We start from the raw sequence: 54,888 nt of genomic DNA on the forward strand, positions 1-54,888 counted from the left end.
GCCCAAGCCGGTCGAACGTCAGGACTCTGCGGCAAAGCCTGTCCGGGACAAGCCGGCTGGCGACAAGCCGAGTCAGGAAACCGCCGAAGCTGGCGGCAGCGAAAAGCCGACCGTGGCCGAAGCCGGCAACGAATTGCCTGCTGACGCCGAGATGGCCGATGGCGCCCCGCAAGACGGCGAGACCGAGCTCGATCCGTTGCTGTTGTTCGGCATGGGCGGGCAGGTGCCAGTCAGTGACGAGTCGCTGGCCACACAGCCGCCGACCGGCAGCGAGTTTCTGGCTGGGCTGGGGCTGGCTCAGGCCGGCGTAGAGTCCGCTGAAGCAGAGGCCGAGCCGGCTATGGTGGGCACGCGTTCCCTGGATATCCAATCCGCTGCTCAGAAGAGTCCGTTTGCCAACGCCGTGATGTCGGATGAAGCCTCCGAGCAAACCCAGGAAACGCTCTCGGCGAGCCTGTTGGTGGGCGAGGAACTGACGGAAGAGTCAGACGAGCTCTCGCTGGAGGAAAGTTTCAGTGATCTGCTGGACAAGCTGGATGCGCCGAAGGAGAGCCGCACGAGCGCCACCGATATGGCGGCCAATCGGCTCAACCCGCTGACCCAGGCGATTGCACAGCAGACCCAGGCTCAGCAGGCGCAGCGGCTGACGATTGTGCCGGGCCAGCCGGTGCAGATGCAGCAGTCAGGCTGGAGCGAAGCGGTGGTCGACAGGGTGATGTGGTTGTCGAGTCAGAACCTCAAGTCCGCTGAGATTCAGCTCGATCCCGCCGAGTTGGGTCGTATGGAGATCCGTATCGACATGAACAAGGATCAGACTCAGACACAGGTCACGTTCCTCAGCCCTCACGCTGGCGTACGCGACGCATTGGAAGGGCAGATGCAGCGCCTGCGGGATATGTTCGCGCAGCAGGGCATGACCATGGATGTGAATGTTTCCGATCAGTCCAAGGGCTGGCAGGGCGACGGTAGCGAGTCGCGCAGCCGGAGCGTAGCCGGCGTATCGGCTACCGGGGATGAGGAAATCGTTGGCGGCACGCTTGAAGTCAGCACGAGCCGTTCCGGGGGCGATCGCGGTCTGGTGGATTACTACGCCTGAGTGCTTTGTGATTGACCTAGGGAGCCGGGCTCGCGCCCGGCCCAAGACGCTGCACGCAAACGCCTCGCCCGGAGGTCTGGCCTCCCACTAAAAAGTCCGTTGCCCTAGTCCTACGCCGACGCTGTTCGTCGGAGGCGAGCCCTTGCGGCGAACGCGGACTTCGCGCCAACTATTCGTCTACAAATCAGCGCGGGCCTGTTGCAGTCGTTTACGGCTCCGCGTCCCTGGCCGATACTGGCACAGCAGTTGCTCGTAGCGCTTCGTTGCGAGTGAAATCACCTTGTGATGACGGATATTTGGCATGGCTAAGAAACAGGGACCCCCAGACGTACCGAGCCCGGCGGCTGCGAGCGGTGGCAAGGGCAAGCTCAAGTTGATTGTCCTGATCGTACTCGGCCTGCTGCTGGCGGTCGGATTGTCGATCGGCGGCACGTTCTACTTCATGAGTCGGGGCGATACTGAAGCACAGCCGGAAGCCGCTTCGGATACGCCGACTGCACCGCTGCGTCAGCCAGCGATCTACGAAGTGTTGGCGCCGGCATTCATCGTCAATTTTTCCAACACCGGTGGCCGGCAGCGTTACATGCAGGTTAGCGTGGCGCTGATGTCGCGTGATCAGGCGGCACTCGACGCGCTGAAGGAACACATGCCGCTGTTGCGCAATCAACTGGTTATGCTGTTTTCCAGTCAGGAGTTCGCCAGCCTGTCTACACCGGTCGGGCAGGAGATGCTTCGGCAGCAGGCCACCGCCAGCGTCCAAGAGCTGGCACAGAAGGAAATCGGCAAACTTGCCATCGAGCAAGTGCTGTTCACCAACTTCGTATTGCAATAGGGGTCGTTGTAGATGGCTGTTCAAGACCTGCTTTCGCAAGACGAGATCGATGCGCTCCTGCATGGAGTCGACGACGGTCTGGTCGATACCGAAAGCGATTCCGAACCGGGCAGCATCAAGAGTTACGACCTGACCAGCCAGGACCGCATCGTCCGCGGGCGCATGCCCACGCTGGAGATGGTCAACGAGCGTTTTGCCCGCTACACCCGCATCAGTATGTTCAACCTGCTGCGCCGCTCGGCCGATGTGTCGGTCGGTGGCGTGCAGGTAATGAAATTCGGCGAGTACGTGCATTCGCTGTACGTACCGACCAGCCTCAATCTAGTGAAGATCAAGCCGTTGCGCGGCACATCCCTGTTCATCCTCGACGCCAAGCTGGTGTTCAAGCTGGTGGACAACTTCTTCGGCGGCGACGGGCGCCACGCCAAGATCGAGGGGCGCGAATTCACGCCGACCGAGTTGCGCGTCGTGCGCATGGTGCTGGATCAGGCCTTCGTCGATCTGAAGGAAGCATGGCATGCGGTGCTCGACGTCAACTTCGAATACGTGCATTCGGAGGTGAACCCGGCGCTGGCCAACATCGTCAGCCCGAGCGAAGTGGTGGTGGTGTCGACCTTTCATATCGAGCTCGAAAGCGGCGGTGGCGACTTCCATGTGACCATGCCGTACTCGATGATCGAGCCGATCCGCGAAATGCTCGATGCCGGTTTCCAGTCGGATGTCAGCGATCAGGACGAGCGCTGGGTCAATGCCTTGCGCGAAGACGTCCTCGACGTGAACGTGCCGCTCAGCGCGACGGTGGTGCGGCGTCAGCTGAAGCTGCGCGACATTCTCAACATGCAGCCGGGCGATGTGATTCCGGTGGAAATGCCGGAAGACATGATCATGCGCGCCAACGGCATGCCCGCCTTCAAGGTCAAGCTCGGCGCGCACAAGGGCAATCTGGCCCTGCAGGTGCTCGAGTCCGTATTGCGGCCACGTTGATAGCTTTCAATTCATTTACCAGCCGGTCGAGGACTAACGATGGCAGACGAACACGACAACACTTCCGCCGAAGAGCAGGCGCTGGCCGATGAATGGGCATCGGCGCTGGCCGAGGCGGGCGATGCCAACCAGGACGATATCGATGCGCTGCTGAATCAGGGGCCAGCCACCGCGCCGGCACCTCCGCGCGCACCGCTGGAGGAGTTCGGCAGCGGTCCGAAGTCGGCCGCAACGGCCGGTCTCGACGGCCCGAACCTGGACGTAATCCTCGATATTCCGGTTTCCATCTCCATGGAAGTCGGCAGCACCGAGATCAGCATTCGCAATCTACTGCAGCTCAACCAAGGCTCGGTGGTGGAGCTCGACCGTCTGGCCGGCGAGCCGCTGGACGTGCTGGTCAACGGCACGCTGATCGCCCACGGCGAAGTAGTGGTGGTGAATGAGAAATTCGGCATTCGGCTTACGGACGTCATCAGTCCAAGCGAACGCATCAAGAAGTTGCGCTGAGATGAAAGCCCTGGTTTTCCTTTCGCTCGCGCTGGCATTGCCGGCAATGGCCGCCGAACCCGCGGCAAGCATGAGCAGCACGGGCATGGGCACGCAGATGACCAAGCTGCTGTTCGGCCTGTTGCTGGTGATCGGGCTGATCTTTCTGCTTGCCTGGCTGCTGCGTCGGATGCAACAGATCAATCCGCGCAGCAACCAAGCCATCAAGCTGATCTCCAGCCACGCCCTTGGGCCACGCGAGCGCCTGGTGCTGGTACAGGTCGGTAGCGAGCAGGTACTGCTCGGCCTGAGTGCCGGGCGCATCACGCCGCTGCATGTACTGGAAGAGCCGGTTCATCTGCCGGATGCGGAGCCGGCAAACCCCGAATTTGCCCAGCGCCTGATGGAATTGCTCGGCCGGGATCAGAAGGACAAACCCTGATGCTTCGATTGTTGCTGGCGGTCCTGCTGGTATTGGCCGCTCCTTTTGCTGTGGGGCAGGATGCCGGCGGTCTGATCACCCAGGGCGATAACCCGCTGTCGATCCCGGCCATCACGCTGAGCACCGACGCCGAGGGGCAGCAGGAATATTCGGTCAGCCTGCAGATTCTGCTGATCATGACGGCGCTGAGCTTCATTCCGGCGTTCGTCATGCTGATGACCAGCTTCACGCGGATCATCATCGTCTTTTCCATTCTGCGTCAGGCGTTGGGCCTGCAACAGACGCCCTCGAACCAGATCCTCGTCGGCCTGACGATCTTTTTGACACTGTTCATCATGGCGCCGGTGTTCGAACGGATAAACAACGAGGCGGTGCAACCCTATCTGAACGAGCAATTATCCGCGCAGGATGCGATCGCTCGGGCTGAGGTGCCGCTGAAGAACTTCATGCTCGCGCAAACCCGCGAAAGCGATCTCGAGTTGTTCGTACGGCTTTCGCGGCGCACCGACATCCAGTCGCCGGATGCCGCTCCCCTGACGATTCTGGTACCGGCATTCGTGACTTCCGAGCTGAAAACCGCGTTCCAGATTGGCTTCATGATCTTCATTCCGTTTCTGATCATCGACATGGTGGTGGCCAGCGTACTGATGGCGATGGGCATGATGATGCTGTCGCCACTGATCATCTCGTTGCCGTTCAAGATCATGCTGTTCGTGCTGATTGACGGCTGGGGTTTGATCATTGGCACGCTCGCCGGCAGTTTCGGCACGCTTTAGCGCGAGGAAGACGCCCATGACACCCGAAGTTGCGGTGGATCTGTTTCGCGAAGGCTTGTGGATGACGGCCATGATCGTCGGTGTGCTGGTGGTCCCGAGTCTGCTGGTGGGGCTGGTGGTGGCAATGTTCCAGGCCGCCACGCAGATCAACGAACAGACGCTGAGCTTTCTGCCGCGCCTGCTGGTGATGCTGCTGACGTTGATCTGGGCCGGGCCCTGGCTGGTCAGGGAACTGATGGAGTACACCCAAGGCTTGATTCAGAACATTCCATTGATCATCGGCTAGTCGTGATGATCACCGCCCGCATGGTGCGCCCCGATGCTTGAACTCAGCGATGCGCAGATCGGCGCCTGGGTCGGGCAGTTCCTGCTGCCGCTGTTTCGCATCGCGGCGCTGCTGATGAGCATGCCGATCATCGGTACCCAGCTGGTGCCGATGCGGGTGCGGCTTTACCTGGCGCTCGCCATTTCGATCGTGTTGGTTCCCGGGTTGCCGCCAGTGCCGGTGGTGGAGGCGCTGAGCGCGCAGGCATTGGTGCTGATTGCCGAACAGATTTTGATCGGGGTGATGCTGGGCTTCGTGCTGCAGTTGTTTTTTCAGCTGTTCATCGTCTCGGGGCAGCTGCTCGCTATGCAGATGGGGCTGGGTTTCGCGTCGATGGTCGACCCGGCCAATGGTGTTTCGGTGCCGGTGATCGGCCAATTCTTCAACATGTTGGTGATCCTGCTGTTCCTGGCGATGAACGGCCACTTGGTCGTGCTGGAAATCCTCACCGAAAGCTTCACCACTCTGCCGATCGGCGGCTGGCTGGTCGGCACCAATCATTTCTGGGAAGTGGCGGGCAAACTGGGCTGGGTGCTGGGGGCCGGACTGCTGCTGGTGTTGCCGGCGATTACCGCGCTGCTGGTGGTGAATCTGGCCTTCGGTCTGATGACGCGCGCTGCGCCGCAGTTGAACATCTTTTCGATCGGTTTCCCGCTGACCCTGGTGCTCGGCCTGATCGTGGTCTGGATCGGCATGGCCGATATCCTCGCGCAGTACCAGACCTTCGTCAGCGAGGCGTTGGGAATGCTTCGCGAACTGATCGGGCTACGCTGATGCCAATGTCTTGTTCACAGCTGCCGGAGGCCGCGCATGGCTGAGAGCGAAAGCGGTGCCGATAAAAGCGAGGAACCCACGGAGAAACGCCTCCGTGAATCCCGCGAAAAAGGTCAGCTCGCCCGTTCCCGTGAACTGAGCACCGTGGCGGTGACGCTAGGTGGCATCGGCGGTTTGCTGGCCTCTGGCGGCAGCCTGGCCGGTAGCCTGATGGCCATGATGCAAAGCAATTTCGAGCTCAGCCGCGAAACGCTGCTGGATGAAAGCGCCATGGTGCAACTGCTGATGAGCAGCGGGATGATTGCGCTGGAGGCCATCATGCCGCTGCTGATCGTGCTGCTGATCGTGTCCATTATCGGGCCGATCTCGTTGGGCGGCTGGTTGTTCTCGGGTAAGGCGATGGCGCCCAAGTTCAGCCGCATGAACCCTGGCCCCGGTCTGAAACGGATGTTCTCGACCAAGGCGCTGGTCGAGCTGCTGAAGGCGCTGGGCAAGTTTCTCGTGGTGTTGCTGGTGGCACTGGCGGTGCTCAACGCCTATCAGGACGACCTGCTGTCCATCGCCAAACAGCCGTTGGATCTGGCCATCATGCACAGCGCCGAGGTGGTGGGCTGGTGCGCGCTGTGGATGGCCTGCGGTCTGATCCTGATTGCCGCGGTGGACGTGCCGTTTCAGCTCTGGGACAACAAGCAGAAGCTGATGATGACCAAGCAGGAAGTGCGCGACGAATATAAGGACAGCGAAGGCAAACCCGAAGTCAAATCGCGGATACGCCAGCTGCAGCGCGATGCCGCTCAGCGCCGGATGATGCAGGCGGTGCCGGAAGCCGATGTGGTCATCACCAACCCGACCCACTTCGCTGTGGCGCTGAAATACGACGGCGACAAGGGCGGGGCGCCGATGCTGGTGGCCAAGGGCGGCGATTTCGTGGCCTTGAAGATTCGCGAGATCGCCAACGAGCATCAGGTGACGGTACTCGAATCTCCGGCACTGGCGCGGGCGGTGTACTACTCCACGGAACTTGACCAGGAAATCCCGGCGGGGCTCTATCTGGCCGTGGCGCAGGTATTGGCGTACGTCTATCAGCTACGCCAGTATCGTTCCGGCAAGGGCAAACGGCCGGATCCGCTGGGCAATCTGCCGATTCCGCCAGATCTGCGAAGGGATGAATGAGTGGCCCGAAAGCTGCGCTCGAGCTTGAACCTTCGTAATTGTCGTAGGGTGGGCTTCAGCCCACCGCAGGAAGGTAGCTCGAGTCTGGTGGGCCGGGCGGCGCTCCGCTTCAGCCCACCGCAACCGCAGCACTGTAGCCTGGGTCTGGAGGGCTAAAGCCCACCCTACGTGCTACGTACTTCCAGCTGCTCTTACTCAATCACCCCGCAGGCAACCCGAGCGCCGCCGCCGCCAAGCGGCTGTGGATGGTCGGAATGGTTGTCGCCACCCTTGTGGACCATCAGCGCCAGGCCTTTGATGTCGCCAAGGCTTTTCAGGCGGGGCGCGAGAACCGGCTGGCTGGCGTTGCCGGCACCGTCGACCATCAGCGCCGGAAGATCGCCCATATGGCCGTCGCCCCAGGGCTCGCCATGCTTGCCGGTGTTCTGCGGATCCCAATGACCACCTGCTGCGCCTGCCGCGACGGCTTCGCCGTCCTTGTCGGCCGGCCCGCAATCGCCTTTTGCGTGAATATGGAAACCATGGGCGCCGAATTCCAGGCCCGACAGTTCGGGACGGAATACCAGCCCGTACTGGCTGCTTTCGATCTTGACGGTGCCGACGGATTCGCCAACGCCTTGGGCGGTCACGGCCTTGACCGGTACGCTGAGGGTTTCGGCATGCAGGCCCATGGCCGTGCAGCCGGCAAGCGCCGCGATAATCCACTGTTTCATGGCAAAACTCCTGGTAGGTGAATAAAGCGGCAGGGCCGCCAGTCGCAGCACCGTCAGCCACGCTTCGGGCTGGCGACGATGCTAGGAGTGAGACTGCCCAGTCCCCGGTCGGTTCGAATACCGCCATGCCAGTCGGCATCGTCCTGGACGGTGCGCGCCGCCCGAACCGAACTCAGTGGTCTTGAGCAAGTTGGACTCCTTCTTGCTATAGCCTCGGCAGGGCGCGCTTCGCGTCAATTCTTTGGTCTGCTTTGCCGGGGTCTACATTGGATCGCACGCAACTCATCAACATTCGCAATGGCCTGGCGGGCGCAGGTCGCGGCAACCTTGGCGTGCCGCTGCTGCTGCTTGTGATGATGGGCATGATGATGCTGTCGGTGCCGCCGTTCCTGCTGGATCTGCTGTTCACCTTCAACATCGCGCTGTCCATCGTCGTGCTGCTGGTCAGTGTCTATGCGCTGAGGCCGCTTGATTTTGCGGTGTTCCCGACGATCCTGCTGGTCGCCACGTTGATGCGATTGGCGCTGAACGTGGCCTCGACTCGGGTGGTGTTGATCAATGGCCACGAGGGTGGCTCCGCAGCCGGACACGTGATCGAGGCCTTCGGCAACGTGGTGATCGGCGGCAACTACGTGGTCGGTATCGTCGTCTTCGCGATCCTGATGATTATCAACTTCGTGGTGGTCACCAAGGGCGCCGGGCGGATTTCCGAGGTGAGCGCGCGCTTTACCCTCGACGCGATGCCTGGCAAGCAGATGGCGATCGACGCTGACCTCAACGCCGGACTCATCGACCAGGCCGAAGCCAAAAAGCGCCGCGTCGAAGTGGCTTCCGAGGCGGATTTCTATGGCTCGATGGACGGTGCCAGCAAGTTCGTGCGTGGCGACGCCATCGCCGGCCTGCTGATTCTGTTCATCAACCTCATCGGCGGCGTCGGTATCGGCATGGCGCAGCACGGCATGAGCTTCAGCGAGGCGGGTCAGGTTTACGCCTTGCTGACCATTGGTGACGGCCTCGTCGCGCAGATCCCTTCGCTGCTGCTATCGACCGCAGCCGCCATCATGGTGACTCGCGTGACCAGCTCCGAGGACATGGGCCAGCAAGTCAACCGGCAGATGTTCGCCTCGCCCAAGGCGCTGGCGGTGTCCGCCGGCATCATGATTGCCATGGGTTTGGTGCCAGGCATGCCGCATATGTCTTTTCTCGGTCTCGGCGCGGTTGCCGCGGGCGGTGCTTACTGGATCTGGCATCGCCAGAAGCAGGTCAAGCAGCAAACCGAGCAGGAAGAGCAGAAGCAGTTGGAAGCGCTGCCTGCGCAGCGCGCGGCAGAAACCAAGGAACTGGGTTGGGATGATGTGACGCCTGTCGATATGGTCGGCCTGGAGGTGGGTTACCGGCTGATTCCGCTGGTCGATCGCAACCAGGGTGGGCAGCTGTTGGCGCGAATCAAGGGCGTACGCAAGAAGCTCTCGCAGGATCTCGGCTTCCTGATGCCCTCGGTGCATATCCGCGACAACCTCGATCTGTTGCCCAACGCCTATCGTTTGACGCTGATGGGGGTGAGCCTGGCCGAAGCCGAGGTCTATCCGGATCGCGAGCTGGCGATCAATCCGGGGCAGGTTTTCGGGCCGCTCAACGGCATCGCCGCCAAAGACCCGGCGTTCGGCCTGGAGGCGGTGTGGATCGAGCCCGGCCAGCGCGATCAGGCGCAGTCGCTCGGTTACACCGTGGTCGATGCTAGCACCGTGGTTGCGACTCACCTGAACCAGGTCCTGCACAAGCATGCCCACGAGTTGCTGGGTCATGAAGAAGTGCAGCAACTGATGCAGTTGCTGGCCAAGAGCTCGCCAAAGCTCGCCGAAGAGCTGGTGCCTGGGATGATTTCCCTGTCCACCTTGCTCAAGGTGTTGCAGGCGCTGCTGCAGGAGCAGGTGCCGGTACGCGACATTCGCACCATTGCCGAGGCCATCGCCAACGTCGCCGTCAAGAGTCAAGATCCCGCCGCCATGGTGGCTGCCGTGCGGGTCGCGCTCTCCCGCGCAATTGTGCAGAACGTTGTAGGGCTTGAGCCGCAGCTGCCTGTGATCACGCTTGAGCCCAGGTTGGAACAGATATTGCTCAACAGTCTGCAGAAGGCTGGTCAGGGCTCCGAAGATGGCATTCTTCTGGAGCCCGGAATGGCCGAAAAATTGCAGCGTTCCCTGGTAGAGGCGGCACAGCGTCAGGAAATGTTGGGTAAGCCGGCGATTCTGCTGGTGGCGGGTCCGGTCCGCGCGATGCTGTCGCGCTTCGCCCGGCTCGCGGTACCGAACATCCATGTCCTCGCCTACCAGGAAATACCGGATAACAAGCAGGTCACCATCGTTTCGACGGTGGGTCAGAATTAATCGAGGGTACAGGCCATGCAGGTCAAACGTTTCTTCGCAGCCGACATGCGTATCGCCATGAAGATGATTCGTGACGAGCTGGGCGCCGATGCCGTGATCACGGGCAACCGTCGTGTCGCTGGCGGCGTCGAGCTGACGGCCATGCTTGATTACCCGATGGAGCCCGCTGCGCCCAAGAAGCCGAACGCGGCCCTGGAAGCCGAGCTGCGCAAAACCCAGGCCCGTATCGCCAGCGCCCATGCCGAGCTGAGCGCGCCGTCGCGCAGTGCCGCTGGCCAGGATCGTCAACTGCTTGACGAAAAGCCGGCAGCGGTCGCTCAGCCGAAGCCGGTCGCTGCTCCGGCAGCGGCTGACTCGCGCGCGATGGAAGCCATGCAGTCCGAGCTTCAGGGGCTGCGTGAGCTGATCGAAATGCAGCTCGGCTCGATTGCCTGGGGCCACGAGCAGAACCGCCGTCCGCAACAAGCCAATCTCTGGCGCCGGCTGCAGCGTATCGGTCTGCCCGCCGACCTGTCGCGCGGCTTGCTGGAAAAGGTTGCCAATGTTTCCGAGCCGCGTCAGGCCTGGCGCATGGTGCTGGCGCACCTGGCCCAGGCGGTCAAGGTCACCAAGGTCGAGCCGCTGGAAGAGGGCGGCATCATTGCGCTGGTCGGTCCGGCCGGTGCCGGCAAGACCACCACGCTGGCGAAACTCGCGGCGCGCTACGTGCTCAAGCACGGCGCTCAGAGCGTCGCCCTGGCAAGCATGGACAACTTCCGCATCGGTGCGCAGGAGCAGCTGAAGACCCTTGGTCGCATCCTCGACGTGCCGGTCATTCAGATCGACCCCAGCCAGCCGCTGAGCAGGTCGCTGGAGCCGCTGGCCCGCAAGCGCCTGATCCTTATCGATACCGCAGGGCTGCCGGCCAATGATCCGATGATGCGCGCGCAACTCGATACCTTGGCCGACCGCGGTATCAAATCGAAGAACTACCTGGTGTTGCCGGCGACCAGCCAGAGCCAGGTGCTCAAGGCGACCTGGCATCACTATCGCCGTTGTGGGCTGGCCGGCTGCATTCTGACTAAACTTGATGAAGCCGGTAGCCTGGGTGACGTGCTCGGCCTCACCATTAGCCAGCATCTGCCGATCGCGTACCTCACCGATGGGCCGCGCATCCCCGACGATCTGCAACTGCCGCGCAGTCATCAGCTGGTCAGTCGCGCGGTGAGCCTGCAATCGGAGGAGAATCCCAGCGAGGAAACCATGGCCGACATGTTCTCCGGTCTGTACAACGGTTCTTCACGGAAGGTCGGATGAACGCTTTGCTCCGTGATACACACAAAGAAGACGCGTTCGGGCTGAACGCATCGAAGGCCCAAGGGCTCAAGCAAGATATAGGCGTGTGAAAATGGGTATGCATCCCGTACAGGTTATTGCAGTTACCGGCGGCAAGGGCGGCGTCGGCAAGACCAACGTGTCGGTCAATCTGGCGCTGGCGCTGGCCGATCTTGGTCGTCGGGTGGTGCTGCTCGATGCCGACCTTGGCTTGGCCAACGTCGACGTACTGCTGGGTTTGACCGCCAAGCGAACGCTGGCCGATGTCATTGCGGGCGAATGCGACCTGCGTGACGTATTGATTCAGGGGCCGGGTGGCATCCGCGTCGTGCCCGCGGCATCCGGCACGCAAAGCATGGTGCAGCTGTCTACACTGCAGCATTCAGGACTGATCCAGGCGTTTAGCGATCTCGGCAACGATATCGACGTGCTCATCATCGACACCGCGGCAGGCATTGGCGACGGTGTCGTGAGTTTCGTTCGGGCCGCGCAGGAGATTTTGCTGGTGGTGACCGACGAGCCCACTTCGATCACCGACGCTTACGCGTTGATCAAGCTGCTCAATCGTGACTATGGCATCAGCCGTTTCCGTGTGTTGGCGAACATGGCACACGCGCCCCAGGAGGGCCGCAACCTGTTCGCCAAGCTGAGCAAGGTGACCGAGCGGTTCCTCGATGTAGCGTTGCAATACGTCGGCGCGGTTCCGTACGACGAGGCGGTACGCAAGGCGGTACAGAAACAGCGCGCCGTATATGAGGCCTATCCGCGAGCCAAATGCTCGCTGGCGATCAAGGCCATTGCGCAGAAGGTGGATACCTGGCCATTGCCGGCGACGCCGCGGGGCCATTTGGAGTTCTTTGTGGAGCGCCTCGTCAGGCCCGCCACAGAGCCTAACGACTGACCGCGGCTGGACTCGTTATGTATTACAGCAAAGCTCAGGCAAAAGACTCGCAATACCAACTCATCGATCAGTACGCGCCGTTGGTCAAGCGCATCGCCTATCACCTGCTGGCGCGCTTGCCGGCCAGTGTGCAGGTCGATGACCTGATGCAGGCCGGCATGATCGGCTTGCTCGAGGCGTCGAAGAAGTATGATGCCGGAAAAGGTGCGAGTTTCGAGACCTACGCCGGTATCCGCATCCGCGGCGCAATGCTCGACGAGGTCCGCAAGGGCGATTGGGCGCCGCGTTCGGTACACCGCAATTCGCGCATGGTCAGCGAAGCGATCCGGGCGATCGAAGCCAGAACCGGTCGCGATGCTAAAGATCAGGACGTTGCGGCCGAACTTAAATTGAGTCTCGATGAGTACTACGGCATTCTGGGCGACACTCTGGGCAGCCGCTTGTTCAGCTTCGATGATTTGCTGCAGGAAGGTGAGCACGGGGAGTTTGGAGAGGATGCCGCCAGCGCCCATCCGGAGCCGTCCCGCGATCTTGAAGACGAGCGTTTTCAGCAGGCGCTGGCTGAGGCTATCGGCAACCTGCCCGAGCGTGAAAAGCTGGTGCTTTCGCTGTATTACGACGAAGAATTGAATTTGAAGGAAATCGGCCAGGTGCTAGGGGTCAGCGAATCGCGGGTGAGCCAGTTGCACAGTCAGTGCGCGGCGCGCCTGCGGGCTCGCCTTGGCGAGTGGCGCGGGCGCTGATCGATTCGCAAAAAAAAGCACTATAGGCCGCTTACGAGCTTCATTCATGAGGCCCGCAACAGACCGTGAGCAGGTTCTGGGGATTCGGGATTTACGGAGGTTTACTTGGACAAGAATATGAAAATCCTCATCGTCGATGATTTCTCGACCATGAGACGGATCATCAAGAACCTCTTGCGCGATCTGGGCTTTACCAACACTGCCGAAGCAGATGACGGCACCACCGCGCTGCCGATGCTCAAAAGCGGCGGCTTCGATTTCCTCGTCACTGACTGGAACATGCCCGGCATGAGCGGCATCGATCTGCTGCGCGCCGTCCGTGCCGACGAGCGCCTGAAGCATCTGCCCGTATTGATGGTTACCGCCGAGGCGAAACGCGACCAGATCATCGAGGCCGCGCAGGCGGGCGTAAACGGTTATGTGGTCAAGCCATTCACGGCTCAAGTGCTCAAAGAGAAGATCGAAAAGATCTTCGAGCGCGTCAACGGCTGAAGCAGTAACGCCGCGAGGGCACTATGACGCAAGCAGACCAAAGCCTGGCGGAGTTCGAAGCGACTCTGAAGGCTCACGCACCCCAACTGATCGAGAGTTTGCAGCAGGGCCGCTTCGACGAAGCGGCGCAGATGTTCAACGAGCTCAATCAGGCCCGTAACAACGGGCTTTACCAGGAAGTCGGCAAGCTGACCCGCGAGCTGCATAACGCCATCGTCAAGCTCGAGATGGATACCTGCGCTACGGGCGGTGATCCGTCACCCATCACCGACGCCACCGATCGTCTTTCCTATGTCGTGGAAATGACCGAAAAGGCCGCCAACCGCACCATGGATCTGGTCGAGGAGTCGGCGCCGCTGGTGAACTACGTCAGTTACGAAGCGCAAAGCCTGGTCGCCGACTGGCAGCGCTTCATGCGCAGAGATATGAACGCCGAGGAGTTTCGGGAGCTTGTTCGCCGCATTGACCAGTATCTGCAACGCTCCCTGAGCGACAGCAGCCAGCTGTCGCAGAATCTCAGCGAAATCATGCTGGCGCAGGATTTCCAGGATCTGACCGGTCAGGTGATCAAGCGGGTGACCCGGCTGATCACTGAGCTCGAAAGCAACCTGCTCAAGCTGGTGCTTATGGCTGGGCAGGTCGACCGCGTGGCAGGTATCCAGCATGACCGCGAAGCCATGCGCGCCGAGCAGGAAAAGAAAAAACAGGAAAAAGAGCCTTCCCATGGTGAAGGTCCGCAGATGCATGCCGATATACGTGAGGATGTCGTATCCGGACAGGACGATGTCGATGATCTGCTTTCGAGCCTGGGCTTTTAGGGGAAGGTGAATATGAGCTTCGACGCCGATGAAGAAATCCTCCAGGACTTCCTGGTAGAGGCCGGCGAGATTCTCGAACTATTGTCAGAGCAGCTGGTGGAGCTGGAAAGCAGCCCCGATGACACCGCCTTGCTCAATGCGATTTTTCGCGGTTTCCATACGGTAAAAGGCGGTGCCGGCTTTCTCCAGCTACATGAGCTGGTCGAGTGTTGTCACATTGCTGAAAACGTCTTCGACATCCTGCGCAAGGGTGAGCGTCGCGTCGACTCGGAATTGATGGATGTCGTGCTGCAGGCATTGGATTCCGTCAATGAAATGTTTGCCCAGGTTAGAGAGCGCACCACGGTAACCCCGGCGACTCCAGAACTGCTGGCGGCGCTGACGCGTCTGGCCGAACCGGCCGTGGAGGAGGTTCAGGCGGCTCCAGTCGAGCCAGAACCCGAGCCCGAAGCCGCGACGGCGGACAACGAATTCGAGCAGTTCCTTGGCGCGCTGGAAAATTCCGCCGAGGCCTCGACCGCAAGCGTCAGCGATGAGATCACTGACGACGAATTCGAATCCTTGCTCGATCAGCTTCATGGCAAAGGCCAGTTTGCGGTGGAGCCCATTCCGGCACCGGCCGCACCGGTCGCCGAAGCGCCTGTCAGCGACGAGATTACCGACGACGAATTCGAGGCGTTGCTCGACCAGCTGCACGGTAAGGGTCACTTCTCCGAGCCGGCTTCTGCTGCGCCTGCGCCGCCTGTCGAGGCGAACAAGCCTGCTGCAGCAGGGGGTGATGAAATCACCGACGACGAGTTCGAAGCTCTGCTGGACCAGTTGCACGGCAAAGGTAAGTTCGAACCCGAAGCGGCGCCCGTAATTCCAACACCTGCTCCGGCCGCTCCCGTCGCCGCTGCATCCTCTGCAAAGAAAAGCACGCCCGCGAAATCCGCGCCTGCGGCAGCGCCAAGCAAAGCCGCCGTTGCTCCGGCTAAAACGGACACGGCAGCCAAAGCTGCCCCTGCAACCGAGAAGCCAGCGAGCGAAGCCGAGACCACTGTGCGGGTCGATACCGCGCGGCTCGATGAAATCATGAACATGGTCGGCGAGCTGGTGCTGGTGCGTAACCGTCTGGTGCGCCTAGGTTCCAATAGCGGCGACGAAGCCATGGCCAAGGCTGTATCCAATCTGGATGTGGTGACCGCCGATCTGCAAAGCGCCGTGATGAAAACGCGCATGCAGCCAATCAAGAAGGTCTTCGGGCGCTTTCCGCGACTGGTTCGGGATCTGGCCCGCAGCCTCAAAAAAGAGATCAACCTGGAACTGGTCGGCGAAGAAACCGATCTGGACAAGAACCTCGTCGAGGCACTGGCCGATCCACTGGTGCACTTGGTTCGCAACGCCGTTGACCACGGTATCGAGACGCCGGAAGAGCGCGAAGCCGCCGGCAAGCCTCGCACCGGCAAGGTCGTGCTGTCGGCCGAGCAGGAAGGCGACCACATCCTGCTGCTCATCACCGACGATGGCAAAGGAATGGACGCCGAGGTTCTGCGTGCCAAGGCGGTGGAGAAAGGCTTGCTGGACAAGGATGCGGCCGACCGCCTGAACGACCTGGAATGCTACAACCTGATCTTCGCACCGGGCTTCTCTACCAAATCGGAGATCTCCGACGTGTCCGGCCGCGGTGTCGGCATGGACGTGGTCAAGACCAAGATTTCCCAGCTCAACGGCACGGTCAACGTGTTTTCCGCCAAGGGTCAGGGCTCGCGTGTGGTCATCAAGGTACCGTTGACGCTTGCGATCATGCCCACGCTCATGGTGATGCTCGGCAACCAGGCGTTCGCGTTCCCGCTGGTGAGTGTCAACGAGATATTCCACCTTGATCTGTCCCGCACCAACGTGGTGGACGGCCAGGAAGTGGTGATCGTGCGCGACAAGGCGCTGCCGCTGTTCTACCTCAAACGCTGGTTGGTGCGTGGTGCCGAGCAGGAGGAGCAGCGCGAGGGCCATGTGGTGATTCTAAACGTCGGCAATCAGAGCATCGGCTTCGTCGTCGATCAGCTGGTGGGCCAGGAGGAAGTAGTCATCAAGCCGTTGGGCAAGATGCTGCAGGGCACACCGGGCATGTCCGGCGCGACCATCACCGGCGATGGCCGCATCGCCTTGATCCTCGATGTTCCGAGCATGCTCAAGCGCTACGCGCGCCGGATATGATCAGTTCGCAGCGGCCCCGAGCGGGCCGCCGTCGCTAGGAGTGTGTTATGGCAGTCAAGGTCCTGGTGGTGGACGACTCCGGCTTCTTCCGCCGCCGTGTTTCGGAGATCCTTTCTTCCGACCCGAATATTCAAGTGATCGGAACCGCCACCAACGGGCGCGAAGCCATCGATAAGGCCATCGAACTGAAGCCCGACGTCATCACGATGGATTACGAGATGCCGATGATGGACGGCATCACCGCCGTGCGACAGATCATGCAGCGCTGCCCGACGCCGGTTTTGATGTTTTCCTCGCTTACCCATGAAGGCGCCCGGGTAACCCTCGACGCGCTGGATGCGGGAGCGGTGGATTTTCTGCCGAAGAATTTCGAAGATATTTCCCGTAACCCGGAGAAGGTCAAGCGACTGCTGTGCGAGAAGGTCAACACGATTTCGCGCAGCAATCGCCGCTATAGCAGCACCGCGGCAGCCGTAGCACTGGTAGTTCGTCCTGCGGCTACTCCTTCGGGATCGGCTCCAGCGGCGCCACGCACCGCAGCCCCCGCACAGGCGTCGGCGGCGCCTCGGCGCAAGGCGTACCGACTGGTGGCCATTGGCACCTCGACGGGCGGCCCGGTAGCGCTTCAGCGTGTGCTGGCTCAGCTGCCTGCCAGTTTTCCGGCTCCTATCGTGTTGATTCAGCATATGCCGGCGGCCTTCACCAAGGCGTTCGCCGAGCGTCTGGACAAGCTTTGCAAGATCCGCGTCAAGGAAGCCGAAGACGGCGACCTGCTGCGTCCCGGACTCGCACTGTTGGCGCCGGGCGGCAAGCAGATGATGGTCGACGGACGCGGTGCGGTGCGCATTCTGCCCGGCGACGAGCGCCTGCATTATCGGCCCTGCGTGGACGTGACCTTCGGTTCCGCCGCCAAGGCGTTCAACGACAAGGTATTGGCGGTCGTGCTGACCGGGATGGGCGCCGATGGCCGGGAAGGCGCGCGCATGCTCAAGCAGAGCGGCAGCCAGGTGTGGACGCAGGACGAAGCCAGTTGCGTCATTTATGGCATGCCGATGGCGGTGGCCAAGGCCAACCTCAGCGACGCCGTCTATGGCCTCGATGACATCGGCCGCCATTTGAGCGAGGCGTGTATCTGATGGATGTACTCAGCCTGATAGGGCTGGTCCTCGCGTTCGTCGCCATCGTCGGGGGTAATTTTCTCGAAGGCGGTCACGTTTCGGCATTGCTCAACGGCCCCGCCGCCCTGATCGTGCTGGGCGGCACGCTCGGCGCGGTACTGCTGCAGACGCCCATGGCCGTGTTCATGCGCGCCATGTCGATTGTCGGCTGGATTTTCTTCCCGCCGCGCGTCGATATGGCCCGTGGCATCAGCCTGGTCACCGGCTGGAGCGCCACGGCGCGCAAGGAGGGGCTGCTGGGCCTCGAACCGATCGCCGAAACCGAGTCCGACCCCTATGCCCGCAAGGGCTTGCAGTTGCTGGTCGATGGCGCGGAGCCGGAAGTGATTCGCAGCATCCTCGAAGTCGATTTGTACACCCAGGAAACCCGCGATCTCCGTGCAGCGAAAGTGTTCGAAAGCATGGGCGGTTATTCGCCCACGGTAGGGATCATCGGAGCCGTAATGGGGCTGATCCACGTGATGGGCAATCTCGCCGACCCCAGTCAGCTGGGGAGTGGCATAGCCGTTGCATTCGTTGCCACTATCTACGGCGTCGCCTTCGCTAACCTGCTGGTATTGCCGATGGGCAACAAGCTCAAGAGCGTGGTGCAGAAACACACCACCTACCGCGAAATGTTGCTCGAAGGCGTTCTGTCGATTGCCGAGGGGGAAAATCCCCGCTCGATAGAAATGAAGCTGCAAGGCTTCATGGACTGACCGCCTACGGCGCGCAATTTCGCCGCCGCAGACATGAGAACGAACATGGCAAGCGCTCCGATCACAGCCACTCACCGCCGTTATGCCACCGTTCCGATGGTGCGTGTGGCTGTGCCTGGCCGTTCGTATCCTTCGCGAGCGGCCTGAGCATGGCCCGACGCAGAGCACATGAGGAGCCGGAGAACCACGAACGCTGGCTGGTTTCCTACGCGGATTTCATCACGCTGCTGTTCGCTTTCTTCGTGGTGATGTATTCGATCTCCTCGCTTAACGAGGGCAAATACAAGATCCTCTCCGACTCGCTCGTCGGCGTCTTCAATCAGGTCGACCGGGCGGTCAAGCCGATCCCGATCGGCGAAGAGCGGCCCCGCACCACTGAACCCGACGTCTCGCAAGTAGACGAACCGCAATCATCACGAGAGCCGATCGATCCGCTACAGAGCATCATGCAGAGCATGCAAGAGGCCTTCGCCGATCTCATCGACGCGAAACAGCTCACCGTACGCGGCAACGAGCTCTGGGTGGAGATCGAGCTGAATTCCAGTCTGCTGTTCCCCAGCGGCGATGCGTTGCCCAACGATCATGCGTTCGAATTATTGGAGAGGGTTGCCGGGATTCTGGCGCCCTTCGATAACCCGATACATGTGGAAGGTTTCACCGATAACCTGCCGATCAGCACGAACAAGTTTCCGACCAACTGGGAGCTTTCCGCAGCACGCGCCGGTAGCGTGGTGCGGATGCTCGCGGCCGATGGCGTCGATCCATCGCGTCTGGCCGCGGTGGGCTACGGTGAGTTTCAGCCTATAGCCGACAACGCGACAGCGGAGGGCCGCGCGCGTAATCGCCGGGTGATACTGGTCATTTCCCGCAATCTCGATGTGCGGCGCAGCATCAGCGGGGTAGGGAGTGGTAATGCCCGCGCTGCCGGAGTGGCGCAGCACTCTGGCACACAATCTGCTTCCAGTGAGAGTCGTTAGGTGCCGCTTGCGGTGTCGTCAATTCTCCGTCGTCGGTCATGCCGACACGGCCTTTCCCGGTCTGGTTCGATCCGGATGGAAAACGAGTTATGAGAGTCTGGGCTGTAGCCAATCAAAAAGGCGGAGTGGGTAAAACCACCACCTCTATCGCACTCGCCGGATTGCTGGCCGATTCCGGCAAGCGGGTCGTGGCGCTGGATCTCGATCCCCATGGGTCGATGACGAGCTATTTCGGTCATGATCCCGATAATCTCGAGCACAGCGTCTTCGATCTGTTCCAGCACCAGGGTGCTGTGCCGGAAGGACTGCCTTGGCAGTTGCTGTTGCCGACCAGTCACGAACGGATCTCGCTGTTGCCGTCGAGTACGGTACTGGCGACTCTGGAGCGCCAGTCGCCAGGCCAGAATGGGCTCGGTCTGGTCGTTGCCAAGAGTCTTTCGCAGCTGTGGCAGGATTTCGATTACGCCATCATCGACAGCCCGCCGCTGCTCGGTGTGCTGATGGTCAACGCGCTGGCGGCCAGCCAGCAGCTGGTCATTCCGGTGCAGACGGAATTCCTGGCCATGAAGGGCCTTGAACGGATGGTCAGCACGCTCGCGATGATCAACCGCTCGCGCCGGCAGGCGTTGCCCTACACCATCGTGCCGACCATGTTCGACAGGCGTACCCAGGCATCGATGAATACCCTAAAGGTGCTGCGCAATAACTATCAGGCCAATCTCTGGCAGGCATACATCCCGATCGATACGCGCCTGCGCGATGCCAGCCGCGCCGGTGTGACGCCTTCGCAGCATGACCCCAACAGTCGAGGAGTCATTGCCTACCGCGCGCTGCTCAAGACGCTGTTGGCCGCGCAGGCTTCTCCTCAGGTTGCTTGAAGACGACGTACGGCCTGATCACGGTTCAAGTTCGCCGTGGTCGTGGCCGATAGCCTATCCAGTTGGTTCGCACGAGTTGGTTTCATGAGCCGTACCCTTCTTAAAGAAAGCCGATCGCAACAGACGCTGCAGTCCTATCTCGACGCGCTGCTGCAGGATGCCGTCATGGAGCTGACCGAGTCGGTCAGCCACGACGAGTTCCAGGCTGCAGTGCTCGAAGAGCAGCAACGCGACGTCCAGCGGGTGGTTCCGCTGCGGCAGGTCGTGCCCGAGCCGGAGCCGATTCCCGCGCCTACGCCTGTGCTGGTCGAGACGGAAGCCTTGCTTGAGCTGCCGCCCGAAACGCCGGCTGAAAAGGCACCGGTACTGGTCGAACCGATTGCGGATATCAAGTTGCAGGCGCACCTGCCCGGTGGCCCGCCGGAGTGGGGCGAGGAACCCTTCGAATGCTTGCTGTTCGATGTGGCCGGCCTAACCTTAGCGGTGCCTTTGGTCAGCCTCGGTTCCATTTATCCGCTCGCCGGTCAGGATCTGACGCCGTTGTTTGGCCAGCCCGCCTGGTTTCTCGGCATATTGCCAAGTCAGGCCGGCAACCTGAAGGTTCTGGACACGGCGCGCTGGGTCATGGCCGACCGTTATCGCGACGATTTTCGCGAGGGGCTTCAGTATGTGATTTCGGTGCAGGGATATGAATGGGGGCTGGCGGTGCATCAGGTCAGCCGCTCGATTCGCCTGGACCCGAGAGAAGTCAAATGGCGCTCGCAGCGCACTCAACGGCCATGGCTGGCTGGAACGGTGATCGATCATATGTGCGCGCTGGTGGATGTGGCCGCGCTTGCCGAACTGATCGCCAGCGGCGCGACCCGTCATCTCAAGGGCGTACCGTCGTAGACGAATTGAACAACCAGGGGCTCGCGACTAAACGTCAACAGACCCTGAATAACCGATAGAATCGACCGCCACAGCGGCATATGAAGAGGTGGGGCTATGAAGATGACTTCCGCACAGGGTTCCGATGATCCGGTTCTGCAGTGGGTAACCTTCCGTCTGGACAACGAGACCTATGGCATCAACGTCATGCAGGTTCAGGAAGTGTTGCGTTACACCGAGATCGCACCGGTGCCGGGCGCGCCTAGCTATGTGCTCGGCATCATTAACCTGCGGGGCAACGTGGTCACGGTGATCGACACGCGTCAGCGCTTCGGTCTCGACACGGCACCTGTTTCCGACAACACCCGCATCGTCATCATCGAGGCGGATCGCCAGGTGGTCGGTATTCTGGTCGACAGCGTTGCCGAGGTGGTTTACCTGCGCCAGTCGGAGATCGAAACCGCGCCCAACGTCGGTAACGACGAGTCGGCGAAGTTCATTCAGGGCGTCTGCAACAAGAACAACGAGCTGTTGATTCTGGTCGAGCTGGACAAGATGATGAGCGAAGAAGAATGGGCGGACCTTGAGAGCATCTGACAGATGATGGCGTCGCTGGTCGCGGCAGTCGTCGTGCTTGCCCTGTGCTGCCTGGCACTGCTGGGCTGCTGCATCTGGCTGTTCCGTCGCCAGCGACAGCAAGCCCAGTTGCAAGTGCGTGAAGACGCCGCTCGCGATAAGCGCATCAAGGAACTTGCCGCACGTCTGGATACTTACCTCGATGGCAGCGTGCGCATGGGCAAGAATCTGCACGAACTGTCACGGGTCGTTGCGCCGCTGCCTGAAAGGCTCACTCAGCTCGAGCAGCGCGATCCGAACAACTTCACCTTTTCCCAGGCTGCCAAGCTGATTGGCATGGGTGCCAGCGACGATGATCTGACGCAGTCCTGCGGGTTGTCCCAGTCGGAAGCCGAACTGATGCGCAAGCTGTATCAGGCGCGACGCAAACCGAGCTAGCTCCGCCCTCCCTTTCGTTGTTGCGGTTGCGTGACGAATGTCCGCAGCAGTGAACGATATGACTATTGCTTCCTCCAAATCAGGACAGGGTTCTGCCATTGTTCGTTGCAGACCCATGCCCAGAAAAGCGAGGAGGATGTGATGCTGCGCATTCTGATGCTGTGTCTGCTGGTCGCACCAATGTCGCTATGGGCGGCGGAAGCGCCGGTAGAGGTTGAAGGGGCGATGACCGTCAATGTGTTCCAGGCCAGGCAGCTGCATGAGCTGGGGGCCGTGTTCATCGATGTGCGCCCCAGCCGTGAATGGGGCTGGGGACATGTCGAAGGCGCGGTGCATATGGATCTGGCTCGCGAATTTCTCGGGCTGGCGCATACCGATTGGCCGAGAACCGTGCCGCTGGTGGTCTATTGCGACAGCGAAGTCTGTCCGGCCAGCGCCGAAGCGGTTCGTCTCGCGGTCGCTTGGGGTTACGAGCAGGTGTTCTATTTCCGAGAAGGTTATTTCGCCTGGGTGCTGGCAGACTTCCCGCAGGAGAAGAGTGGCTTCAACGGCATCACGACGCTCAACGCTCAGGCCCATTGAGTAGCGGAACGTCCGGTGAATGCCGTTGCTCGGAAAAGCCGGGCGGGCATTTGCCCTTCAGATACCAGGCGAACGCGATGATTTCGGCGATGGTGCGATAAAGCGCCTCAGGTATGGCATCGCCCAGTTCCAGACGCGCCAGCAGTTTCACCAGCTCGGCATTTTCATAGATCGGTACTTCATGCTCACGGGCGATCGCCAGTATCGCTTCGGCTAGTTCATCGTCGCCTTTGGCCGAAAGTGTGGGCGTGTTGGCGCCATCGTAGGTGAGCGCGATGGCCTGTCGCGGTGTGTGGGCTGTCATGCGGTTTCATCCACGAAGCGTTGATCGAGAGTGGTTCGCGGGCCTTGCGGTGGCGTTCCCTGGCGGCAGGCCAGCTCACTGACGGACAGCCCGGCGCTTACGAGACGCTGCCGCAGGTGATCCAGCTCCGCCGAGATCAGCGCAGCGGTACCGCTGCGTTCGGCCCATATCTGACTCGACAGGCTGCCCTGCAGCAGCTGCGCCTGCACCTGTATCAGGCCCAGGGGCGCCACATCGAAGGCCAATTCGACTTTCCAGAGGGTTTCCGGTTTATCCTTGCGGCTTTGCGCGGGTTCATCTTCACGCTGGAACTTCACCTGCAGCGGGACGATGTCGCGCTGATCGCGCATTGGAATTTCGATCTGCCAGGTCGTGACCTGAGTGCCGTCCGGGTTGGTCTGGGTCTGGGCCAGGCTGGACAACTGATGCGTCTGTAGTCGCGATACCGCGGCCGCGGCAAGTTTCAGCAGCAACTCTAGGTCAGCCTCGTCGTCGGCATTTGGCGCCAACCGGCTCGGCAACGGAAAGCTTTGCGCTTGGTGGCGTGCGTTGGGTTGTCCAAGCGCGCCCAGTGCATTGCGAGCAAAAGCCGGTAGCGCCTGTCCGAAAGCCCCGCCGGCCTGCATAGCGGTCTGCGGGGTGCCGCCCGGTAATCCGGGCAACTGGGCAATCAGGCGGAGCAGGGCTGCTTTCATGTCGTTTGGCAGGTCGTCCGCCTGTCCACTCAACAGGCTTGATTCGAGAAACGCCCCGCTGCGCGCCAGTGCCTGTGCCAACGTTTTTGCGTCGCTAAGCTGTTGCATGTCCGGAACCAGACCGAGCAAACGTTCGGCCGCGCCGCGCAATTGATCGGGCAATGTGGAGCTGGACGTGAGTGCGCCAAACAGCCCTTCGATAGAACCCTGGCGGCTATGTTGCGCAGTCAGTTGCTGGCCCAGCACCAGCTGATCGAGACGACCGCTCAGCGGCATGAACGACAGGGACTGATCGCCCTGGACACGGGCTGTTATCAAGCTACCCGGCGCGAGCGGCATGGCCGATTCGACGTTCAGCTTCTGCCCGGCAAGAGGGGAGTTGAGTAGGCTGATCACAACCTTGAACAGGGTTTTGCCGTCCTGTTGTATTTGTTGACTAGCCGTCACCTTTCCCTGCACGACGGTGCCCAGCGGAAGCAGATCGAGGTCGATGCTGCTCTGCGGCTGACGGTTGCCGGGTTGCAGCGCGGCATTCAGACGGGTGTCGGACAACGCTGTAACGAGCATGGCCGCTCCAGGCGCGGCCGCTCTGGCACTGCTGGTTTCGACGGTTGCTTGCCGGCCGTTCTCCAAGGTCAAGCGCAGCGTCAGCTGAAAGCTTTGCAGCGCTTCCTTTATGCGGACGACCTCGGCCTCGGCACTTTCCCCGGCGACGAGCAATCCCTGCATCGGTTGCAGCAGTTTCAACACCATCTCGGCCGGCGATGCCGTCGGGCGAGACGGGCCGGAGGCGGGGATCGCCGGGGTACTTTTGATCTCGGTCATTTTTACTTAAATGCTCTTACAACCTTTCGCCTTTGTGGCCTTCGGTGCCGGGGCTCGGCATGTATAATCCGGCCGCCCGACCTGATCTCGCTGTAGCGGCCGGGCTTCTTCCATCTTGAGGGTAGCCCTAGCGTGTCCAGTCCCTTTCTAGAAACTGTGGCGCTTTCCTGCGAGCGGGACTGGCGTCTGCTGTTCGAGAGGTTAGACCTACGGATCGCCAAAGGGGAAATGTTGCAGATCGCCGGCCCCAACGGCAGTGGCAAGACCAGTCTGCTGCGACTGCTGTCCGGGCTGATGCAGCCAACCGCGGGGAAGGTGCTACTCAACGGTCATGACCTCGAAAGCCAGCGCGGCGAACTGGCCCGCAACCTGTTATGGATCGGCCACGCGGCGGGTATCAAAGGGCTGCTCAGCGCGGAGGAAAACCTGACCTGGTTATGCGCACTGCACCAGCCTGCGAGCCGCGATGCGATCTGGCAGGCGCTCAAGGCGGTAGGACTGCGCGGTTTCGAGGATGTGCCCTGTCATACGCTTTCCGCTGGCCAGCAGCGCCGCGTCGGTCTGGCCCGGCTGTATCTGTCGCCGCCGCCCTTATGGATACTCGATGAACCCTTCACTGCGCTCGACAAGCATGGCGTGGCGCAGCTCGAGAAGCATCTGACGACCCATTGTGAGCAGGGTGGCATGGTCGTGCTGACCACCCATCATTCGCTCGTCGAAAAACCGGCGAGCTTCAGGGAAATCGATCTAGGGCAGCGGGCCGCATGAGTAACGTGTTCACGCTGCTGTTGGCTCGCGAATCCCGACTGTTGTTCCGTCGACCGGCGGAGCTGGCCAATCCGCTGGTGTTCTTTGCGATCGTCATCGCCCTGTTTCCCTTGGCGGTCGGCCCCGAGTCGCAATTGCTGCAAACAATTTCCCCCGGACTAATCTGGGTGGCCGCTCTATTGGCCGTGCTTCTCTCGCTGGACGGCCTATTTCGCAGCGATTTCGAAGACGGCTCGCTCGAGCAGTGGGTCGTTTCGCCGCACCCACTGGCTCTTCTTGTGCTCGCCAAGGTGCTGGCACACTGGCTGTTTTCCGGGCTGGCTCTGGTTCTGCTGGCGCCGTTATTGGGGCTCATGTTGGGCATGCCAGCCAGCGCGCTTCCGGTGCTGCTGGTCTCGCTTCTGTTAGGCACACCGGTGCTCAGCCTGTTGGGCGCAGTCGGGGCGGCATTGACTGTCGGACTCAAGCGCGGGGGCTTGTTGTTAGCGCTACTCATTCTTCCGCTCTATATCCCCGTGCTGATTCTGGGCAGCGGGGCTCTGCAGGCGGCGTTGCAGGGGCTGCCTGCGCTCGGTCACCTATTATGGCTTTCCAGCCTGACTGCACTGGCAGTCACGCTGACTCCCTTTGCAATAGCCGCTGGCCTGAAGATCAGCGTCGGTGAATGACGGGTTGCACGATGTATTTTTCCAGTACTGAAACGCGAATTGCCGAGGCGAGACGAGCGGCTTCGATGAATTTACTGATTGCGAACAAGTGGGTGCAGGCCTCTTTCGAGGCAGTATCGGCAGGCGCCGTGGAAGGGAGGCGGGTTCTATGAACTGGACATGGTTCCACAAGCTGGGTTCGCCCAAATGGTTCTACGAGATCAGTAGCCGCTGGATGCCGTGGCTGGCCTGGGCGTCGCTGATTCTGATCGGCGTAGGAGTAGTCTGGGGCCTGGCGTTCGCGCCGCAGGACTACCAGCAGGGCAATAGCTTCCGGATCATCTATATCCACGTGCCGGCTGCATTTCTGGCCCAGTCGATCTACGTGATGATGGCGATAGCCGGTGTCGTCGGGCTGGTGTGGAAGATGAAGCTGACCGACGTCGCCTTGCAGCAGGCCGCGCCCATCGGTGCCTGGATGACATTCATCGCGCTGCTCACCGGTGCGGTATGGGGCAAGCCGACCTGGGGCGCCTGGTGGGTATGGGACGCACGGCTGACATCGATGCTGATTCTGCTGTTCCTGTACTTCGGCATCATTGCGCTCGGCCAGGCGATCACCAACCGCGACAGCGCGGCAAAGGCCTGTGCGGTGCTCGCCATCGTCGGGGTGGTCAATATCCCGATCATCAAATACTCGGTGGAGTGGTGGAACACCCTGCATCAGCCAGCGACCTTCACCGTGACGGAGAAGCCAGCCATGCCAATGGAAATGTGGCTGCCGCTGCTGGTCATGGTGTTGGGCTTCTACTGCTTCTTCACGCTGGTGCTGTTGATGCGCATGCGCCTGGAGGTCCTGCGCCGCGAGTCGCGAAGCAGCTGGGTCAAGGCTGAGGTGAGCGCGCTGGTGGGCAAGTCATGAGCTTCTCGTCGTTTTCCGAATTCATCGCCATGGGGAATCATGGCCTGTATGTATGGACGTCGTACGGCATCAGCCTGACTGTCCTGATCCTGAACGTGGCGCTGCCAATGATGGCGCGCCGACGTTATCTGCAAGACGAGGCGCGCCGTTTGCGCCGGGAGGAGATGAAGTGAATCCTGTGCGCAAAAAGCGTCTGTTCATCGTGCTGGCCATTCTAGCCGGTGTGGGCATTGCGGTGGCGCTGGCGCTGACCGCTCTGCAAGAGAACATCAACCTCTTCTATACGCCAACGCAGATCGCCGCGGGCGAAGCGCCTGAGGGTACGCGGATTCGTGCCGGCGGTCTGGTCGAAGCCGGCTCGGTGACACGCAGCAGCGATTCGCTCACCGTCTCCTTCCGCGTTACCGATAACAACGAAACGGTCACCATCCAGTACCAAGGCATCCTTCCCGATCTGTTCCGTGAAGGGCAAGGTATCGTCGCCCTTGGGCGGGTCAATGCCGATGGCGTTCTGATCGCCGACGAGGTACTGGCCAAGCACGACGAAAACTACATGCCGCCGGAAGTCAGCCAGGCGCTGGAGAAGAGCGGGATGATGAAGCATTACGAAGGCGACAAGCAGGAGTATGCGAAATGATCCCTGAGCTCGGCCATCTGGCAATGATTCTGGCGCTGTGCCTGGCTGTCGTGCAGGGCACGCTTCCGCTGATCGGCGCCTGGCGGGGCGACCGCCAGTGGATGGGGCTGGCACAACCGGCGGCCTGGGGGCAGTTCAGTTTTCTGGCATTTTCCTTTGCCTGTCTCACCTACGCCTTCATGGTGGATGACTTCTCCGTCGCCTATGTCGCGCAGAACTCCAATAGCGCCTTGCCCTGGTACTACAAGTTCAGCGCCGTTTGGGGCGCGCATGAGGGTTCGCTACTACTGTGGGCTTTCATCCTGGCAGGCTGGACTTTCGCGGTAGCGATCTTTTCGCGGCAACTACCGGAGGACATGCTAGCCCGGGTACTGGGCATCATGGGATTGATCAGCATCGGTTTCCTGCTGTTCCTGATCGTCACTTCCAACCCGTTCGAGCGCCTGCTGCCGCAAGCACCGATGGATGGCCGTGATCTCAACCCGTTGCTTCAGGACTTCGGTCTGATCGTGCACCCGCCGATGCTCTATATGGGCTACGTCGGTTTCTCGGTGGCCTTTGCGTTCGCCATTGCCGCGCTACTCGGTGGCCGCCTGGATGCAGCCTGGGCGCGCTGGTCGCGTCCTTGGACGCTGGTCGCCTGGGCCTTTCTGGGCACAGGCATCGCCTTGGGATCCTGGTGGGCCTATTACGAGCTGGGCTGGGGCGGCTGGTGGTTCTGGGACCCGGTGGAAAATGCATCCTTCATGCCTTGGCTGGTAGGGACCGCATTGATCCATTCGCTGGCCGTGACGGAAAAGCGCGGCGTCTTCAAGAGCTGGACGGTTCTGCTCGCGATCGCGGCCTTCTCGCTCAGCCTCCTAGGCACGTTCCTGGTCCGCTCTGGCGTACTGACTTCGGTTCATGCCTTCGCCACCGATCCGGAACGCGGCGTCTTCATTCTCGCGTTTCTGCTGTTGGTGGTAGGCGGCTCGCTGACCCTGTTCGCCCTGCGTGCACCAGTGGTGAAGAGCCAGGTCGGTTTCGGCCTGTGGTCGCGTGAGACGCTGCTGCTGGTCAACAACCTACTACTGGTGGTCGCCACGGCGATGATTCTGCTGGGAACACTGTATCCGCTGCTGCTCGATGCGCTGTCGGATACCAAGCTCTCGGTCGGGCCGCCCTATTTCAACGCGATGTTCCTGCCGCTCGTCGGTGCCCTGATGCTCGCGCTTGGCGTGGGCGTGCTGGTGCGCTGGAAGGACACCCCAGTGAAGTGGCTGATGAGCATGCTGACGCCGGTACTGATCACCAGCGCCGTGCTTGGCGGCTTGGGCTCGATGCTGTTCGGCGATTTCCACTGGGCGGTGCTGGCGGTCTGTCTGCTGGCCGCTTGGGTGGTTACCGCCGGGGTACGCGACATTCTCGACAAGACCCGCCACAAGGGGCTGCTGAAGGGCGTGCGGAGCCTGGCGCCGAGCTACTGGGGCATGCAGCTGGCGCATCTCGGGCTGGCGGTCTGCGCCATAGGTGTGGTGCTGACGAGCCAGCAGAGCGACGAGCGCGACCTGCGTCTCGCGCCTGGCGAATCGCTGGAGCTGGGCGGTTACAGCTTTGTCTTCGAAGGTGCCGAGCATTTCGAAGGCCCCAACTACACGTCCGACAAGGGCACCATTCGCGTCTTCGATGGCGACAAGCAGATTGCGACCCTGCACCCCGAGAAGCGGCTCTACACCGTGCAGCAGATGCCGATGACCGAGGCGGGTATCGATGCAGGTTTCACTCGTGATCTCTATGTGGCCCTTGGCGAGCCGCTGGAAAATGGCGCCTGGGCGGTGCGGGTGCACATCAAACCGTTCGTTCGCTGGATCTGGCTGGGTGCTTTGATGATGTCCCTGGGTGGTGTGCTCTCGGTCAGTGACAAGCGCTACCGAGTGAAAGTCAGAACGCGTGTCCGCGAGACGCTCGGTTTGGCCCAGCAAGGAGCCTGAGATGAAAAGATTATTGATGTTGCTGCCGTTGGCGATTTTCCTTCTGGTGGCGGGTTTCCTCTACAAGGGGCTGTACCTCGACCCCACGGACATCGGCTCGACGATGATCGGAAAACCGATGCCGTCGTTTTCTCTGCCGTCGCTCGAGGATCCGCAGCGGCTGGTCAGTGCAGAGGACATCAAGGGCAAACCGTCGCTGGTGAACGTCTGGGCAACCTGGTGTCCGACCTGCAAGGCCGAGCACGAGATGCTCAACAAGCTAGCAGCCCAGGGTGTCCTTGTTTACGGAATCAACTACAAGGACAACGGCGATGCGGCTCGCGACTGGCTGCAGATGTTCGGCAATCCGTACGGCTTCAATGTCGAGGATCCCGACGGCAGTCTAGGCCTTGACCTAGGTGTCTATGGCGCGCCGGAGACCTTCGTCGTCGACAAGCAGGGCATCATTCGCGACAAATTCGTCGGAGCCATCGACGAGCGCGTCTGGGCCGAACGGCTCGGGCCGCTCTATCAGGCACTGGTGAACGAGCAATGATCCGTTTTTTCGCTACCGCGCTACTGGGCCTTCTGCTCAGCCTCGCTGCCCATGGCGCAATCGACACTTACGAATTCAAGAGCGAGGCCGATCGGGAACGATACCGCACGCTCGTCGAGGAGCTGCGCTGCCCCAAGTGCCAGAACCAGAACATCGCCGACTCCAACGCGCCCATTGCCATGGATCTGCGCCGCGAAATCTATCGCATGCTGGATGAAGGGCAAAGCAACGAGCAGATCGTCGACTACCTCGTCGCTCGTTATGGCGACTTCGTGCGCTACAAGCCGCCTGTCAATGCCAAGACACTCGTGCTCTGGTACGGCCCGATCGCCTTGCTGGCGCTGGGGTTCGTCGTGCTGGCGATCATCCTGATACGCCGCCGCCGTGGCGCAGCCAGCCAGGCGTCGAACACACTTTCCGAGGCCGAACGCACGCGCCTCGCCACGTTGCTGGATAAAAAAGAACCATGATCGATTTCTGGATAGGTGCGGGCCTGCTATTGCTGGCCGCCCTGGCGTTCCTGCTGCTTCCGGTGTTGCGGGGGCGTCGCTTACAGGCAGAAGAGGACCGAACTGCGCTAAACGTCGCGCTTTACCAGGAGCGGCTCGGTGAGCTGACTGCACAGCAAGCAGCCGGAACCCTTACGTTGGAGCAGTACGAGATGGGCCGCGCCGATGCGGCGCGGGAGCTACTCGACGACACCGAGGGTAGTGACGCACATCGCAGCAGCAACCTGGGCCGGGCCGTTCCGCTGATTGTGGCGATCCTGGTGCCCTTGTTTGGCTATGGTCTGTATATGCATTGGGGTGCGAGCGACAAGCTGCAACTGACGCGGGAGTTCGCGGTGCAGCCTGGAAGCATCGAAGAGATGACCGCGAGGCTGGAACGCGCGGTCAAGGCACAGCCCGAGTCTTCCGAGGCATGGTATTTCCTGGCCAGAACCTACATGAGCCAGGAGCGTCCGGCCGATGCAGCGGCGGCTTATGAGCAGGTCGTCAATCTGGCCGGGCGCCAGCCTGAACTGCTGGGACAGTGGGCGCAGGCGCTTTATTTTGCCGAAGGTCGGAGCTGGACGCCGCGCATGCAGCGACTCACCGATGAAGCCCTGCAGGCAGACCCCCATGAGGTCACCAGCCTTGGCCTGCTCGGCATCGCCGCTTATGAAAACGAGCGGTTCGATGAAGCGATAGGTTTCTGGGAACGACTGGTAGCGACCTTGCCTGCCGAAGATCCTTCGCGTGAGGCCATCCAGGGCGGCATTGCCCGAGCGCGGGAGCAGCTGGGCGAAACGGCTTCTGGCAGTGTGTCGAAACCCGCTGGCGAGCCGGTTGCAGCTAGCGATGCAGCCCTGACAGTCGATGTGCAGCTGGGCGCGGCACTTGTCGACAAAGTTAAGCCTACTGATACGGTATTCGTCTTTGCTCGTGCGGTTTCCGGCCCGCCGATGCCGTTGGCGGTGAAGCGCCTGACCGTAGCCGATCTGCCGGCTACCGTCAGTTTGTCCGACGCCGATGCAATGACTCCGCAGCTTCGTTTGTCCAACTTCGAGCAGGTCAGGTTGTTCGCTCGCGTTTCCCGGGAAGGAGACGCGACCCGGGGCGAATGGCAAGGCAGCAGTGAGCCATTGACGTTGAACAATGAAGATGCGATTGAGCTGACTATCGATCAACCGGAAGCGCCCTGACGTAGAGGCGCTCGAGAGGGCAGGGCTAATGGTGAGAGGTTCGGTTTCGGCAGGTGTCTCTTTCCTGCCTCGAATGGGCGCTGTAACGATGCTGGCGCTGCTGCTGGGCGCTTGTGCCGGCAATCCTTATCAGGCTTCGGAGCCGGCACCTACGCCGACTCCGCCGGCGTCCGAGCCTCGCGAGCCAGTCATAAGCCCGCCGCCGGTACGTACACCACCGGCACCGCGCCCGCCGGCCACGCAAAAAAGCCATCCACGTTATGCGCCGCCGCCTCATGCCCCTGCGCATTGGGACAATCGCCTGGGTGTCTATGTCGTGGAGGGACGGAACATGTTCTATCGCGAGCGGCTTTATTACCGCTGGGATGGCGACTGGTATTGCGCCGGTCGTCCGGATGGCCCTTGGGAGCCGGTCGCGCCTCCCAGCGTCCCTACTGGATTACGCAGCCTGCATTGATCGTTTTTAATCGGTCGTGCTAAAGGCTGATCGAAAATGGCCGATACAGGCTTCAGTCGCAGTAGACTCCCGAGCGGCCTTGCAGGCTCGACCTTTGTAACCAGTTCATCCGGAGCGGATCCATGAGTGCAGCAGTCAAACGTCTTGAGGAAACCGGCAACGCCTTGCGCGATGCGATGGTGCAGCAGGACTGGACCGCCATCAGTGTCCTGGATCTGCAATGCCGGCAGGTTGTCGAAGCTGCGATGAATGAAGCCCGCGAGGATGAGCCTGCGATTCGTCAGCGTCTAGAAGAGTTGGTGAGCCTCTATCGTGAATTGGTCACGACTTGTCAGACCGAGCAGCGCCGCGTCGCTGATGAACTCATTCAGCTCAATCAATCCAAGCATGGCGCAAAGGTCTACAAGCTGTTTGGCTGATCTACGCGCTGATCTACTAGCCGTTAGCGCGATGCCTTGCCTGTATCGCTAGGTTCTGGGTCCGTCAATGCTCCTGCCGATTACGTCTCGCGTTGCCTCTGACGTAGCAAATCCCATCTGTTCTGCCCATACCTGACGTGCAGAGGATCGCTTGGTTGTTTAGTTGATCCTCAGTGCGCTCCGCTCTCCCGTTTCCCACGAAAATACGACGCTTTCCTTGCTTTTTGTCGTTGAACTACGTCATAAATTTGACTCGACGCGTTTTTTTTAATTAACTACGTCTCATCTGCCGAGACGTAGTCGTTTCTGCTGGAGACGAGCGCAGGCCTCCTATCAGCCTCTAGAGCTATAAACAAGATGTGGCGTGAAACCAAGATTTTGTTGATAGACGACGACAAGGATCGTCGCCGGGATTTGGCGGTCATTCTCAGCTTTTTGAGTGAAGACCATATCGCTTGCGCCAGCAGCGAATGGAAAGCCGCTGTCGATGCGCTGGAATCGAGCCGCGCCGTGCTGGGCGTCCTGCTGGGTGAGGTGTCGGTCAAGGGCGGCGCGGTCGAACTGCTCAAACAGATCAGCAAGTGGGACGAGAACCTTCCGCTTATGCTGATCGGCGAGCCCGCCCCGGCGGATTGGCCTGATGAGATCCGTCGTCGGGTGCTGACTAGCCTCGAAATGCCGCCGAGCTACAACAAATTGCTCGATTCACTTCATCGGGCTCAGGTCTACCGGGAAATGTATGACCAGGCGAAGGCGCGCGGACGACAGCGCGAGCCCAACCTGTTTCGCAGCCTGGTGGGCACCAGCCGCGCGGTGCAACATGTCCGGCAGATGATGCAGCAGGTCGCCGATACCGAAGCGAGTGTATTGATCCTCGGTGAGTCGGGAACTGGCAAAGAGGTGGTTGCACGTAACCTGCATTACCATTCCAAGCGCCGCGGTGGGCCTTTCGTACCGGTCAATTGCGGGGCGATTCCCGCTGAACTGCTGGAAAGCGAACTGTTCGGTCATGAGAAAGGCGCGTTTACGGGGGCGATCACTTCCCGTGCCGGTCGTTTTGAGCTCGCTGAAGGCGGGACTCTGTTCCTCGACGAGATTGGCGACATGCCGTTGCCAATGCAGGTCAAGCTATTGCGGGTTCTGCAGGAGCGCACCTTCGAGCGTGTGGGCAGCAATCGCACGCAGAATGCCGACGTACGCATCATCGCGGCGACCCACAAGGATCTGGAGAAGATGATCGTGGACGGCAGCTTCCGTGAGGATCTGTATTACCGTCTCAATGTGTTCCCCATCGAAATGGCACCTCTGCGCGAGCGTATCGAGGACATTCCGCTGCTGATGAACGAGCTCATCTCGCGTATGGAACACGAGAAGCGCGGCTCCATCCGTTTCAATTCGGCGGCCATCATGTCGCTGTGTCGTCACGACTGGCCCGGCAACGTGCGAGAGCTGGCGAACCTTGTCGAGCGTATGGCAATCATGCATCCGTATGGCGTAATCGGCGTTATGGAGTTGCCGAAGAAATTCCGCCATGTGGATGATGACGACGAGCAGTACGTGGTCGACTTGCAAGACGAAATTGAGGCACGCGCGACTATCAACACCCCTCTTGTCGCAGCCGGGACGCAGGCCATGCTGCCCATCGAGGGTCTCGATCTGAAGGAGTACCTGGGCAATCTCGAGCAGGGTCTCATTCAACAGGCCCTTGAGGACGCTGGCGGCGTCGTGGCACGTGCCGCTGAGCGCTTGCGTATCAGACGGACGACGCTAGTCGAGAAGATGCGCAAGTACGGCATGAATCGGCGCGAAGACGATCTCGACGAGTAAAACTGTTTGCAACGCCGCCGTCCTGGTGGCGTGACGCCTGCCTTCCTCCTGCCTTCTGGGCATGATCCTTGCTGCTAGTCATTTCACCGACCATCTTTTTGACGGATACGCGTGCCAGTGACTTCAGCATTCTCCTCATCGGCTTCCCGGCGACCGGCCGAAACGACCGCGAGCGAAGAGCTTGAGCAATCGCTCGAGTTGTTTACCCGCATGTCCGGCCGGTTGAGCGAATCCCAGCAGCTGCTGCAGATGCGCGTAGCCGAGCTGAAAGATCAGCTGGCTGAAACCAGCGCGCAGCGCCTCCGCGAATTCGACGAGAAGGAGCGTTTGGCCAACCGGCTCCAGAGTCTGCTGGATCTGTTGCCCGGCGGCGTCATCGTCATCGATGCGCAGGGCGTGGTTCGAGAAGCCAATCCAGTTGCCCAAGAGCTTCTCGGCGAGCCGCTGGAAGGTGTGCTCTGGCGCGAAGTGATCGCCCGCAGTTTCGCCCCGCGTCGGGACGATGGTCATGAAATCTCATTGAAGGATGGGCGTCGCGTGTCCATCGCCACGCGCTCGTTGAACGGCGAGCCAGGCCAGCTGGTATTGCTCACTGATCTGACTGAGACGCGACGGTTGCAGGAGCAGCTTGCGCGCCATGAGCGCTTGTCTGCGCTAGGGCGAATGGTGGCTTCGCTGGCTCATCAGATCCGCACGCCGCTGTCCACGGCGCTGCTTTATGCAAGCCATCTGGAGCAGGGCGGGCTGACTGCCGAGCATCAGCAGCGCTTCGCTGGGCGCCTGAAGGACCGGCTGCATGAGCTGGAGCATCAAGTTCGCGACATGCTGGTTTTCGCTCGGGGCGATCTGCCGCTGGAGGACCGTCTGACCCCGGCCGAGTTGCTCGCGGCGCTGCGTGCGGCGGCCGAGGCGCGAGTGGGCGATATCACCATACGTTGGCAATGCGATGCGCACTCAGGTGCGCTGCTGTGCAACCGCGACATGTTGGTCGGTGCTTTGCTCAATCTGATCGAGAATGCGCTTCAGGCTACCGGCAACGACCGCCGGCTGAAGGTGCATCTCTACGCTCGGGGTTGGGCGCTGCGCATCAGTATCAGCGACAACGGTTCGGGCATCGACGCCACGACTCTGGCACGACTCGGCGAGCCGTTCTTCACCACGAAGGCGACCGGGACCGGGTTGGGGCTGGCGGTGGTCAAATCGGTGGCGCGTGCGCATTCCGGTTCGCTCGAGCTGCGCTCGCGGCCGGGTCGAGGCACCTGCGCCACCTTGCAACTGCCGCTGCTTGCGGTGCTATCACCGGCTATTTCGGAGTGAAGCCCATGGCTGCGAAGATTCTATTGGTCGAGGACGACCGCGCATTGCGCGAGGCGCTGGGCGATACGCTCGAACTCGGCGGCTATGCCTACCGCGCGGTCGAGAGCGCCGAAGCCGCGCTGCAGGCGCTGGAGCAGGAGCAGGAAGGTTTTGGCCTGGTGGTCAGCGATGTGAACATGCCCGGCATGGACGGTCACGCATTGCAGGTACTGATTCGCCAGCGATACCCCCAGGTGCCGGTCTTGCTGATGACTGCATACGGAGCTGTCGAGCGCGCAGTCGAGGCGATGCGCCAGGGGGCGGTCGACTATCTGGTCAAACCGTTCGAGCCGAATATGTTGCTTGGGGTGGTTGCTCGGCACGTCTGCGGCCAGCTGGGCGCGAGCGGCCAGGATGGCCCCGTCGCCGTCGAACCGGCGAGCCGACAGCTGTTGGCGCTGGCTGCCCGCGTCGCGCAGAGCGATTCGACAGTGCTGATTTCTGGTGAATCCGGAACCGGCAAAGAGGTGTTGGCCTGCTACATCCATCAGCAATCGGCACGTGCGAACAAGCCCTTCGTCGCAATCAACTGCGCGGCAATACCGGACAACATGCTCGAGGCGACGCTGTTCGGCCACGAGAAGGGTGCCTTCACCGGTGCCATCGCGACTCAGCCGGGCAAGTTCGAGCAGGCCAACGGCGGTACGCTGCTGCTCGATGAGATTTCCGAAATGCCACTGGCGCTTCAGGCCAAGTTGCTGCGCGTGTTGCAGGAGCGCGAGGTCGAGCGTGTAGGTGGCCGCAAGCCAATTGCGCTGGACATTCGTATTGTCGCCACCACCAACCGCGATCTGGCTGACGAGGTGCGCGGCGGGCGGTTCCGTGAAGATCTGTTCTATCGCCTTTCCGTGTTTCCGCTCGCCTGGCCCGCGCTGCGCGATCGACCTGCGGACATCGTGCCGCTTGCCGAGCGACTGCTGGCCCAGCACGCCGTGAAAATGCGCCAAGCAAACGTCCGCCTTACCGCCGAGGCGCGTCAAAGCCTGCTCAGTCATCCATGGCCCGGCAATGTCCGCGAGCTGGACAACGCCATTCAACGCGCCTTGATTCTGCAGCAGGGTGGTCTGATTCGGCCGGAGGACCTGTGCCTGAACGCCGTGGTCGGGTTTGCCCCGCGAGCGCAGATCATGGCGGTTGATGCCGTGCCGTCGATGTCTGCAGCCGTAGTGCCGCCAGTGCCGACCGAGGCCGCTGGCGCGCTGGGAGAAGATCTACGTCGTCGCGAGTTCGAGCTGATCATCGATACCTTGCGTACCGAGCGGGGCCGCCGCAAGGAGACGGCTGACCGTCTGGGCATCAGCGCGCGAACGCTGCGCTACAAACTTGCCCAGATGCGTGACGCCGGCATGGACCTGGATGCCGCCTTGTATGCCAGCTGAAAACCCTTGAGCGTTCGGTGCGGTTGGCTCTGATAAGCTCGACCGTCGATGCTCATGAGGATTTGGATATGGATGAAGGGTTCTGGCAGCGGCGCTGGGCGCGCAACGAGATCGGCTTTCATCTGAACGAGGTCAATCCATATCTGCGCCGTCACTGGCCGGGTATGCAATTGGCTAAAGGTGCCCGCGTGCTAGTGCCGTTGTGCGGTAAGAGCCTCGATATGCCCTGGTTGGTCGCGCAGGGTTTTGCAGTGCTCGGCGTCGAGCTGAGCGAACGTGCCGTGGAAGATTTTTTTACCGAACAAGGCCTGGTCGCTGAAGTCAGCACCCGTGGTGAATTCAAGGTGTATCGTGCCGGAGCGCTGGAAATCCGCTGTGGCGATTTCTTTGCCCTGAGCCGTAGCGATGTTGCTGATTGCGACGGGCTCTACGATCGTGCTGCGCTGATCGCATTGCCGGCGGCCATGCGCCAGCGCTATGTCGAGCATCTGACGAGCATTCTTGCGCCGAGCTGCCAGGGTTTGCTGATCACCCTGGATTACGAGCAGGAGCAAATGTCCGGTCCGCCATTCGCTGTGAGTGACGCTGAGGTTCGCCGATCCTTGGGCTCGCGTTGGGACGTCGAGCTGCTGGAACGAGCGAACGTGCTGGATGGCAATTGGAAGTTTCTTCAGCGCGGTCTGTCGCGTCTGGAGGAGACCTGTTATCGACTCGGTGTGCGGCGGTAGGGTGTTTGCAACGTGCAGGCTCGCGATCAACTCATGAATTCCTTCGCATCACTGATTGCTTTGCAGCTGACGAATGAACACGTCGGCCTCATCTATCGCCCGCTGCATGTCGGCCAGTAACTGATCGACGTTCCCCTCCAGCGTGCGGTATTCCCCCTGCAGTGCACCGATGGCGCGAGCGTTGAGGTTGTGCTTAAGGAACAGCACCTGGTCGCGCAGCACGTCGAGCACAGGGTCGATGCGCTTTTCCGCCGCCTTCATGCGTTGCAGTAGCACTCGATAGTCTTTCTGGGTGCGTTCCAGATCCTTGGCGCTGGCTGCCTTCAGGCTCGCATTGTTGTATTCACCAAGTTCTTGTTTCCACTCCCTGAACAATGCATTGGCGACGTCCTCGACCGCCTCGATCCTGTTTCGCACATCGCGCGCGCTGCTCTCGCTGGCTTCGAATTCGCTGTTGAGCGCCTCGTAGCGCTCTTCCAGCTCACCACCTTGAACCTGCACCACGCTGCGATAGCGCTCCAGGGCGTCCTTGAATTGTTCCTTGGCCTGTTGCTGGGAATCGCGGGCATCTTCAACGCGGTCCACTAGAATGTCGCGCTTGTGCAACCCGACCTTTTCCATCGCGGAGTAGTAGGCGCTCTGGCAGCCAATCAGGGCGAGCAGGGCGAAACCGAGCAGGAGGAAGCGGCGCATGGTGATGTTCCTTGTTCGATGAATGCGCTTGGTTCGACAGGCATACAGCCTCTATGTGCAAAGCCTGGGCGAAAAAAAGGGCGGCCTAAGCCGCCCTTGTCCCGCCGCGCTCGATTAGCCGCGCTGACGCAGGGCTTCGATACGATCTTCCAGCGATGGGTGGGTCATCAGCAGTCCGGCCAGGCCGTTGCGCAGAGCACCGTTGATGCTGAAGGCCTTGAGGCTGTCCGGCATGTCTACCGGCACGCCCTGTTCCGCACGCAGGCGCTGGAGGGCGCCGATCATGGCGGAGGTGCCGGCCAGCTGTGCGCCTGCCTCGTCGGCGCGGAACTCACGTTTGCGCGAGAACCACATGACGATGATGCTGGCGAGGATACCTAGTACCAGTTCGGCGAAAATGGTGGCGACGAAGTAGCCGATACCGTGGCCGTCTTCGTTCTTGAGAATCGCCTTGTCGACGAAGTTGCCGAAGATCCGCGCGAAGAACATGACGAAGGTATTCACCACGCCTTGTATCAACGCGAGTGTAACCATGTCGCCATTGGCCACGTGTCCTATTTCATGCGCCAGTACCGCCTTCACCTCGTCGGGCGAGAAGCGCTCGAGCAGACCCTGGCTGACCGCTACCAGCGCGTCGTTCTTGTTCCAGCCGGTGGCGAAGGCGTTGGCTTCGTAGGCGGGGAAAATACCCACTTCAGGCATCTTGATGCCGGCGTCGCGGGAAAGCTGTTCGACGGTTTGTAGCAACCACTGTTCATGGCGGGTGCGAGGCTGGCTGATGATCTCGGTGCGGGTACTCATCTTCGCCATCCACTTGGAAATGAACAGCGAAATAAGTGCTCCAGCGAAGCCGAATACCGCACAGAAAGCCAGCAGGCTGCCGTAGTTCTGACCCGTATAGCGATCCACCCCGAGTAGCTTCAGGGTGACGCTGGCAACGACCAGTACAGCCAGGTTGGTGGCCAGAAACAAGAAAATGCGCATCATGTTGCGGCAGACTCCAAGGGGAACAATAAGGAACGATAGGCTATATAAGGTGCCGGTCGGCGCTATTCAACCGAGCGACTATTTCAAGCTATGTCGCCTATGGTGCGGGTGCGCTCAGGGTCAGCTGGAGAGCGAGCTAGTGAAAAGCTCACGGGTCAGGTGCGCCAGTCGTTCGCCATGGCCGTCGCGTAGCGCCTGGCGCATTTGGTGTGCCAGGCTCGAGCGTACCCGGTGCACGCTGGGAGGTAATGTTTCGTCAGCCTGCGCGACGTTGGGAACGGCACTGGTCAAGCGCAGGAAGGCCTTTTCGGTAAGCACCGCCTGGTCGATGGCCAGGAACTGAATGGTGCTTTCGAAGCGTAGGTAACCTTCTTCGGCTAACCACAGCAGTGCTGCAAGGCAGCTTTGGTGTCGCTTGCTGGGCAGGCCGAATTCGTCGGGCTCTTCATGGCCGATCAGGTCTTCCACGTATAGCGTGATCTTCCGCGGAAAGGCTTGGTAAAGCATCAATAGCCCGGCCGCGGCATCTCGCTGGAAGTCGTCGATCTGTAGATCCATTCAGCTACTGGCTGTAGGTCTTAAGGAAACTACCGATGCGACCGATCGCCTGTTCCAAATCATCGACCCGCGGTAGCGTGACCACGCGGAAATGATCCGGCCAAGGCCAGTTGAAGGCAGTGCCCTGAACGATCAGCAGCTTCTCGGACAACAGCAGGTCGAGTACGAACTTCTCGTCATTGTGGATCGGGCAGATCTTCGGATCGATGCGGGGGAAGGCATAGAGCGCACCCATCGGTTTTACGCAGCTGACGCCGGGGATGTCGTTGAGCAGTTCCCAGGTGCGGTTGCGCTGTTCGAGCAGCCGGCCCGGCGGCAGCACCAGGTCGTTGATGCTCTGATATCCGCCTAATGCGGTCTGGATCGCGTGCTGCGACGGCACGTTTGCGCACAGGCGCATGTTGGCCAGGATGTCGAGGCCTTCAATATAGCTTTGCGCCTTGTGCTTGGGACCTGAAATGACCACCCAGCCTGAGCGGAAACCGGCGATCCGGTAGGACTTGGACAGGCCGTTGAAGGTCAGGCAGAGCACGTCCGGTGCAAGCGAAGCGGTGCAGATATGTACGGCATCGTCATACAGAATCTTGTCGTAGATTTCATCGGAGAACAGCACCAGTTTGTGCTGGCGCGCCAGTTCGACCATCCCCTCGAGCACTTCGCGAGGGTAGACCGCGCCGGTCGGGTTGTTCGGGTTGATCAGTACCAGCGCCTTGGTGTTCGGCGTGATCTTGGCCTTGATATCCGCCAGATCCGGCCACCAATTGGCCTGCTCGTCGCAGAGGTAGTGCACCGGTTTGCCGCCCGCCAGGCTCACGGCGGCGGTCCAGAGTGGGTAATCCGGGGCTGGGATCAGTACCTCGTCACCGTTATTGAGCAGCGCCTGCATGGACATCACGATCAGCTCGGACACGCCGTTGCCGAGGTAGATGTCTTCGATGGTCACGCCTTCTACCTGCTTCTGCTGGTAGTACTGCATGATGGCCTTGCGCGCGCTGAACAGACCTTTGGAATCACTGTAACCTTGCGCGGTGGGCAGGTTGCGGATCACGTCCTGAAGGATTTCTTCGGGGGCTTCGAAACCGAACGGCGCCGGATTGCCGATGTTCAGCTTGAGGATGCGATGACCTTCCTCTTCCAGTCGTTTGGCGTGCTTGAGCACCGGCCCGCGGATGTCATAGCAGACATTGGCGAGCTTGTTCGATTTGCTGACCTGCATGATCCTGAGTGTCCCGAAGTGAAGACGTGCCCGGCTCTCTTTGGCTGGCGACGTTTGGCATGAACCCGGGCGCCTTGGCAGCCTGAAACCCCGCTGCCAGACTAGGCGTCTAAGAGCAACGCATCATACGTGCGGCCCGATCACCGGAAAAGGTACAGATCCGCCTTTTTTAGAGAGGGTCTGTTCCGCTTCGTTTGCCGCCGCGCCGGCGCCCTGTTTTTGCGCGAGGCAAGGCATGAGGAGAGAAGTTTGGTTGTTCCAAATGAACGACGAATAACGCAGCATCGCGCAAAAACAGGCCCGGCCCTTCGGGTTGCGCGGCAAATCTCGCCATGCGGCGTTGCGGGACTTGGCAAGGGAACAACCATTACCTGCGTCCCGCGCCTTGCCTGGCGAGATTTGACGCAGCAACGCGGCTGGCGACCGAAACGGAAACAGACCCTTAGGAGGTGTACCGATGGACAAGCTAGAAAAACCGCTTGAAACCTGGCGTGAAGAGCTCTCCGACGAGCAATTTCAGGTCTGCCGACTAGGCGCGACCGAGCGCCCCTTCACCGGTAAGTACAACGACACCAAAACCCCTGGCATCTATCATTGCGCCTGCTGCGATGCGCCGTTGTTCGACTCGGACGCCAAGTTCGCGTCCGGCTGCGGCTGGCCGAGCTATTTCCAGCCGGTCAGCGATACGGCCATCACCAGCGTCGACGATTTCAGCCACGGCATGCATCGTATCGAGGTCAAATGCGCCCGCTGCGATGCACATCTGGGGCATGTATTTCCGGATGGCCCGGCGCCGACTGGCATGCGCTACTGCATCAATTCCGCCTCTCTCGATCACAAGCCGCGCGACGCCTGACGGCCCATCGCAGTGCCTTACCGGGACACCATCATGCGCGATCCGCTGTTCGAGATTCCTTGCATCACCATTGACGGTAACGAGACCACCCTGGCCGAATTCGGTGGCACCGTTCTGCTGGTGGTCAACACGGCGAGCCAGTGCGGCTTTACTCCTCAGTACAAGGGGTTGGAGGCGCTCTGGAAACAGTATCGCCAACAGGGGTTGGTGGTGCTCGGGTTTCCCTGCGATCAATTCGGTCATCAGGAACCGGGCGACGAAGCGCAGATCGCTACTTTCTGCGAACGGAACTTTGGTGTCAGCTTTCCGCTGTTCGCCAAGGTTCAGGTCAATGGTGGTGACGCACATCCGCTGTTCGTGCAACTGAAGAAGCGCGCACCCGGTTTGCTCGGCAGCAAGGCGATCAAATGGAATTTCACCAAGTTTCTGATCGCTGATGGAGGTCGCTCGGTGGAGCGGTTCTCGTCGCGTACGGCTCCTGAGGCGCTCGCAGAGCGCATCGAATCCCTACTTTAATCATGCTGCGGCACTGCCTGACGCATATGCCGCGCCTGTTCATCTGAATATCTGGAGTTGTTCGAGTGGATGCCGAGCTGAAAGCCTTTCTGCAACGTGCCGATGCGCTGATGACGCGCCTGGAACCCCTGCTGCCAGCGCCGCGAGCGCCAGTCGATTGGAGCAACAGCCTGGCGGCACGCTGGCATCGCGAAGGGCAGGGCGGTTATTTGCAGCCACTGCAGGTGTCGCTGGACTTGAATCTTGCTGATCTGGTCGGCATCGACCGACAGCGCGAGCTGCTGGCGAACAACACCCGCCAATTCGTGTCGGGCCTGCCGGCAAATCACGTACTGCTTTGGGGCGCGCGCGGTACCGGCAAGTCTTCGTTGATCCGGGCGCTACTGGCCGAGCATGCTCCGGCAGGTCTGCGCCTCATTGAAATCGAGCGGGATCATCTGGCTGACCTGCCTAAAGTGGTCGATCAGCTCGTCGGCCAGCCCCAGCATTTCGTAGTGTTCTGCGATGACCTGTCATTCGAGGCGGGTGAGGGCGACTACCGCGTACTGAAAAGCGTACTGGACGGGTCCCTGGAGCGAGCGCCGGAAAATGTGCTGCTGTATGCCACGTCGAATCGCCGGCATCTGGTCCCTGAGCGCCAGAGCGATAACGAGAATTGGCAGATGATCGACGGCGAACTGCATCCCAACGAGGCGGTGGAAGACAAGATCGCCCTGTCGGACCGCTTCGGGCTCTGGCTTTCGTTCTATCCCTTCAGTCAGGAGCATTATCTGAACGTGGTGCGGCACTGGGTCGGCTCGCTGGCCGAGCAGGCCGGCCTCACCTGGAGCTGGGATGAGGCGCTGGAGAAGGATGCGATTCGCTGGGCCACGGCACGCGGTAACCGCAACGGCCGCTGCGCCTATCAGTTTGCGCGGCAGTGGGTAGGGATTCGTTTGCTCTGAAACTTGGGTTCAGACGCCAGATATAGCTGCAAGCGGGTGTGTTTGGCTTTGTGCTGGCCGGGAATGATCGATTCGCCGCGGGCGGCCACCACGGAGTCGGCGTACCCGCTGCTCTTATAGGAGGGCCGCCCCGGCGCGAAGGCTTTTGGCTTCGGGGCAGGATGAATCAATCCGGCTGCTTCGCCTTCTTACCCATCTCGATGAGCTTTGCCGTCATGCGCTGCTCGCCCGGTAGCACGCTTTCCACCGAAGCAAGCCCTTTCATCCGGATGAAGTGAGCGGCCAGTGCCGGCCAGCGATTGGCATCAATCAGTGCGCCGCCATGTTCCATGTTGATCAGCTGGCAGGCGAAGGCGAGGTCCGCCATCGAAAGCTGGTCGCCGACAAAGTACGTTTTGTCGCCGAGTTGGCGCTCGAGATAGTCGAGGTGCGGCGGTAGCTTTTCGTTCAGAGCGGCCTGCACGCTTTCTTCGTTACAGGCGTGACCGGAACTTGGCTTCAGCACACGATTGCGGAAAACACCGAAGGTCGTCAGAGGCGCTAGTTCGTAGTCGGCGTACTTCTCCAACCAGCGGATCTGCGCACGTTCCACCGCACTGTTACCGTACAGCCGAGCCGTCTGTTCGTACGTTTCTTCTAGGTACTGGCAGATTACGCTGGAGTCGGCGAGGCTGAGTTCGCCATCTTTGAAGGCTGGGATACGGCCAAGCGGGTTGAGCTGCAGATACCACTCAGGCGGTGTGAATGGCATGACGACTTCTAGCTGGTAATCCAGACCCTTTTCCAGCAGGCAAAGGCGTGCCTTGCGAACGAATGGTGACAGTGGAGCGCCGAACAAGGTCAGGGACATTGATTTTCTCCGCGGCAGGACAGGCTCGGCGGTGCCAGTGAGTGGATGAGTATTGAGGTGCGAAGCACCGGAGCACGATGCGTTCGCCGCTCAAGCTATTTCGTGCACTCGTCCGGCCTACGCCTAGTAGATGTTGTTCTTCTTCCAGTCATCTTCGCTTTCGAAGTTCTTCAAACCTTCGGTCAGCTCGCTGGGTTCGTCAAGCTTCGGTTGTTGCTGAGTCTGCTCGAGCTTGTTGGCATGGGTGTAGTTCGCTTCGAGCTGCGCCAGTTGGGATTGGAACTCGGCAGGGTTGGGTTGCTTGCGGACGTGCTGAATGCCGCGTTCGAATGCGAGACGAGCCTTGTGTGCACTGCCTTGCTTCAGAGCCTGCTGGCCGACATTGGTGAAATATTCAATATGCAACATCACCGTCATGTGCTGGATGTGCTGGATCCAGCGTTTGGCTGCAGCCGTATCGAGCTGGTTCTGCTTATTGGCCCAGACGATCTGCGCGTAGAGGTCTTCCAGCCGCAGGCGAATTTCTTTCGCCTGAGCTTCTGTGTCTACTTTGACTGGTGTGTTCTGCACCTCGATCTCGTCGCCCTTGGCGACAGCGCTGCGCAGCGTGTCAACTCGGGCACTCACAGTGCTGTTCTTCTTGTCCAGCTGTAGCAGTCGTTCACCCAGATGCAGCTCCAGCCGCGCCAGCAACAACTTGAGCGCTGGCGTCATCATTTGGGCTGGTAGACCATCGGACAGATTGGCGCAGCGACGCATGCGATCGCCTAGCTCAGCTCGAACGCGCGCTTTCTCCAGGTTGTTCTTTTCGACGATCTGGTTGATCACACCAATGGCTATCAATATGAACAGGCCAGCAACGACCAATCCTGCAATCAGAACCGGGGACACGGGGCGCACCTCTCTAACCGGGCGGTTTCTGCCGAGTGTAGAGCGTTAGATGGCAAGCTGATAGCTCAAAAGCAGCTTCAATTAATCGACCTTTAAAAAATTTCAGCAAGGCGCTTGACGGCCCTATTCGAGCTCCATAGAATGCGCGCCACTTGCAGCGTGAAGCACAACACAGACGCTGGAAGCCGGAAGAAATATGAAGTTCCGGGCTGCGTCCCCTTCGTCTAGTGGCCTAGGACACCGCCCTTTCACGGCGGTAACAGGGGTTCGAGTCCCCTAGGGGACGCCATTTTTGTTGTAGATGTAACGCGGGAATAGCTCAGTTGGTAGAGCACGACCTTGCCAAGGTCGGGGTCGCGAGTTCGAGTCTCGTTTCCCGCTCCAAATAAGCTGCGAAAGGTCAAGACTAATCGCAAGCACAAAGAAAGCGACCTAGAGTCGCTTTTTTTGTGTCTGCAATTCCTGTCCGTTGTCACATCGAATGCGGGCAGCCGCTCAAGCTTGGCCCAAGCCCAGCATCGCTCAAAGCCCTGGCCAAACTCACCGAGCCCGTTACGGTCCTATCCCATAGACGCTCGTCGTGCTTCGTACGCAGCGGGGGCCGCTTGGTAGAACGACCGCTCGGTCGGCCCCTCCGTCAGTTACGAGCGACGAAAAGATTTCGATATCGGGGCCTTCATCATGGCAAGCACTCAAAGCGCCGCAGCAACGCTGCGCTCGGCATGGATTGCCCATGCACAGGCAAATCCCGTCGTCGCGCTAGGGCTCATCGGTACGGTTCTGGTCGTGTTGATATTGCTCGGCGCCAGTGCTTACAGCGCATTTCAGAACGGCGATGAAAGCAATATCCGCTATGCGCTGCTCGGCGGCACGGCAGGCTTCGCGGCGACGGCGCTGGGCGCGCTGATGGCGATTGCGCTGGGTAATATTTCCACGCGCACCCAGGACAGCATGCTTGGCTTCGCCGCCGGCATGATGCTCGCGGCCAGTTCGTTCTCCTTAATCCTTCCGGGGCTCGCGGCAGCACGGGATCTGTTCGACAGTGGCCCTGCGGCCGCATTGACCGTGGTGGTGGGCCTCGGCTTTGGCGTGCTGTTGATGCTCGGGCTGGATTATTTCACGCCGCACGAGCATGAAACCGCCGGTGCCTTCGGGCCTCATCACCAGCGCATGAGCCGGGTCTGGCTGTTCGTGTTTGCGATCATCCTGCACAACATTCCGGAAGGTATGGCGATAGGCGTGAGTTTCGCCAAGGGCGATCTGGAGGTTGGTTTACCGCTCACCACCGCGATTGCCATCCAAGACATTCCCGAAGGGCTGGCCGTTGCGTTGGCCTTGCGCACAACCGGCCTGTCCGCCTGGCGAGCGATACTGGTCGCGGCTGCGTCAGGCCTGATGGAGCCACTCGGCGCCGTGGTGGGCTTGGGCATTTCCAGCGGTCTGGCTGTCGCTTATCCGGTCAGCCTCGGATTGGCCGCTGGCGCGATGATCTTCGTGGTATCGCACGAAGTGATTCCCGAGACTCACCGCAATGGTCACCAGACGCCAGCGACGGTCGGTCTGATGGGTGGTTTCGCGGTGATGATGTTTCTGGATACCGCGCTGGGCTAGTAAGGAAACATCGACCTGCCGGTTACCGATATCGCTGCATCGCCTCTGATGACGGCGCAAGTCTGGTCAAAGTTGCTCGAGCAGCCGCCGTGCGGCCTCTTGGCCACTGAGCCAGGCGCCTTCGACGCGGCCCGACAGACACCAGTCGCCACACGCATATAACCCAAGATGGGTATCAGCCAGCGCGCCCCATTCATGGGACTGGCTGGGGCGTGCATAGAGCCAGCGATGGGCAAGGGTGAACTCCGGTGCAGGTACGACGCAGTCGATCAGCTCGGCGAATGCGCCGTGCAGGTGCTCGATCACCGATTCTTTGAGCATATCGACGTGTTGTCGGCTCCAGGCGCTACTCGCATGCAACACCCAGGTGTCGAGATGATCGTCGCGTCCGGGTCTGCTGTGATGGCGGGCCAGCCAATCAAGGGCATCGTCCTGAACGAAACACGCGTCGACACTGGTTTCGAGCGGCTTGGCGAAGCCCAGAGCAACGGACCAGGTTGGTTCCATGGCAACGCTGGCGGCGACGGCGGCCAGCTTCGGTGCCGCAGCGAGCAATGTACTGGCCTGAGGGGCGGGAATGGCGATGACCACCTGACTGAACGGGCCGTGGTTGTTTCCCTCGGCATCGACAAGCGTCCAATATTCCTCGCCTCGGAAGACTTCCGTCACGCGGCAGGAAAGCTTGACCTGCAGCTCGCCAAGCAACCCGGCGGCAATTGCATCCATACGCGGGGTGCCGACCCAGCGCAGCTGCTCGTCGGCCGAAGGAGACAGTTGGCCGTTACGCGACTGGTAAAGGTTGGGTGACCATTCAGCAGCCCAGCCCTCGGCTTGCCATTGATGGACGGTCTCGGTGAAACGACGATCGCGGGCGGTGAAATATTGGGTGCCGAGGTCGAGATGGCCAGCGTCGCTGCGTTTGCTGGTCATGCGTCCGCCGAGTCCGCGGCCTTTGTCGAACATCTGGACGGACTGCCCTGCGGCACGTAGTGCCTGCGCTGCGGAGAGCCCTGCGATGCCGGTACCGATGATGGCGATAGGAGCTTTGCTCATGCTTACCTCTTTCGATAGCGCCGCCAGTCTCCGCTGCGCGACAACTGCGCTGGTTCGTTCGGTCCTGGTGCCGTTTGGAGAGCAAAACGGCGATGCTGATGCCTTCTCTATCCTCAAACAGACCGTAGGTTTTGCCTAGGGGTTCGGATCGATGAAGCGTGCGCTGCGTGCTTATTTCCTTGCGGACTGACGAGCGGTGGGGTCGGTGAGTAAGGCTCGGGCGTGCTTTAAGTTGGGCCCGCTCATGAAGCTTCGTGTCATTGGTCTTGCGGCCGCAGGCGCTTCGTTCTTCGATAAGCCAAGCCTGCAGCGTCATCGACGTGACGCGACGCCGCCATTTGGTAGGCTCGTTAAAGCCCGACGAGTCAATGCGTTAGCGCGTAAAGGGATTGGTTGTAAGTTGGGAATAAGCCGGTACAATGGCGCCGCTCGCCGCCAGGCGGGTTTCGTTATGGTGGGCCCTGCCGGTCCCCTCGCAACGATCAGCCGTGAACCCGGTCAGGCCCGGAAGGGAGCAGCCGCAGCGGTGACATTGTGTGCCGGGGTGTGGCTGGTAGGGTTCACCTCCATAACGACGATCTCATTCCCCCTTATTTTTATCGTTCGATGCACCGACCTCTTTATGAGATTCGGCGAATCTGCGTGCCCGCTTGTTTCTCATGATCAATGGCGGACGGCGGTCGAAAGCATAAAGCTTCGCGCCGAGCCGGGCCTCCTACAAAGGAGCCAACGCGCACCGAACCATTGTAGGAGGCGCGACCTGGCGGCGAATGCAGGCCGCAGGCCCGCCGTGATCTGTATTCTTCGCGAGTATCATCCAGGCTCGATTACCTGGCATCTCTCGTTCAAGGAGTATTGATTTGTCGGTCAAAGCAAGCTGGGACATCTTCTGTGTGGTCGTCGATAACTACGGCGACATCGGCGTGACCTGGCGTCTGGCGCGGCAGTTGGTGGCCGAGCATGGTCAGCGGGTGCGTTTGTGGGTCGACGATCTCGATACCTTTGCCCGACTCTGTCCGGGCAGCAGCGCCACCGCCAGCCAACAATGGCATGACGGTGTCGACGTGCGGCACTGGCTGCCCGAATGGCCCGGTGCCGAGCCGGCGGACGTGGTGATCGAGGCGTTCGCCTGCCAGTTGCCGGCCGCCTATATCGAGGCGATGGCCAATAGCGAGCGCCGCATTCTCTGGCTCAACCTGGAATACCTGAGCGCCGAGGACTGGGTGGTCGGCTGTCATGCTCTGCCTTCGATGCAGCCCGATGGCCTGCAGAAGTACTTCTTCTTCCCGGGATTCGAGCAGGGCACTGGCGGCCTGATTCGCGAAGGTGACCTGATGGCGCGAAGGGAGGCGTTCCAGTGCGATCCGACGCTGCGCGAAGCTTTTCTGCAGAGCCTTGGTTTAACGGCAGAACCCGGCGCGCGATTGGTCTCGCTGTTCGCCTACGAAAACCCGGCCGTTGCGGGATGGCTCGATGCATTGGCGGTGGATATGCGCCCAACGCAACTAATGGTTCCTGAAGGTAGGGTCCTCGGCGATGTCGCACGCTGGCTAGGGGTAGAGCAGCTTCGAGCCGGCGATCGCCATAGCCGTGGGGCGCTGCAGATCGCTGTGCTGCCGTTCATGACTCAGAACGAGTACGACATGTTGTTGTGGTGCTGCGACTTCAACGCCGTGCGCGGCGAGGAATCGTTCATCCGCGCGCAGTGGGCTGGGCGCACATTGGTCTGGCACATCTACCCGCAGGAGGAAGATGCCCACTGGGTCAAACTCAACGCCTTCCTCGAACTCTATCTATGCGACCTGGCGCCAGCGGCCGCCGTCGCGCTCAAGAACTTCTGGCATGCCTGGAACAAGGGCGAGGGGAGCGGGGCGGCTTGGTCCGACTTGCTCCGTCACGAGGCCGAGCTGATCGCCCATGCCGAACGCTGGACGCACAAGCAGGTTGCCAACGGCGATCTAGCCGGAAAGCTGGTGTTTTTTTACACAGATTGGCTATGATACGCGGCCTGTTTTGTCTCTAATCCCATCGGATATTCGTATGAAAACCGCACAAGAGTTCCGTGCCGGCCAGGTGGCCATCATCAACGGCGCACCCTGGGTCATCCAGAAAGCCGAGTTCAACAAGTCCGGCCGTAACAGTGCCGTGGTCAAGATGAAGCTGAAGAACCTGCTCAATGGTTCCGCTACCGAGACCGTATACAAGGCCGACGACAAGCTTGAGCCGGTGATTCTCGAGCGTAAGGAAGTAACCTACTCCTACTTCGCTGACCCGCTCTACGTCTTCATGGACGAAGAGTTCAACCAGTACGAAATCGAAAAAGACGACCTCGAAGGCGTGATGACCTTCATCGAAGATGGCATGACCGACGTCTGCGAAGCTGTCTTCTACAACGACAAGGTGATCTCGGTCGAACTGCCGACCACCATCGTTCGTGAAATCGTCTACACCGAGCCGTCCGTACGTGGCGACACCTCCGGCAAAGTCATGAAGACTGCCCGCCTGAAGAACGGTGCAGAGCTGCAGGTTTCCGCCTTCTGCGAAATCGGAGACTCGATCGAGATCGATACCCGTACCGGCGAGTACAAATCCCGCGTCAAGGCCTGACCTTCGCAGGATTGCAAAAAGCCCGGCGATGCCGGGCTTTTTTGTGGGTGGGTGAACAGGAACGGGAGGGTTGCAGCGCCTTCGCGATTCAGCTGGAATCTGTTCCTGTTTCGGCGCGACCGCACCGGAACCCGGCGCGGAAAGTTGTGTGGCTCGTAGGACCGAGCTTGTTCGGCTTCTTCAATCTTGCGACCGAATGAATTCGGGCCCTACGGTGCAGCCGCAGAATGGTGTCAGAGGCTCAGTTGGCCCAGAGCCAGCCGACCATCAGATAGCAAAGGCCAGTCACCAGGAACACGCCAAAGATGTTCAAAGCGAAACCGGCCTTGATCATCGACTGAATGCTGACTTGACCGGTGCCGAACACGATGGCATTCGGCGGGGTCGCCACCGGCATCATGAAGGCGCAGCTGGCGGCGATGGCGGCGGGAATCGCCAGCATTTCCGGTGGCAAGCCCTGTGCGACGGCCAGTGCGCCGAGCAGCGGCAGGAAGGCGGCTGCGGTAGCGGTATTGGATGTGATCTCGGTGAGGAAGGTAATCACCAACGCAACCAGGCCGATCATCAGAATCAGTGGCAGCATACCGAAGCCCTGCAGGCTTTCGGCAATCCACTCGGCGAGCCCTGAAGCGCCGATCACACCGGCTAGCGACAAGCCTCCGCCGAACAGTAACAGAACCCCCCACGGGACTTTATTGGCGGTATCCCAGTCCATCAGGAACACCCGGTTCTTCATGTCGGCCGGGATGAGGAACAGGATTAGCGCCGCGGCGATGGCGATGCTGGTGTCGTTAACGCCATCGATGTACTCGACCAGAAACGGCTGGAAAATCCACGCCGCCGCAGCCAGGCTGAACACCACTGCGACCATTTTCTCTGCCTTGGACATGGGGCCGAGCGTAGCCATTTCCTGTTCCAGCATGGCGCGGCTATCTCCGCCGGCCAGTTTGAAACCGCCACGGGTCAGCCACCACCAGGTAAATAGCAGCATGCCGACGCTGACCGGCACGCCTAGCAGCATCCACTGGCCGAAGCCGATATGAACGTCATAGGTGTCGCGCAGAAAAGCGGCGAGCAGGGCGTTGGGCGGTGTTCCGATCAGAGTCGCAATGCCGCCGACGCTTGCCGCATAAGCGATACCCAGCAGCAGGGCGGTGGCGAAGCGTGTGCCTTCTTTTTCCTCGCTGCCTTCAACGAGCAGGGCAATCACGGAAATGCCGATGGGCAGCATCATGATGCTGGTGGCGGTGTTGCTCACCCACATACTGATGAAGGCCGTGGCGATCATGAACCCCGCAATCTGCCGGCTGGGCGCGTTGCCGACGGCCAGCAGCGTCGCCAATGCGATGCGCTTATGCAGGTTCCAGCGCTGCATGGCCAGGCCAAGCAGAAAGCCGCCAAAGAACAGAAAAATTGTCGGGTTGGCATAGGGAGCGGTGGCCTTAGCCAGCGTATCGATACCCAGCAAGGGAATCAGCAGGATGGGCAGCAATGAGGTGGCCGGGATCGGGATGGCCTCGGTGGCCCACCAGACGGCCATCAACGCCGCCATACCGACGGTTAACCAGGCGACGTCCGAGAGCCCGCCAGGCGGATCGGTCAGGATGCAAAGCAACAAGAGCAGCGGTCCGAGAAAAAGGCCGATGGAGGCTGCCAGGGCCGCTCCTTTGTTCTCTGGTGAATCGGTCATGAAGGTTTCCTCTTTCGATGACCCGGCTGCGAGAGGGCGTAGGAAATCCGGGTCAAATGCAGCGCGGATTCTACAGCCATTAATTAGCAAACGAATTAGTAGTTGGACTAATGATTAGTTTGCTAATTAATGTGAACTCCACTGCTGGCCGATCACGATGACGTACCGCATCAAGGGATTTAGACAGCACTGCGCGGTGTGGTGCCGGCCTCTTGTCGATCTGTGCAGGCAGCAGTACGACAGGAGAAGCCTTGAGCGGCTTCAAACTGCCGCAGCGGGGGGCAGCGCGTAGGGTGGGCTTCAGCCCACCGGGATTTTGAGGTTTGATTGGTGGGCCGAAGCGGAACGCCGCCCCGGCCCACCCTACAAGCGGTAAGAGTTATCAGCTCGGCCGCACCTGCTTCAGCGTCTCGGCAATCATGAACGCCATTTCCAACGATTGATCGGCGTTGAGCCGCGGATCGCAGTGGGTGTGATAGCGATCGGAAAGGCCGTCCTCGGTAATCGGGCGCGAACCGCCGATGCACTCGGTGACGTTCTGCCCGGTCATCTCGATATGAATGCCGCCCGGGTAGCTGCCCTCGGCGCGGTGCACGTCGAAGAACTGCCGCACTTCGGCGAGAACCCGAGCGAAGTCCCGAGTCTTGTAACCGCTGGATGCCTTCATGGTGTTGCCGTGCATCGGGTCCGAACTCCACAGCACCTGGCGGCCTTCGGCCTGCACCGTCTGGATCAGGCGTGGCAGACCTGCTTCGACCTTATCGGCGCCCAAGCGTACGATGAGGTTCAAGCGGCCTGGATCGTTGTCCGGGTTGAGGATATCGATCAGGCGGATCAGCTCTTCGCCGTCCATGCTTGGTCCGACTTTCACTCCGATCGGGTTGCCCACGCCGCGCAGGAACTCAACATGAGCACCGTCCAGCTGCCGTGTGCGGTCGCCAATCCAGAGCATATGCGCCGAGCAGTCGTACCAGCCGCCGGTCAGGCTGTCCTGCCGAACAAACGCCTGCTCATAATTCAGCAGCAGCGCCTCATGAGCGGTGAAAAAACTGGTTTCGCGTAGCTGCGGTGCGTTGTCCATGCCGCAGGCGCGCATGAACCTCAACGCCTGATCGATCCGCGCGCCCAGCCGGTGATATTTCTCGGCCATCTGCGAGTTGGCGATGAAGTCGAGATTCCATTGATGCACCTGGTGCAGATCGGCAAAACCGCCCTGGGCGAAGGCGCGCAGCAGGTTCAGGCTGGAGGTGGACTGATGATAGGCCTGCAGCAGACGATCCGGATCCGGCACGCGGCTTTTCTCGTCGAAATCGATACCGTTGACGATATCGCCGCGGTAGGCGGGCAGGGTGATGCCATCGATGGTCTCGTTGCCAGATGAACGTGGCTTGGCGAATTGCCCAGCCATGCGCCCGACCTTTATCACCGGACAGCCCGCGGCGAAGGTCATGACGACCGCCATTTGTAGCAGCACCTTGAAGGTGTCGCGGATCTTCGGTGCGGAAAACTCGGCGAAGCTCTCCGCGCAATCCCCGCCCTGCAGAAGGAATGCGCGGCCTTGGGTCACCTCGGCGAACTGCCGACGCAGCTCCCGTGCCTCGCCGGCGAATACCAGCGGCGGCAGGCTCGCCAGGGTCGCCTCCACACGCTGGAGGTGATCGGCGTCAGGATAGTCGGGTTGCTGCTGGATGGGTTTGTTTCTCCAGCTGGTCGGGCTCCAGGTATGGCTCATCGAATAGATTCTCTGCGCGAAAAGTGCGCGGATTTTACCTGATGCGCTGCGCCGTAGCTGATAGCCCTTGCCAATCGGGCTGCTAAGATGCGCCGACCGGTTTGGAGTGAGCGCAATGGACAAGCAGGAAGTAATGCTGGCCGAAGTACATGACGCTTTTGGCTTGATCCGCGTGCTGGAAGTAGGGGATTACCGGTTTCTCGAGTTCGGCGCGGCGGTCGAGCAAAGCTGTGTGTTCACGCGAGACCCAAGCTGGTTGGAGTACGACTACACACGCGCCATGCTGATGGGCGGCCTAATGCACGCACAGCCCGAGACCGCCCTGTTTCTTGGCCTCGGCGCGGGGACGCTGACCCAAGCGTGCCTCGAATTCCTGCCGCTGGAAGATGTCGAGGCCATCGAGCTACGCCCGGACGTGCCGGAGCTGGCAATGCGTTATTTGGGCCTGCAGAACGACTCGCGGCTCTACATACGCATCGGTGACGCGGTGGAGCTGCTCGACTCGGCCGAAACCGCCGATCTGATATTCGTCGATCTCTACACCGATGTGGGCCCGGCTGCGGCGCATCTGGCATGGCGCTTTCTCGAACGCTGTCAGCAGAAGCTGAACCCAGACGGTTGGCTGATCATCAATCAGTGGGGCACTGACGAAGACAAACCGCTTGGTGCTGCCCTGCTGCGTGGTCTGTTCCACCGCCATTATTGGGAGTGCCCGGTGAAGGAGGGCAATGTCGTACTGTTCGTTCCGGCCGATCTGGAACAGATGCTCGATATGGCCGCCTTGCGCGAGCGCGCCGCGACCCTGGCACCACGTCTTGGTTATTCACTGGATTCACTAATCGATGCGCTACGACCAGCCAGTTAAAGGCAGGGTGTCGCAGC

At 60.7% G+C, this 54,888-nt stretch carries 59 protein-coding genes, 2 tRNA genes and 1 other RNA gene (1 of these 62 cut by a window edge); 49 read left to right on the plus strand and 13 right to left on the minus strand.

The window, feature by feature from the left end:
- From V6943_RS14920 to flhB, 9 genes are all read left to right on the plus strand, one after another.
- Positions 1–1,096: the 3' portion of a flagellar hook-length control protein FliK gene (locus tag V6943_RS14920; RefSeq protein WP_340554218.1), read on the plus strand. It extends 143 nt beyond the left edge of the window; only the last 1,096 of its 1,239 coding nucleotides appear in the window; its start codon lies off the left edge, out of view; its stop codon occupies positions 1,094–1,096.
- A gap of 301 nt (positions 1,097–1,397) precedes the next feature.
- A complete protein-coding gene (fliL, locus tag V6943_RS14925) occupies positions 1,398–1,928 on the plus strand; it encodes a flagellar basal body-associated protein FliL (protein WP_340554220.1) in 531 nt (176 codons plus the stop codon).
- Between the two features lie 12 nt (positions 1,929–1,940).
- On the plus strand, positions 1,941–2,912 hold the full coding sequence (gene fliM, locus V6943_RS14930) for a flagellar motor switch protein FliM (RefSeq protein WP_131650097.1): 972 nt from the start codon (positions 1,941–1,943) through the stop codon (positions 2,910–2,912).
- A 39-nt stretch (positions 2,913–2,951) separates the two neighbouring features.
- Positions 2,952–3,419 carry a flagellar motor switch protein FliN gene (gene fliN / locus V6943_RS14935; protein WP_340554222.1) on the plus strand — a complete coding sequence of 156 codons (468 nt, stop codon included), beginning with the start codon at positions 2,952–2,954 and terminating at the stop codon, positions 3,417–3,419.
- Position 3,420: 1 nt separating this feature from the next.
- Entirely contained in the window at positions 3,421–3,840 is a 420-nt protein-coding gene (gene fliO, locus V6943_RS14940; RefSeq protein WP_131650099.1) for a flagellar biosynthetic protein FliO, read from the plus strand.
- Entirely contained in the window at positions 3,840–4,616 is a 777-nt protein-coding gene (gene fliP / locus V6943_RS14945) for a flagellar type III secretion system pore protein FliP (protein ID WP_131650100.1), read from the plus strand. The genes fliO and fliP overlap by 1 nt, the downstream gene beginning before the upstream one ends.
- Before the next feature lie 16 nt (positions 4,617–4,632).
- Positions 4,633–4,902 carry a flagellar biosynthesis protein FliQ gene (gene fliQ / locus V6943_RS14950; protein ID WP_131650101.1) on the plus strand — a complete coding sequence of 90 codons (270 nt, stop codon included), beginning with the start codon at positions 4,633–4,635 and terminating at the stop codon, positions 4,900–4,902.
- Positions 4,903–4,935: 33 nt separating this feature from the next.
- Complete coding sequence (fliR, locus tag V6943_RS14955) at positions 4,936–5,715, plus strand: flagellar biosynthetic protein FliR (protein ID WP_131650102.1); 780 nt, start codon at positions 4,936–4,938, stop codon at positions 5,713–5,715.
- A 36-nt stretch (positions 5,716–5,751) separates the two neighbouring features.
- A complete protein-coding gene (gene flhB, locus V6943_RS14960; RefSeq protein WP_131650103.1) occupies positions 5,752–6,888 on the plus strand; it encodes a flagellar biosynthesis protein FlhB in 1,137 nt (378 codons plus the stop codon).
- A gap of 191 nt (positions 6,889–7,079) precedes the next feature.
- On the opposite strand, the gene sodC is transcribed toward flhB, so the two are convergent.
- Positions 7,080–7,601: a superoxide dismutase [Cu-Zn] SodC gene (sodC, locus tag V6943_RS14965; RefSeq protein ID WP_340554225.1), complete on the minus strand. Its 522-nt coding sequence runs from the start codon at positions 7,599–7,601 to the stop codon at positions 7,080–7,082.
- 266 nt (positions 7,602–7,867) lie between these two features.
- On the opposite strand from sodC, the gene flhA reads away from it, so the two are divergent.
- From flhA to V6943_RS15040, 15 genes are all read left to right on the plus strand, one after another.
- The gene (gene flhA, locus V6943_RS14970; protein WP_340554227.1) at positions 7,868–9,988 is read left to right on the plus strand and encodes a flagellar biosynthesis protein FlhA; all 2,121 of its coding nucleotides are present in this window, start codon (positions 7,868–7,870) and stop codon (positions 9,986–9,988) included.
- Positions 9,989–10,003: 15 nt separating this feature from the next.
- On the plus strand, positions 10,004–11,284 hold the full coding sequence (flhF, locus tag V6943_RS14975) for a flagellar biosynthesis protein FlhF (protein ID WP_340554229.1): 1,281 nt from the start codon (positions 10,004–10,006) through the stop codon (positions 11,282–11,284).
- A 91-nt stretch (positions 11,285–11,375) separates the two neighbouring features.
- A complete protein-coding gene (gene fleN, locus V6943_RS14980) occupies positions 11,376–12,203 on the plus strand; it encodes a flagellar synthesis regulator FleN (RefSeq protein WP_131650107.1) in 828 nt (275 codons plus the stop codon).
- Positions 12,200–12,946, plus strand: coding sequence for an RNA polymerase sigma factor FliA (gene fliA, locus V6943_RS14985; protein WP_197446038.1), 747 nt, complete (start codon positions 12,200–12,202; stop codon positions 12,944–12,946). The genes fleN and fliA overlap by 4 nt, the downstream gene beginning before the upstream one ends.
- Positions 12,947–13,063: 117 nt before the next feature.
- Complete coding sequence (locus V6943_RS14990; protein WP_177493042.1) at positions 13,064–13,438, plus strand: chemotaxis response regulator CheY; 375 nt, start codon at positions 13,064–13,066, stop codon at positions 13,436–13,438.
- 23 nt (positions 13,439–13,461) lie between these two features.
- Positions 13,462–14,256, plus strand: a complete 795-nt coding sequence (locus tag V6943_RS14995) for a protein phosphatase CheZ (RefSeq protein WP_131650110.1) — start codon at positions 13,462–13,464, stop codon at positions 14,254–14,256.
- 12 nt (positions 14,257–14,268) lie between these two features.
- A complete protein-coding gene (locus V6943_RS15000; RefSeq protein ID WP_340554233.1) occupies positions 14,269–16,452 on the plus strand; it encodes a chemotaxis protein CheA in 2,184 nt (727 codons plus the stop codon).
- Between the two features lie 47 nt (positions 16,453–16,499).
- A complete protein-coding gene (locus V6943_RS15005; protein ID WP_340554235.1) occupies positions 16,500–17,588 on the plus strand; it encodes a protein-glutamate methylesterase/protein-glutamine glutaminase in 1,089 nt (362 codons plus the stop codon).
- Positions 17,588–18,328, plus strand: coding sequence for a flagellar motor protein (locus V6943_RS15010; RefSeq protein ID WP_131650113.1), 741 nt, complete (start codon positions 17,588–17,590; stop codon positions 18,326–18,328). The genes V6943_RS15005 and V6943_RS15010 overlap by 1 nt, the downstream gene beginning before the upstream one ends.
- A gap of 149 nt (positions 18,329–18,477) precedes the next feature.
- Complete coding sequence (gene motD, locus V6943_RS15015; protein ID WP_340554237.1) at positions 18,478–19,305, plus strand: flagellar motor protein MotD; 828 nt, start codon at positions 18,478–18,480, stop codon at positions 19,303–19,305.
- A gap of 89 nt (positions 19,306–19,394) precedes the next feature.
- On the plus strand, positions 19,395–20,183 hold the full coding sequence (locus V6943_RS15020; protein ID WP_131650115.1) for a ParA family protein: 789 nt from the start codon (positions 19,395–19,397) through the stop codon (positions 20,181–20,183).
- A gap of 84 nt (positions 20,184–20,267) precedes the next feature.
- A complete protein-coding gene (locus tag V6943_RS15025; RefSeq protein WP_340554239.1) occupies positions 20,268–21,074 on the plus strand; it encodes a CheW domain-containing protein in 807 nt (268 codons plus the stop codon).
- 96 nt (positions 21,075–21,170) lie between these two features.
- The gene (locus tag V6943_RS15030; RefSeq protein WP_181100870.1) at positions 21,171–21,650 is read left to right on the plus strand and encodes a chemotaxis protein CheW; all 480 of its coding nucleotides are present in this window, start codon (positions 21,171–21,173) and stop codon (positions 21,648–21,650) included.
- A gap of 3 nt (positions 21,651–21,653) precedes the next feature.
- Positions 21,654–22,067: a DUF2802 domain-containing protein gene (locus V6943_RS15035; protein WP_340554242.1), complete on the plus strand. Its 414-nt coding sequence runs from the start codon at positions 21,654–21,656 to the stop codon at positions 22,065–22,067.
- Between the two features lie 141 nt (positions 22,068–22,208).
- A complete protein-coding gene (locus V6943_RS15040) occupies positions 22,209–22,649 on the plus strand; it encodes a rhodanese-like domain-containing protein (RefSeq protein WP_131650119.1) in 441 nt (146 codons plus the stop codon).
- On the opposite strand, the gene V6943_RS15045 is transcribed toward V6943_RS15040, so the two are convergent.
- Together V6943_RS15045 and fliK are read right to left on the minus strand one after the other, a co-directional pair.
- Positions 22,630–22,953, minus strand: coding sequence for an EscU/YscU/HrcU family type III secretion system export apparatus switch protein (locus V6943_RS15045; RefSeq protein ID WP_131650120.1), 324 nt, complete (start codon positions 22,951–22,953; stop codon positions 22,630–22,632). The genes V6943_RS15040 and V6943_RS15045 overlap by 20 nt on opposite strands.
- Positions 22,950–24,473 carry a flagellar hook-length control protein FliK gene (fliK, locus tag V6943_RS15050; RefSeq protein WP_340554245.1) on the minus strand — a complete coding sequence of 508 codons (1,524 nt, stop codon included), beginning with the start codon at positions 24,471–24,473 and terminating at the stop codon, positions 22,950–22,952. Before fliK ends, V6943_RS15045 begins: the two co-directional genes overlap by 4 nt.
- 132 nt (positions 24,474–24,605) lie before the next feature.
- Between fliK and ccmA the strand changes: the two genes are divergently transcribed.
- From ccmA to V6943_RS15125, 15 genes are all read left to right on the plus strand, one after another.
- The gene (gene ccmA, locus V6943_RS15055; protein ID WP_340554247.1) at positions 24,606–25,241 is read left to right on the plus strand and encodes a cytochrome c biogenesis heme-transporting ATPase CcmA; all 636 of its coding nucleotides are present in this window, start codon (positions 24,606–24,608) and stop codon (positions 25,239–25,241) included.
- Positions 25,238–25,909, plus strand: a complete 672-nt coding sequence (ccmB, locus tag V6943_RS15060; RefSeq protein ID WP_131650123.1) for a heme exporter protein CcmB — start codon at positions 25,238–25,240, stop codon at positions 25,907–25,909. Before ccmA ends, ccmB begins: the two co-directional genes overlap by 4 nt.
- Before the next feature lie 148 nt (positions 25,910–26,057).
- Positions 26,058–26,810 carry a heme ABC transporter permease CcmC gene (locus tag V6943_RS15065; RefSeq protein ID WP_181100878.1) on the plus strand — a complete coding sequence of 251 codons (753 nt, stop codon included), beginning with the start codon at positions 26,058–26,060 and terminating at the stop codon, positions 26,808–26,810.
- A complete protein-coding gene (gene ccmD, locus V6943_RS15070; RefSeq protein WP_181100880.1) occupies positions 26,807–26,983 on the plus strand; it encodes a heme exporter protein CcmD in 177 nt (58 codons plus the stop codon). Before V6943_RS15065 ends, ccmD begins: the two co-directional genes overlap by 4 nt.
- Positions 26,980–27,447, plus strand: coding sequence for a cytochrome c maturation protein CcmE (gene ccmE, locus V6943_RS15075; RefSeq protein ID WP_131650126.1), 468 nt, complete (start codon positions 26,980–26,982; stop codon positions 27,445–27,447). The genes ccmD and ccmE overlap by 4 nt, the downstream gene beginning before the upstream one ends.
- On the plus strand, positions 27,444–29,417 hold the full coding sequence (locus V6943_RS15080) for a heme lyase CcmF/NrfE family subunit (protein WP_131650127.1): 1,974 nt from the start codon (positions 27,444–27,446) through the stop codon (positions 29,415–29,417). The genes ccmE and V6943_RS15080 overlap by 4 nt, the downstream gene beginning before the upstream one ends.
- A 1-nt stretch (position 29,418) precedes the next feature.
- Complete coding sequence (locus V6943_RS15085) at positions 29,419–29,952, plus strand: DsbE family thiol:disulfide interchange protein (RefSeq protein ID WP_131650128.1); 534 nt, start codon at positions 29,419–29,421, stop codon at positions 29,950–29,952.
- A complete protein-coding gene (locus V6943_RS15090; protein WP_131650129.1) occupies positions 29,949–30,422 on the plus strand; it encodes a cytochrome c-type biogenesis protein in 474 nt (157 codons plus the stop codon). The genes V6943_RS15085 and V6943_RS15090 overlap by 4 nt, the downstream gene beginning before the upstream one ends.
- Positions 30,419–31,636, plus strand: coding sequence for a c-type cytochrome biogenesis protein CcmI (gene ccmI / locus V6943_RS15095; protein ID WP_131650130.1), 1,218 nt, complete (start codon positions 30,419–30,421; stop codon positions 31,634–31,636). Before V6943_RS15090 ends, ccmI begins: the two co-directional genes overlap by 4 nt.
- Before the next feature lie 88 nt (positions 31,637–31,724).
- Positions 31,725–32,093 (plus strand): hypothetical protein, encoded by a 369-nt coding sequence (locus tag V6943_RS15100; RefSeq protein ID WP_231752256.1) that lies wholly within the window; start codon positions 31,725–31,727, stop codon positions 32,091–32,093.
- A 122-nt stretch (positions 32,094–32,215) separates the two neighbouring features.
- The gene (gene fliT, locus V6943_RS15105; RefSeq protein ID WP_340554253.1) at positions 32,216–32,512 is read left to right on the plus strand and encodes a flagellar protein FliT; all 297 of its coding nucleotides are present in this window, start codon (positions 32,216–32,218) and stop codon (positions 32,510–32,512) included.
- Positions 32,513–32,869: 357 nt separating this feature from the next.
- Positions 32,870–34,339, plus strand: a complete 1,470-nt coding sequence (locus V6943_RS15110) for a sigma-54 dependent transcriptional regulator (protein WP_131650133.1) — start codon at positions 32,870–32,872, stop codon at positions 34,337–34,339.
- A 210-nt stretch (positions 34,340–34,549) separates the two neighbouring features.
- Positions 34,550–35,656 carry a sensor histidine kinase gene (locus V6943_RS15115; RefSeq protein WP_340554716.1) on the plus strand — a complete coding sequence of 369 codons (1,107 nt, stop codon included), beginning with the start codon at positions 34,550–34,552 and terminating at the stop codon, positions 35,654–35,656.
- A gap of 5 nt (positions 35,657–35,661) precedes the next feature.
- Positions 35,662–37,074, plus strand: a complete 1,413-nt coding sequence (locus V6943_RS15120; RefSeq protein ID WP_131650134.1) for a sigma-54-dependent transcriptional regulator — start codon at positions 35,662–35,664, stop codon at positions 37,072–37,074.
- Positions 37,075–37,142: 68 nt separating this feature from the next.
- Complete coding sequence (locus V6943_RS15125) at positions 37,143–37,802, plus strand: thiopurine S-methyltransferase (RefSeq protein ID WP_340554255.1); 660 nt, start codon at positions 37,143–37,145, stop codon at positions 37,800–37,802.
- A gap of 48 nt (positions 37,803–37,850) precedes the next feature.
- On the opposite strand, the gene V6943_RS15130 is transcribed toward V6943_RS15125, so the two are convergent.
- The 5 genes from V6943_RS15130 to V6943_RS15150 all read right to left on the minus strand — a co-directional run bounded on the left by V6943_RS15130 (position 37,851) and on the right by V6943_RS15150 (position 41,721).
- Positions 37,851–38,495 (minus strand): DUF2959 domain-containing protein, encoded by a 645-nt coding sequence (locus V6943_RS15130; protein ID WP_131650136.1) that lies wholly within the window; start codon positions 38,493–38,495, stop codon positions 37,851–37,853.
- Positions 38,496–38,609: 114 nt separating this feature from the next.
- Positions 38,610–39,482, minus strand: coding sequence for a protease HtpX (gene htpX / locus V6943_RS15135; protein ID WP_131650137.1), 873 nt, complete (start codon positions 39,480–39,482; stop codon positions 38,610–38,612).
- A gap of 120 nt (positions 39,483–39,602) precedes the next feature.
- Positions 39,603–40,040, minus strand: coding sequence for a hypothetical protein (locus V6943_RS15140; RefSeq protein ID WP_131650138.1), 438 nt, complete (start codon positions 40,038–40,040; stop codon positions 39,603–39,605).
- A gap of 4 nt (positions 40,041–40,044) precedes the next feature.
- Positions 40,045–41,256 carry a pyridoxal phosphate-dependent aminotransferase gene (locus tag V6943_RS15145; RefSeq protein ID WP_131650139.1) on the minus strand — a complete coding sequence of 404 codons (1,212 nt, stop codon included), beginning with the start codon at positions 41,254–41,256 and terminating at the stop codon, positions 40,045–40,047.
- Positions 41,257–41,379: 123 nt separating this feature from the next.
- On the minus strand, positions 41,380–41,721 hold the full coding sequence (locus V6943_RS15150; protein WP_340554259.1) for a hypothetical protein: 342 nt from the start codon (positions 41,719–41,721) through the stop codon (positions 41,380–41,382).
- Here V6943_RS15150 and msrB point away from each other — a divergent pair.
- The 3 genes from msrB (at position 41,714) to V6943_RS15165 (ending at position 43,572) form a co-directional block, all read left to right on the plus strand.
- Positions 41,714–42,112: a peptide-methionine (R)-S-oxide reductase MsrB gene (gene msrB, locus V6943_RS15155; protein WP_340554261.1), complete on the plus strand. Its 399-nt coding sequence runs from the start codon at positions 41,714–41,716 to the stop codon at positions 42,110–42,112. The genes V6943_RS15150 and msrB overlap by 8 nt on opposite strands.
- Positions 42,113–42,145: 33 nt before the next feature.
- Positions 42,146–42,628, plus strand: coding sequence for a glutathione peroxidase (locus tag V6943_RS15160; protein WP_340554263.1), 483 nt, complete (start codon positions 42,146–42,148; stop codon positions 42,626–42,628).
- Positions 42,629–42,738: 110 nt separating this feature from the next.
- Positions 42,739–43,572 (plus strand): ATP-binding protein, encoded by an 834-nt coding sequence (locus V6943_RS15165; RefSeq protein WP_445324146.1) that lies wholly within the window; start codon positions 42,739–42,741, stop codon positions 43,570–43,572.
- A 166-nt stretch (positions 43,573–43,738) separates the two neighbouring features.
- Here V6943_RS15165 and V6943_RS15170 read toward each other — a convergent pair whose 3' ends face one another.
- Positions 43,739–44,422 carry a glutathione S-transferase family protein gene (locus tag V6943_RS15170; protein ID WP_340554266.1) on the minus strand — a complete coding sequence of 228 codons (684 nt, stop codon included), beginning with the start codon at positions 44,420–44,422 and terminating at the stop codon, positions 43,739–43,741.
- A gap of 123 nt (positions 44,423–44,545) precedes the next feature.
- Positions 44,546–45,313: a hypothetical protein gene (locus V6943_RS15175; RefSeq protein ID WP_177493043.1), complete on the minus strand. Its 768-nt coding sequence runs from the start codon at positions 45,311–45,313 to the stop codon at positions 44,546–44,548.
- A 213-nt stretch (positions 45,314–45,526) separates the two neighbouring features.
- On the opposite strand from V6943_RS15175, the gene V6943_RS15180 reads away from it, so the two are divergent.
- From V6943_RS15180 to V6943_RS15190, 3 genes are all read left to right on the plus strand, one after another.
- Positions 45,527–45,602 (plus strand) — tRNA-Glu (locus V6943_RS15180).
- Positions 45,603–45,621: 19 nt separating this feature from the next.
- Positions 45,622–45,697 (plus strand) — tRNA-Gly (locus tag V6943_RS15185).
- Between the two features lie 297 nt (positions 45,698–45,994).
- The gene (locus V6943_RS15190) at positions 45,995–46,924 is read left to right on the plus strand and encodes a ZIP family metal transporter (protein ID WP_131650144.1); all 930 of its coding nucleotides are present in this window, start codon (positions 45,995–45,997) and stop codon (positions 46,922–46,924) included.
- Between the two features lie 66 nt (positions 46,925–46,990).
- Here V6943_RS15190 and V6943_RS15195 read toward each other — a convergent pair whose 3' ends face one another.
- Positions 46,991–47,977 (minus strand): NAD(P)/FAD-dependent oxidoreductase, encoded by a 987-nt coding sequence (locus tag V6943_RS15195; protein ID WP_340554269.1) that lies wholly within the window; start codon positions 47,975–47,977, stop codon positions 46,991–46,993.
- Between the two features lie 462 nt (positions 47,978–48,439).
- Here V6943_RS15195 and ffs point away from each other — a divergent pair.
- The 3 genes from ffs to efp all read left to right on the plus strand — a co-directional run bounded on the left by ffs (position 48,440) and on the right by efp (position 50,584).
- Positions 48,440–48,536: signal recognition particle sRNA small type (gene ffs, locus V6943_RS15200), an RNA gene on the plus strand.
- A 301-nt stretch (positions 48,537–48,837) separates the two neighbouring features.
- On the plus strand, positions 48,838–49,977 hold the full coding sequence (earP, locus tag V6943_RS15205; protein WP_181100927.1) for an elongation factor P maturation arginine rhamnosyltransferase EarP: 1,140 nt from the start codon (positions 48,838–48,840) through the stop codon (positions 49,975–49,977).
- A 40-nt stretch (positions 49,978–50,017) separates the two neighbouring features.
- Positions 50,018–50,584, plus strand: coding sequence for an elongation factor P (gene efp / locus V6943_RS15210; RefSeq protein ID WP_003296422.1), 567 nt, complete (start codon positions 50,018–50,020; stop codon positions 50,582–50,584).
- Positions 50,585–50,825: 241 nt separating this feature from the next.
- On the opposite strand, the gene V6943_RS15215 is transcribed toward efp, so the two are convergent.
- Together V6943_RS15215 and V6943_RS15220 are read right to left on the minus strand one after the other, a co-directional pair.
- Positions 50,826–52,274 (minus strand): SLC13 family permease, encoded by a 1,449-nt coding sequence (locus V6943_RS15215; protein ID WP_340554272.1) that lies wholly within the window; start codon positions 52,272–52,274, stop codon positions 50,826–50,828.
- A gap of 382 nt (positions 52,275–52,656) precedes the next feature.
- Positions 52,657–54,006, minus strand: coding sequence for a class II 3-deoxy-7-phosphoheptulonate synthase (locus V6943_RS15220; protein WP_340554274.1), 1,350 nt, complete (start codon positions 54,004–54,006; stop codon positions 52,657–52,659).
- 115 nt (positions 54,007–54,121) lie between these two features.
- Here V6943_RS15220 and V6943_RS15225 point away from each other — a divergent pair, with 115 nt between their 5' ends.
- Positions 54,122–54,871: a spermidine synthase gene (locus V6943_RS15225; protein WP_340554276.1), complete on the plus strand. Its 750-nt coding sequence runs from the start codon at positions 54,122–54,124 to the stop codon at positions 54,869–54,871.
- The last annotated feature ends 17 nt before the right edge of the window (positions 54,872–54,888 follow it).

This window comes from Pseudomonas sp. CBC3, from assembly GCF_037967085.1.
Taxonomy (GTDB): domain Bacteria; phylum Pseudomonadota; class Gammaproteobacteria; order Pseudomonadales; family Pseudomonadaceae; genus Stutzerimonas.

Bases quoted from the DNA above. Each gene is read 5' to 3' on its own strand.
- fliL (WP_340554220.1), top strand. From the start codon at position 1,398: ATGGCTAAGAAACAGGGACCCCCAGACGTACCGAGCCCGGCGGCTGCG.
- fliM (WP_131650097.1), top strand. From the start codon at position 1,941: ATGGCTGTTCAAGACCTGCTTTCGCAAGACGAGATCGATGCGCTCCTG.
- fliN (WP_340554222.1), top strand. From the start codon at position 2,952: ATGGCAGACGAACACGACAACACTTCCGCCGAAGAGCAGGCGCTGGCC.
- fliO (WP_131650099.1), top strand. From the start codon at position 3,421: ATGAAAGCCCTGGTTTTCCTTTCGCTCGCGCTGGCATTGCCGGCAATG.
- fliP (WP_131650100.1), top strand. From the start codon at position 3,840: ATGCTTCGATTGTTGCTGGCGGTCCTGCTGGTATTGGCCGCTCCTTTT.
- fliQ (WP_131650101.1), top strand. From the start codon at position 4,633: ATGACACCCGAAGTTGCGGTGGATCTGTTTCGCGAAGGCTTGTGGATG.
- fliR (WP_131650102.1), top strand. From the start codon at position 4,936: ATGCTTGAACTCAGCGATGCGCAGATCGGCGCCTGGGTCGGGCAGTTC.
- flhB (WP_131650103.1), top strand. From the start codon at position 5,752: ATGGCTGAGAGCGAAAGCGGTGCCGATAAAAGCGAGGAACCCACGGAG.
- sodC (WP_340554225.1), bottom strand. From the start codon at position 7,601: ATGAAACAGTGGATTATCGCGGCGCTTGCCGGCTGCACGGCCATGGGC.
- flhF (WP_340554229.1), top strand. From the start codon at position 10,004: ATGCAGGTCAAACGTTTCTTCGCAGCCGACATGCGTATCGCCATGAAG.
- fleN (WP_131650107.1), top strand. From the start codon at position 11,376: ATGGGTATGCATCCCGTACAGGTTATTGCAGTTACCGGCGGCAAGGGC.
- V6943_RS14990 (WP_177493042.1), top strand. From the start codon at position 13,064: ATGAAAATCCTCATCGTCGATGATTTCTCGACCATGAGACGGATCATC.
- V6943_RS14995 (WP_131650110.1), top strand. From the start codon at position 13,462: ATGACGCAAGCAGACCAAAGCCTGGCGGAGTTCGAAGCGACTCTGAAG.
- V6943_RS15000 (WP_340554233.1), top strand. From the start codon at position 14,269: ATGAGCTTCGACGCCGATGAAGAAATCCTCCAGGACTTCCTGGTAGAG.
- V6943_RS15005 (WP_340554235.1), top strand. From the start codon at position 16,500: ATGGCAGTCAAGGTCCTGGTGGTGGACGACTCCGGCTTCTTCCGCCGC.
- V6943_RS15010 (WP_131650113.1), top strand. From the start codon at position 17,588: ATGGATGTACTCAGCCTGATAGGGCTGGTCCTCGCGTTCGTCGCCATC.
- motD (WP_340554237.1), top strand. From the start codon at position 18,478: ATGGCCCGACGCAGAGCACATGAGGAGCCGGAGAACCACGAACGCTGG.
- V6943_RS15020 (WP_131650115.1), top strand. From the start codon at position 19,395: ATGAGAGTCTGGGCTGTAGCCAATCAAAAAGGCGGAGTGGGTAAAACC.
- V6943_RS15025 (WP_340554239.1), top strand. From the start codon at position 20,268: ATGAGCCGTACCCTTCTTAAAGAAAGCCGATCGCAACAGACGCTGCAG.
- V6943_RS15030 (WP_181100870.1), top strand. From the start codon at position 21,171: ATGAAGATGACTTCCGCACAGGGTTCCGATGATCCGGTTCTGCAGTGG.
- V6943_RS15035 (WP_340554242.1), top strand. From the start codon at position 21,654: ATGATGGCGTCGCTGGTCGCGGCAGTCGTCGTGCTTGCCCTGTGCTGC.
- V6943_RS15040 (WP_131650119.1), top strand. From the start codon at position 22,209: ATGCTGCGCATTCTGATGCTGTGTCTGCTGGTCGCACCAATGTCGCTA.
- V6943_RS15045 (WP_131650120.1), bottom strand. From the start codon at position 22,953: ATGACAGCCCACACACCGCGACAGGCCATCGCGCTCACCTACGATGGC.
- fliK (WP_340554245.1), bottom strand. From the start codon at position 24,473: ATGACCGAGATCAAAAGTACCCCGGCGATCCCCGCCTCCGGCCCGTCT.
- ccmB (WP_131650123.1), top strand. From the start codon at position 25,238: ATGAGTAACGTGTTCACGCTGCTGTTGGCTCGCGAATCCCGACTGTTG.
- V6943_RS15065 (WP_181100878.1), top strand. From the start codon at position 26,058: ATGAACTGGACATGGTTCCACAAGCTGGGTTCGCCCAAATGGTTCTAC.
- ccmD (WP_181100880.1), top strand. From the start codon at position 26,807: ATGAGCTTCTCGTCGTTTTCCGAATTCATCGCCATGGGGAATCATGGC.
- V6943_RS15080 (WP_131650127.1), top strand. From the start codon at position 27,444: ATGATCCCTGAGCTCGGCCATCTGGCAATGATTCTGGCGCTGTGCCTG.
- V6943_RS15085 (WP_131650128.1), top strand. From the start codon at position 29,419: ATGAAAAGATTATTGATGTTGCTGCCGTTGGCGATTTTCCTTCTGGTG.
- V6943_RS15090 (WP_131650129.1), top strand. From the start codon at position 29,949: ATGATCCGTTTTTTCGCTACCGCGCTACTGGGCCTTCTGCTCAGCCTC.
- ccmI (WP_131650130.1), top strand. From the start codon at position 30,419: ATGATCGATTTCTGGATAGGTGCGGGCCTGCTATTGCTGGCCGCCCTG.
- V6943_RS15100 (WP_231752256.1), top strand. From the start codon at position 31,725: ATGCTGGCGCTGCTGCTGGGCGCTTGTGCCGGCAATCCTTATCAGGCT.
- fliT (WP_340554253.1), top strand. From the start codon at position 32,216: ATGAGTGCAGCAGTCAAACGTCTTGAGGAAACCGGCAACGCCTTGCGC.
- V6943_RS15110 (WP_131650133.1), top strand. From the start codon at position 32,870: ATGTGGCGTGAAACCAAGATTTTGTTGATAGACGACGACAAGGATCGT.
- V6943_RS15115 (WP_340554716.1), top strand. From the start codon at position 34,550: ATGTCCGGCCGGTTGAGCGAATCCCAGCAGCTGCTGCAGATGCGCGTA.
- V6943_RS15120 (WP_131650134.1), top strand. From the start codon at position 35,662: ATGGCTGCGAAGATTCTATTGGTCGAGGACGACCGCGCATTGCGCGAG.
- V6943_RS15125 (WP_340554255.1), top strand. From the start codon at position 37,143: ATGGATGAAGGGTTCTGGCAGCGGCGCTGGGCGCGCAACGAGATCGGC.
- V6943_RS15130 (WP_131650136.1), bottom strand. From the start codon at position 38,495: ATGCGCCGCTTCCTCCTGCTCGGTTTCGCCCTGCTCGCCCTGATTGGC.
- htpX (WP_131650137.1), bottom strand. From the start codon at position 39,482: ATGATGCGCATTTTCTTGTTTCTGGCCACCAACCTGGCTGTACTGGTC.
- V6943_RS15140 (WP_131650138.1), bottom strand. From the start codon at position 40,040: ATGGATCTACAGATCGACGACTTCCAGCGAGATGCCGCGGCCGGGCTA.
- V6943_RS15145 (WP_131650139.1), bottom strand. From the start codon at position 41,256: ATGCAGGTCAGCAAATCGAACAAGCTCGCCAATGTCTGCTATGACATC.
- msrB (WP_340554261.1), top strand. From the start codon at position 41,714: ATGGACAAGCTAGAAAAACCGCTTGAAACCTGGCGTGAAGAGCTCTCC.
- V6943_RS15160 (WP_340554263.1), top strand. From the start codon at position 42,146: ATGCGCGATCCGCTGTTCGAGATTCCTTGCATCACCATTGACGGTAAC.
- V6943_RS15165 (WP_445324146.1), top strand. From the start codon at position 42,739: ATGACGCGCCTGGAACCCCTGCTGCCAGCGCCGCGAGCGCCAGTCGAT.
- V6943_RS15170 (WP_340554266.1), bottom strand. From the start codon at position 44,422: ATGTCCCTGACCTTGTTCGGCGCTCCACTGTCACCATTCGTTCGCAAG.
- V6943_RS15190 (WP_131650144.1), top strand. From the start codon at position 45,995: ATGGCAAGCACTCAAAGCGCCGCAGCAACGCTGCGCTCGGCATGGATT.
- V6943_RS15195 (WP_340554269.1), bottom strand. From the start codon at position 47,977: ATGAGCAAAGCTCCTATCGCCATCATCGGTACCGGCATCGCAGGGCTC.
- efp (WP_003296422.1), top strand. From the start codon at position 50,018: ATGAAAACCGCACAAGAGTTCCGTGCCGGCCAGGTGGCCATCATCAAC.
- V6943_RS15215 (WP_340554272.1), bottom strand. From the start codon at position 52,274: ATGACCGATTCACCAGAGAACAAAGGAGCGGCCCTGGCAGCCTCCATC.
- V6943_RS15220 (WP_340554274.1), bottom strand. From the start codon at position 54,006: ATGAGCCATACCTGGAGCCCGACCAGCTGGAGAAACAAACCCATCCAG.
- V6943_RS15225 (WP_340554276.1), top strand. From the start codon at position 54,122: ATGGACAAGCAGGAAGTAATGCTGGCCGAAGTACATGACGCTTTTGGC.